Here is a 48,339-nt window from a genome sequence, read left to right on the forward strand (position 1 = left end):
GGGTTGCCCCCTGTGAGATATGGAAGTCGCTTAGCTCTAGGGAGTTTAGCTCAGCTGGGAGAGCATCTGCCTTACAAGCAGAGGGTCAGCGGTTCGATCCCGTTAACTCCCATTTAAGCGGGTGTAGTTTAGTGGTAAAACTACAGCCTTCCAAGCTGTTGTCGCGAGTTCGATTCTCGTCACCCGCTTTGAACTTTGTTCTTTTTACCAAGTTTTTAACTTGGGCGCGTAGCTCAGGTGGTTAGAGCGCACGCCTGATAAGCGTGAGGTCGGTGGTTCGAGTCCACTCGTGCCCATAGTGTTTAGTCCATTACTAGAGAATTGAAACATTATCTTTTCACTAAGAGGACACGGGTTTGTTCCCGTATAAACTATTTTGGAGGATTACCCAAGTCCGGCTGAAGGGAACGGTCTTGAAAACCGTCAGGCGTGTAAAAGCGTGCGTGGGTTCGAATCCCACATCCTCCTTTTGTATTAACGCGGGATGGAGCAGCTCGGTAGCTCGTCGGGCTCATAACCCGAAGGTCGTAGGTTCAAATCCTGCTCCCGCAATAAGGCTCGGTAGCTCAGTTGGTAGAGCAATGGATTGAAGCTCCATGTGTCGGCGGTTCGATTCCGTCTCGCGCCATTTATATATTTTGGAAGGGTAGCGAAGAGGCTAAACGCGGCGGACTGTAAATCCGCTCCTTCGGGTTCGGGGGTTCGAATCCCTCCCCTTCCATTTTACGGGCATAGTTTAAAGGTAGAACTAAGGTCTCCAAAACCTTCAGTGTGGGTTCAATTCCTACTGCCCGTGTTAATAGAATTATGGCGGGTGTGGTGAAGTGGTTAACACACCAGATTGTGGCTCTGGCATGCGTGGGTTCGATCCCCATCACTCGCCTATTTTATTTTATATTATTGGGGTATAGCCAAGCGGTAAGGCAAGGGACTTTGACTCCCTCATGCGTTGGTTCGAATCCAGCTACCCCAGTTACTATTTGCCGGCGTGGCGGAATTGGCAGACGCGCTGGACTCAAAATCCAGTGTCCGCAAGGACGTGCCGGTTCGACCCCGGCCGCCGGTATAGTATAGAGTTAAGGAACGTTGTAAATCTTCGTTCCTTTTTTATATTATTTTTGGTATAATGATAGTTATTCAAATTTTATTTAGATTATGAAAGTGTAGGGAAGTATGTCTCGTTCTATCGATTTATTAAAACATCGGTATTTGAAAAATATTAAAGAAAATCCTGAATTGTTTGTCGGGATTGAACTGGAATATCCTGTTGTAAATTTGGAAGGGGATGCCACAGATGTTGAAGTTATCAAACACTTATTCCGATATTTAGTTTCTGCTTTGGATTTTACTGTCGAAAAGGTAGATGATTTTGGGACTCCTATTCAGTTAGTGGAGTCAGTAAGTCAGGATGCTATTTTATTTGAAGTTTCCTATACTACGATTGAGTTTGCATTTGGTAAGGCTGAAACGATACAAGAGGTTGAAGAACGTTTTAGTATTTATATGACAGCAATCCAGAAGAAGTTAGCTGAATTAAATCATGCTATTGTTGGCTGTGGTATTCATCCCAACTGGGATAAAAATGAGAATTGTCCAGTGGCTTACCCACGCTATCAGATGTTGATGGACTATTTGAATTTGAGTAGAAATATGACTAAATCAGACTTACATCATTTCCCTGAATACGGAGCGTTTATTTGTGGGAGTCAGGTTCAGTTGGATGTTTCAAAGTCTAACTACTTACGAGTGATTAATGCTTTTACCCAAATTGAAGGGGCTAAGGCTTATTTATTTGCAAATTCTGAGTTTACAGGTGCTGATTGGGATACAAAAATCTCAAGAGATATTTTCTGGGAAGAATCTATGCATGGTATCTATCCAGAGAATGTTGGTGTCAATGCTAGCCTCTTTAAAGATGAGGATGATTTTTTTGATTATCTAGATCATTCTGCAATTTTTACTGCGGAACGCGATGGGCAAACCTATTATTTTTATCCGATTCAGGCAAGGGACTATTTGGCTACAACTGAAATCCAAGCATTTAATCTTAATGGGGATGAGATTATTATTTATCCTCAAGAGAAGGATTTTGAAACCCATCGTAGTTATCAGTACCAAGACTTAACGACTCGCGGAACAGTTGAGTTTCGTAGTGTGTGTACTCAATCTCTAGATAGAACCTTCGCTTCAGCAGCTTTTCACTTGGGATTGTTGGTCAATTTAGATAAGTTAGAAGCTTACTCAGAAACAGCACCTTTCTTTAAAGAATTTGGGCGAAATTATAAGCTTTTAAGACGACAATTTTCTAAGAAAAAGCTAACATATGAGGAGAAAACTGCGATTATAGAGTTTTCCAAAGACTTACTACTACTAGCTGAGGAAGGACTGGAGATGAGAAATAAGCAAGAAATGACCTATTTACAGCCTTTGAAAGAAGAATTGAGCCTATAATTTCTCTTATAAAGGGAGAATTTTCTGAAAAATCATGATATAATGGAAGAGACTATAGATAAAGGATAGAGAGTAATGACATTAGTTTATCAATCAACGCGTGATGCCAACAATACAGTAACTGCTAGCCAAGCTATTTTGCAAGGTTTGGCGACGGACGGCGGTTTATTTACACCGCTTACTTATCCAAAGATAGATTTGGACTTTGACAAATTGAAAGATGCTTCTTACCAAGAAGTAGCTAAGTTAGTTTTGTCAGCATTTTTAGATGACTTTACAGCTGAGGAGTTGGACTACTGTATCAACAATGCCTACGATAGCAAATTTGATACTCCAGCTATCGCGCCATTAGTGAAATTAGACGGGCAATACAACTTGGAACTTTTCCATGGTTCAACGATTGCTTTTAAAGATATGGCCTTGTCTATCTTGCCATACTTTATGACGACTGCGGCTAAGAAACATGGTTTGGAGAATAAGATTGTCATCTTAACAGCGACATCTGGCGATACTGGGAAAGCTGCTATGGCGGGCTTTGCGGATGTGCCTGGTACTGAGATTATCGTCTTTTATCCAAAGAATGGTGTCAGCAAGGTACAAGAGTTACAAATGACCACTCAGACTGGCGACAATACTCATGTTATCGCTATAGACGGTAACTTTGATGATGCCCAAACAAATGTGAAGCACATGTTTAACGACGTGGCTCTTCGTGAAAAATTGGCTACCAACAAGTTGCAATTTTCATCAGCTAACTCTATGAACATTGGTCGTCTGGTGCCACAGATTGTTTATTATGTTTATGCCTATGCTCAGTTGATTAAGATGGGTGAGATTGTGGTTGGTGATAAGGTTAACTTCACAGTGCCGACTGGAAACTTTGGAAATATCTTGGCTGCCTTTTATGCCAAACAAATTGGTCTACCAGTTGGTAAATTGATCTGTGCTTCAAATGATAACAATGTTTTGACAGACTTCTTCAAGACACGTGTTTATGATAAGAAGCGTGAGTTTAAGGTAACAACTAGCCCATCTATGGATATCTTAGTATCTTCAAACTTGGAGCGCCTGATTTTCCATCTTTTGGGGAATGATGCAGTTAAGACAGCTGAACTTATGAATGCCTTGAATACGCAAGGTCAATATGAGTTGACTAATTTTGATGCAGAGATTTTGGACCTCTTTGCAGCTGAATATGCGACTGAGGAAGAGACGGCAGCAGAAATCAAGCGTGTTTATGAGTCAGATTCTTATATCGAGGATCCACATACGGCGGTTGCCTCGGCAGTTTATAAGAAATACCAAGCTGCTACTGGCGATGTGACTAAGACAGTGATTGCTTCAACAGCGAGTCCATACAAGTTCCCAGTGGTTGCAGTAGAAGCCGTAACTGGAAAATCAGGGCTTGGCGACTTTGAAGCCTTGGCTCAATTACATGATATTTCAGGAGTGGCAGTGCCGCCAGCAGTTGATGGCCTTGAAATAGCTCCAGTTCGTCATAAGACAACTGTGGCGGCTGCTGACATGCAAGCAGCGGTTGAGGCTTATCTAGGACTTTAAGACAGAGGGAGTAAACTCGGTTGGGAAACCAACTGAGTTTCTTTTCATCAGGAGGAAGGATTGTTTAAGAAAAATAAAGACATTCTTAATATTGCTTTGCCAGCTATGGGCGAAAACTTTTTGCAGATGTTCATGGGGATGGTGGACAGTTATTTGATTGCTCATTTAGGATTGATAGCCATTTCAGGCGTATCAGTAGCTGGCAATATTATCACCATTTATCAGGCGATTTTCATTGCTCTGGGAGCTGCTATTTCCAGTGTTATTTCAAAAAGTTTGGGGCAGAAGGATCAATCTATGCTAGCTTACCATGTGACCGAGTCCTTGAAGATTACATTATTATTAAGTTTTCTTTTAGGAGCTTTATCCATCTTAGCTGGGCAAGAGATGATAGGACTTTTGGGGACAGAGAGAGATGTAGCTGAGAGTGGAGGCCTCTACCTATCTTTGGTAGGTGGATCGATTGTTCTCTTAGGTTTGATGACGAGTCTGGGAGCCTTGATTCGTGCAACGCATAATCCACGTTTGCCTCTCTATGTTAGTTTTTTATCCAATGCCTTGAATATTCTTTTTTCAAGTCTAGCTATTTTTGTTCTGGATATGGGGATAGCTGGTGTTGCTTGGGGGACAATTCTGTCTCGTTTGGTAGGTCTTGTGATTTTGTGGTCGCAATTAAAGTTGCCTTTTGAGAAACCGACTTTTGGTTTAGATAAGGAACTATTGACTTTAGCTTTGCCAGCAGCTGGAGAGCGGCTTATGATGCGGGCTGGTGATGTCGTTATCATTGCCTTGGTCGTTTTTTTTGGAACGGAGGCAGTGGCGGGAAATGCGGTCGGAGAAGTCTTGACCCAGTTTAACTACATGCCTGCCTTTGGCGTCGCTACGGCAACGGTCATGCTGGTGGCTCGAGCGGTTGGAGAGGATGATCGGAAAAGAGTCGCAAGTTTGAGTAAACAAGTCTTTTGGCTTTCTCTGGTCCTCATGTTACCCTTGACCTTCAGTATCTATGCCTTGGGTGTACCACTAACTCATCTCTATACGACTGATCCTCTAGCGGTTGAGGCTAGTGTTCTAGTGACACTGTTTTCACTACTTGGTACTCCTATGACGATAGGAACAGTCATCTATACAGCAGTCTGGCAGGGTTTGGGCAATGCTCGGCTTCCCTTTTATGCGACAAGTATAGGAATGTGGTGTATCCGTATTGGAACAGGATATCTGATGGGGATTATTCTTGGTTGGGGCTTGCCTGGTATTTGGGCCGGAACCCTTTTGGATAATGGTTTTCGTTGGTTATTTCTACGTTATCGTTACCAGCGTTATATGAGCTTGAAAGGATAGGAAATGCAAAAAACAGCTTTTATTTGGGATTTAGACGGGACTTTATTGGACTCTTACGAAGCAATTTTGTCAGGGATTGAGGAAACTTTTGCTCAGTTTTCTATTCCTTATGATAAGGAGCAGGTGAGAGAGTTTATCCTCAAGTTTTCTGTGCAGGATTTACTTGTGCAGGTGGCAGAAGAGAGAAAGCTGGATGTGGAAGTGATAAATCAGGTGCGTGCCCAGAGTCTGGCTGAGAAGAATGCTCAGGTAGTTTTGATGCCAGGTGCGCGTGATGTGCTAGCGTGGGCAGACGAAGCAGGAATTCAGCAGTTTATATATACTCATAAGGGGAACAACGCTTTCACCATTCTCAGAGACTTGGGTTTGGAGCCCTATTTTACAGAGATTCTAACCAGTCAGAGTGGCTTTGCGCGCAAGCCTAATCCGGAAGTGGCTACCTATCTGTTAGATAAGTATCAGCTGAATCCTGAGAAGACTTATTATATAGGAGATCGGACTCTGGATGTGGAATTCGCGCAGAATAGTAAGATTCAAAGTATCAACTTTTTAGACTCAACTTATGAAAGGAATCACAGAATTCAAGCGTTAGCAGATATTTCCCGTTTTTTTAAGGCTGAGCGATAAAAAGATTGTGTCAGTTTTGTGACAGAGACCTAACAAACTATTTCAAGTAACCAAGTTTGTTACAAGGAATAGACAGTTCTGTTAAATAGGCCCGAGAGGGCTTTTTTTCTGCATTTTTTGTGTTATGATAGACAGGTACTCATTTGAAAGGAATTTGAAAGAATGAAGAAAAGAATATTATTAGCCTCAACAGTAGCCTTGTCATTTGCCCCAGTATTGGCAACTCAAGCAGAAGAAGTTCTTTGGACTGCACGTAGTGTTGAGCAAATTCAAAATGATTTGACTAAAACGGACAACAAAACAAGTTATACCGTTCAGTATGGTGATACCTTGAGCACAATTGCAGAAGCCTTGGGTGTAGATGTCACAGTTCTTGCGAATTTGAATAAAATCACGAATATGGACTTGATTTTCCCAGAAACTGTTTTGACAACGACTGTCAATGAAGCAGAAGAAGTAACAGAAGTTGAAATCCAAACTCCTCAAGCAGACTCTAGTGAAGAAGTGACAACTGCGACAGCAGATTTGACAACCAATCAAGTGACGGTTGATGATCAAACTGTTCAGGTTGCAGACCTCTCTCAACCGATTGCAGAAGCTCCAAAAGCGGTAGAAACTACAAGAACAAAAGAAGTAGCAACAAGTTCAGAAGTTACAGAGACAGTGACTACTGCAGAAGAAGTGGCATCATCTACAAACACTTCTACGTCAACGGAGCAAACAGTCAAAACAACCAGTCCAGTTGAAGAAGCAACTCCTCAGGCAACGACTCCAGCTGAGAAAGATGAAACTCAAGCAAGTCCACAAGCTGTTTCAACAGTGGAAGCAACTACAACGCCAGTAGAAGAAAAAGCAACCGAAATAACTGCAACAAGTTCAGAAGAAGTAAAAGAAGTAGCATCATCAAATGAAGCTACAACAGCAGTTTCTACTTATCAACCAGAAGAGAAGAAAACAGTTTCAACAACTTACGCAGCTCCAGCTGCGCCCGATTATGCTGGACTTGCGGTAGCGAAATCTGAAAATGCAGGCCTCCAACCACAAACAGCTGCCTTTAAAGAAGAAATCGCCAACTTGTTTGGCATCACATCCTTTAGTGGTTACCGTCCAGGAGACAGTGGAGATCACGGAAAAGGTTTGGCTATCGACTTCATGGTACCAGAAAGCTCAGAACTAGGGGATAAGATTGCGGAATACGCTATTCAAAACATGGCCAGCCGTGGAATTAGTTACATTATCTGGAGACAACGTTTCTATGCTCCATTCGATAGCAAATATGGACCAGCTAATACTTGGAACCCAATGCCAGACCGTGGTAGCGTTACAGAAAACCACTATGACCACGTTCACGTTTCAATGAATGGATAAACCAGACTTTGTAATATCATTTTGACGAATGAGATCTAGCTTTCGTGATAGGAAGCGAGTCTCGTTCGTTTTTTCTTTGTCAATATGAATGGAAAATTGAAAGTTAGCATTTTGTAATGTTTTAATCAACATTCTTGCAATCTATTTTACTTTGCATTATACTTGATAAGTCAACTATTGATAAATCAATTAAAAAAGGAAAAGAAATGTTAGAGATTCAAGATTTACTTTATCAACTCCGCTTGTCTGAGCAAGCGAGCACGCAATTGTTTGAAAAAAGACTTGGGATTAGTTTGACACGGTATCAGATTTTATTATTTTTGCTGAAGCATTCCCCTTGTAATCAAATAGCGGTTCAGGAGCGTTTGAAGATTGATCAGGCTGCTTTGACCCGACATTTTAAAATTCTGGAAAAGGAAGGTTTGGTGGAGCGTCATCGTAATCCTGAAAATCAGCGGGAAGTGTTGGTAGAAGCTACGAAGTATGCCAAGGAGCAGTTAGTGGTGAATCCTCCTCTGAAACATATCAAGGTTAAGGAAGCGATGGAAAGTATCTTAACAGAGTCTGAAAGAACAGAACTCAGCCGTTTATTAAACAAATTGGTTTTGGGTATTGAAAATATAGAAATTTAAGGAGAAATAGATGTCAATTATTACAATCATTTTAGCAACAATCGTTGCTTTGGAGCATTTTTACATTTTTTATTTGGAAAGTATTGTAACGCAATCAGATGCGACTAGTCGAGTCTTTAACATGGAAAAGGAAGAACTGGCTCGTCCGTCTGTAAGTTCATTGTTTAAAAATCAAGGGATTTATAATGCTTTGCTAGGAGTCTTTCTCTTGTATGGTATTTATTTCTCACAGAATTTAGAAATTGTGACTATTTTTATCTTATTTGTGATTGGGGCTGCGACTTATGGCTCTCTCACAGCAGATAAGAAAATTATTTTGAAGCAAGGTGGTCCAGCTATTTTGGCATTGATTAGTATTTTATTTTTTTAATAAACTCAAAGATCAATCCTAGCCTCGCTAGTCCTTTTCACTCCAGAATAAGGGAAATATGTTATACTTGTTTTTAAGAAAAGAGTTTCATTGAATTGGTTTTGAGGAGTTAGAAATGAAAGTATTAGTGACAGGTTTTGAGCCCTTTGGAGGGGAAAAGGTCAATCCAGCTTTGGAGGCCATTAAAGGTTTACCAGCTGAAATCCATGGTGCTGAGGTTCGTTGGCTAGAAGTGCCGACAGTCTTTCACAAATCGGCCCAAGTATTGGAAGAAGAGATGAGTCGTTATCGACCTGACTTTGTCCTTTGTATTGGCCAAGCTGGTGGAAGGTCTAGCTTGACACCTGAGCGAGTGGCTATTAATCAAGACGATGCACGGATTCCTGATAATGAGGGTAATCAACCGATTGACCTTCCTATTCGTCCAGATGGTGCTTCGGCCTACTTTAGTAGTTTACCGATTAAAGCAATGGTTCAAGCTATAAAAAAAGAGGGATTACCGGCCTCTGTTTCCAATACGGCAGGGACTTTTGTCTGCAATCATTTGATGTATCAGGCCCTCTATTTAGTAGAAAAGAAATTTCCACATGTTAAGGCAGGGTTTATGCATATTCCTTATATGATGGAACAGGTGGTGAATCGACCGACTACTCCAGCTATGAGTTTAGTGGATATTAGGCGAGGGATAGAAGCAGCAATCGGCGCCATGATAGAACATGGAAATCAAGACCTCAAGTTGGTAGGCGGAGAAACTCATTGATCGAAAAAAAACTTGAGGGGAAACCTTCAAGCTTTTGGACGTTTTCGAGCTAGTACTGCTCGGTAAAAAATTATTTTATTGATTTGAATATAGGGGAGGAGTGAAAAACTAGCAATTCCAAAGGTAATCCAATTGAGGAAGTACCAAGGAAGGAGTTGTAAGTCTAGAACAAAGCGCTGAACCTTATAACCTTTCATTAGGAAACGGCTGGTTTTAAGGATTTGTCCTGGTTTGGCTTGTCCCAAGTTGAGAGTGTCACAGAGGAGAAATTCTACCTGAGAATAGGCATAGTATTGTGGAATATAGAGACTATTTCCGACAATCATCAAGAGGATACTTGCTAGAAAGTAAAGACCAAAGGTTATGAGGAAACGCTCGGTTTCAATTGACGTGAGATCCAGATTGGGAAACTCGGGGTGAAGGACAACGAATTTCTTTGCTAGAAAACTACTGTAAAAGAGGAAGTAAATCCCGAGTAAACTAGGAATGCTCCATAAGAAGAGATAGAAGCGTTTGAGAAGGAGAGTCAAAAAGGTTTGTGAAAAGTACTCTTCGTTAAAGAGAGCCAGACTATTTTTGACTGATAGTTCTGTATCTGGATTCTTGATGAGTTTCAGCGTTGTATAAACTGAACTGGTTAGAAGAATAGTTCCGATAAAGGAGACTAATAGAGGAAAAAGGTAGGCTTGGAATACATGGCCAAACACGCTTAAAAAGGGTTGTTCTAAAATTGCTTCGCTGATACGCTCTAAGGGATTGAGGAAGCCAGACAAGATAACCAGCATGCTAGGTAAGAGATAGACGAGAAAGAGGCGGGGATTTTCAGCCTGAAATTGTCTGGCTTGCAGACGAACGGTTTTTAAATCAATTTTTGGGTATTTCATTCTCTCATTATACACCATAGTTCGTGACAGTTCCAGCTTTTTTTGATAAAATCATACAGTATGCCCTTGGGCACAAAGTATGAACTGGGACTGTTTTTCCCAGCTTCGGAGGTAAAAAATGTCAGATTCACCAATCAAATATCGTTTGATTAAGAAAGAAAAACACACAGGAGCTCGTCTGGGAGAAATCATCACTCCCCACGGTACCTTCCCAACGCCTATGTTTATGCCAGTTGGGACACAAGCCACTGTCAAAACTCAGTCACCTGAAGAATTGAAGGAGATGGGTTCGGGAATTATCCTGTCAAACACCTATCATCTCTGGCTTCGCCCTGGAGATGAACTCATCGCACGCGCTGGTGGTCTCCACAAGTTCATGAATTGGGACCAGCCTATTTTGACAGATAGTGGTGGTTTTCAGGTTTATTCCTTAGCAGATAGCCGAAATATCACAGAAGAAGGAGTAACCTTTAAAAACCATCTCAATGGTTCCAAGATGTTCTTATCGCCAGAAAAAGCTATCTCTATTCAGAATAATCTGGGCTCAGACATCATGATGTCCTTTGACGAATGTCCTCAGTTTTATCAGCCTTATGACTACGTTAAGAAATCAATCGAGCGTACCAGTCGTTGGGCTGAGCGTGGTTTGAAGGCTCACCGTCGTCCACATGACCAAGGTTTGTTTGGGATTGTGCAGGGGGCAGGATTTGAAGACCTGCGTCGCCAATCGGCTCATGATCTTGTCAGCATGGACTTCCCAGGTTACTCTATCGGTGGCTTGGCAGTGGGAGAAACCCACGAAGAGATGAATGCGGTCTTGGACTTTACAACTCAACTGCTGCCTGAAAATAAACCTCGTTATCTGATGGGGGTGGGAGCGCCAGATAGCTTGATTGATGGGGTGATTCGTGGGGTGGATATGTTTGACTGTGTCTTGCCGACTCGTATCGCTCGTAATGGAACTTGTATGACTAGTCAAGGAAGATTAGTTGTTAAAAATGCTCAGTTTGCAGAGGACTTTACGCCACTGGATCCTGAATGTGATTGCTACACATGTAAGAACTATACACGCGCCTACCTTCGTCACCTGCTCAAGGCTGATGAAACCTTTGGTATCCGCTTGACTAGCTACCACAATCTTTACTTCTTGCTTAACCTGATGAAGCAAGTGCGACAAGCCATCATGGATGACAATCTCTTGGAATTCCGTGAGTATTTTGTGGAAAAATATGGCTATAATAAGTCAGGCCGTAATTTCTAAAATGGAATTGATATAAGCTAAAAATCCTAAGTTTTCTCTTGGGATTTTTCTTCTTTTTTTGATAGAATAAAGTGTATAATGAAAGGGAGAATAAACTCGTATGCGCATTAAATGGTTTTCCTTGATTAGAATTACAGGTTTACTACTGGTACTCTTGTATCATTTCTTTCAGACCATCTTTCCTGGAGGATTCTTTGGTGTAGATGTCTTTTTCACATTTTCAGGATTTCTGATTACGGCTCTACTTATCGAAGAATTTTCTAAAAATCATGAGATTGATTTGATAGGATTTTTTAGAAGACGTTTTTATCGGATTGTGCCACCTGTGGTTTTGATGGTCTTAGTAACCATGCCCTTTACCTTCCTAGTTCGCCAAGACTATGTGGCTGGAATTGGAGGTCAGATTGCGGGTGTCTTAGGCTTTATGACCAACTTCTACGAACTCCTAACAGGTGGGAGTTATGAATCTCAGTTCATTCCTCATTTGTTTGTTCATAATTGGAGTTTGGCTGTGGAGGTTCATTACTATATTCTATGGGGATTAGCAGTTTGGTTCTTATCCAAACAGGCTAAATCAAATGGTCAGTTGAGGGGAATGGTCTTTCTCTTATCTGCTGTTGCCTTCTTGATCAGCTTCTTCTCCATGTTTATTGGTAGTTTTCTAGTAACCTCTTATTCCTCTGTTTACTTCTCCAGTTTAACTCATGTCTATCCATTCTTTTTGGGAAGTGTGCTAGCAACTATTGTAGGCGTTCGTCAGACGACTTCCCTCGTCAAGCAGTTGGATAAAATCTGGGATTTACGCAAGACCCTTTTAGTTTTTGGAGGAGGTTTTGGCTTCTTACTCATTTTGACCTTCTTTGTCAAATTCACTTATCTTTTTGTCTATCTTATAGGCTTCTTGCTTGCCAGTCTTGCAGCTCTTGCTATGATCCTTGCAGCGCGTGTTTTACATGAAAAGACACCTCATGTGCAGGAACCAAAGATGATTAGCTTTTTAGCAGATACTAGCTATGCGGTTTATCTCTTCCATTGGCCTTTCTATATCATTTTCTCACAGTTGACATCAAATCTTCTTGCTGTGTTACTGACTTTGATTTTTTCTTATGGCTTTGCTAGCCTGTCATTCTATGTATTGGAACCTTGGATTGCAGGAAAGAATACACCTATTATACAAACTCTTCGTCCCCTGCCTTATATTCACGCAATTCTTGCAACAAGTACAGGAATCTTAGCCTTCATTGTCTTCTTAGTGACTTTCTTGGCACCACAAGTGGGAGCGTTTGAGACAGATCTGACTGTCAATGGTTTGAAGCAAGCTGCAACAAATCTTGGCCAGACCAAGGTGATGGCAGAACGAGCAGAAGCTGATAGTTTAGGAATTGCTGATGGCACTATGTTAATTGGTGACTCAGTGGCTTTAAGGGCAAATACAGCCCTGCAGACAGCCCTTCCAGGGGCACAGATTAATGCACAAGTCAGCAGAACAACCAAGACTGCCAATGAAATCATGCTAAATAATAGCCAGAATAAATTTCTACCAAAGATGGTGGTTATTGCAACTGGGGTAAATAATCCTGAAAATTACAAGGAAGATTGGGACAGTATCGTGAAAAATCTTCCTAAGGGACACCATATGGTTTTGGTGACTCCTTATGAAGGAGATAAGACAAAAGAGACCTATGCAATCGTTGAGAAGGCTGCTGCCTATATGAGAGAATTGGCAGAGAAGACTCCTTACATCACGATAGCAGATTGGAATCAAGTTGCTAAGGAACATCCAGAAATCTGGGCAGGAACAGACCAAGTCCATTTCGGAAGTGACAATAGTAAGATTGAAGCAGGAGCTAAATTGTATGCAGATACCATTGCTACAGCCTTGCAAACAGCTCAAGACAAACCAGTCAAATCTAAATAACTTGTATTTAAAAAGAGAAGAGTTGGAGAAAGGAAGTATGACATCCAGCAGTCTAAAAAAATCTGAGTTCAGACACCTTATAAAAGCATAAAACGGCAAATTGCCGTTTTTATTTTATATTCTTTGATAAAATAGCTAAAATTGTATCGCTATCATTTGAGGTATCTGTTTTTACTAGTCCTGTTTCAACTCTACTAAATAATGAGTTAATAATTATTAGTCGCTCGTCTTTATCGATGTCAGTTCCAGCATAAGTTAGAGATTGATAAAATCTCGTCAAAGCTGCTTTTTGTCTGTATTCAGTAGCCAAATGATGATTTGACATCACAATCTTTATCAACACTCTAACAATGTAGATAAAAAATGAAATGACCGAAATAAGTATAAATGACTCAGATATGAATGGAATCTCTTTTTTGATAACATTTAAAGAATAGTCGTGTATCACGAGAACTAATATTACTGAAACAGATATTAAAGCTAAGACTGCACCAATAAGGAACCATGTCCATTTTGTAGCTCGCTTTTGATGTTCTATAGCACGCTCATTCCAAAGTTGCTCTGGAGCCTCTAGAGAAAGCTTATTTTTATATGTTTCCTCTAAATCTTTAAGCTTATTTTGCTTTTCTTTTTGCCAGTCGTTGAGAGATTTTTGAAATTCAGCAAACTCAGAAACTTTTTCATCGAATTGTTCCTGAATTTTATTATGTTTATCTTCTGTGAATGACGTAATTTCTCTATACTGTTCATCGGAGTTGTCTGAGATATCTTTCAACTTGCTAGCTAGAGGAGCTACTATATTTGTTTCAAAATCAGATATATTCTCTTTAATGTTTGAAAAGTTTTTTCTAAGTAAATATAGTGCTGGATAAAATACATATTGAGAGGTATTTGATAAATAACTACCTATAGCATTATTATACTTAGAGAGATAAATAAAATTTCTGATAGCTTCATTAAGATTGTCTTGAGATTGTTGAGTATAGAAAGAAACGAAACTTTTTAGTTTACGAATTTCTGAATCTTTGTCAATAGGAGAACTTATTGATAATATGTATACCATCTTATCTTGTTCTATTGATTCACGACTACTTGATAAATTATAGTAAAGTTGTTCATTTATTTTATCGATATTCAATTCTTCAAGCTCGAAGATATATTTTCTTATTAAATTAAACTTATCGCTCAAATTTTTCCAATTTGACATAAAATTATTGGGAGCTATGTCATAAATTGAACTCCAATAAGTAAGGTTACTTTTTATAATTTTTTCAAGCTCATCAAATGTAAAAAACTCTTTGTATTCGTGAAAATCAATTATAAAATCGCTAGAAATAGTGAATCTAAAGAGAATTTTATCATTTAGAAAATTTGATACTTGTTTTTTCGTAAAACTCATTATTTACCTCAATAGAGTTAAAAGTGAAAATTAATTTTCTTACAATCAATAAGTTGTGCAGGATTATTTGGATTTTTAACTTTTACATCAATAATTGATAGATTGCATGTATTATTAGCTAAAGATAGTAGCTCATCTTTATTGTTAAAGTTATCAAAATGCTGTGATGATACTAATGCAAATAAGTTGAAATCAGCCTCTTCTACTGGGGTATAAATATATTTAAAAACAGTAAAAGGATTATCAAGTAGCCACATACCACGAATACGAAGACTTGTTATTCCTAATGGGTCAATCTTATTTACTCGCCCAAGTTCTTGAGTTGGTGAAAAATTAACGTTTGGAATGCTTGATATGCCGTATTTTATTTTTTCAAAAATATCTTGATAGACTATCTTATCAGCACAATAAACAGAGGCGTCAATCAATGCTAACTCTCTGAGCTGTCTATTATTTACAAAACCGATTGAATAAATAAAATCTTTCTCACTCCATTCTTCTGCTTCACGAGCAGCTTGTTTTAATCGAGAATCATCAACGTAAAGTTTAGATTTAGGACTTGAGCTATTAAGTTGAAGCTGAGAATTACGACTTTCGATTTTCTTAGTTTCAATGGCTGCTCCGCCTTTCAACATAGCATCAGGTGGATTAGAATCATTACCCAGATATGAAAAAACTTGATTTACTTTCAGTATTCGGGCTGATTCGTCATCTTCTAAAATCGTGTCAGCAAAGCTATCGACAATATATTTTTCAAGAGCATCTCCCATTGAATTAGCTCGATTAGAACCCATATAAATTTCTTGAAGATTGGAGTTATGACTCTTTATAATGTTAATAACTGCTGTTAAAATATTCGCTTCCATATTATTTTCCTTTAACAATTTCCTTATATATAAAATCTGATATGGGTTGAGTAATAGCTTTTGCTAATAATACAGGGACTGCATTTCCAATTTGCTTATAAATTTTATCAATTCGTCCATTTTCTTTAAGTTTCATATTTCCGCCATCTGAAAACTCAAACCAATCTGGAAATGTTTGAATTCTGGCGATTTCTTTTATAGAAAGTCTCCTATTTATATCGCCATTAAAAATCCATTTATTTTTTTCAATTTTTGTCATAGGTTCACCACCTGGGTGTTGAGGAGCTTGGCGACCAGATGCCTGAATAGTAAAAGATTGTTCAGACCAACTCTTTTTTCTATTTCGACTCATGTAGATTGTTGAGTATTCACCTTGAAAATATGGTCCTGGGTTATTTTTAAGGTCCCCAATAGCCTGTTCTAGTGTTACGAAAGGTAGTTTTTCTTCGAGTAAGTCAATTTCATTAGGATTACTGTGAGTAGCCTCTGGTAGTTGATAATGAAAACCATATTTTTGTTCGATTTTTTCTTTATGAACACCAATTAAAAAAACTCGCTCACGCAACTGAGGAACCCCATAATCTCTAGCATTTACTAAATGAGGAGTGACGGTATAACCAGCCGCTGCAAAATCAGCTACAATTTGATTTAATACTTCACCACGACCCAAAGTCATCATTCCCTTAACATTTTCTGCTACAAAAAATTCAGGTTGAGTTTGAATGAGTGCACGAATAAAATGGATATATAAAAAATTTCTGGGGTCATCTATAAGTCGTGGTCCAGCTTCTGAGAATCCAGGGCAAGGAAAGCCCCCAATCATAATTTGGCATTCTGGAAAATGAGAAACCTTTCGGATGTCTTTTTCATGCTGAGTGACATGTTTAGGAAAGTTTAATTTGTAAGTCATATTAGCTTCTTTAAACATATCGTTTGTATATATCGTATGAAAAATACTTTCTGAACGATATTTATTAAATGTCTCTTTTCCAGAATTGAAATATTCTAAAGCTTTTTTATCACCAATAACGCTACTTAACCCAGCCAATTCAAGTCCTAAATCAAGTCCTCCAGCACCGCTGAATAATGAAACTACATTAAATTTATTTTCTCTGCTGTCAATATTTAACAACAAACTTATATCTTTTTCATCTTCAGGTACAGATAGCTCTTCTTCTGAAATTTTTTGAAGAAGTATCTCTTTAACCTCATCATTTGATAAATTGCGTGTTTCTGGTTTGAATTTTCCTCGTGAGCGATTTGCTTGCTTAGTTTTTTCTCTCATTTATTACAATCCGATTCCTATCAATAATTAACTTCCATTATACCATATAAAGCTAATGAGCAGAAGGTTTAAATTCATTACCCGATATCCTAGTTAGCTTGCGAAAAGTCTCAGATTTAATTCTAGCATAATTCGTCGTCTGAGAGTAACTTCCAGTTTTGGGAGAGAGATGGAAGTTACTTTGATAAGTTACAGCTCTTTTAAAATATCTCTAGAAAATAGGTCTATACCATTTACAAATGAATCAGAAAAGTTTATAATGTAATTGACATAATAAATATCAAAAGTAATCTTTTAAGGAGGTCATTATTATGCCTAATTACGTTAAAGCAGATCAGTTTTTCTATCCATTTGGCATTCGTCGCGGTGGGTACTTAGAACTTGTTGATGGCAAATTTGGGAAACATGTGGATCAAATTCCTGAAGGAGCAGAGGTTCTTGACTATACTGGTTATAGCATTGCACCAGGTCTTGTGGATACTCATATTCATGGATATGCAGGTGTAGATGTGATGGACAACAACATTGAAGGGACATTGCATACTATGAGTGAAGGACTTCTTAGTACCGGTGTTACCAGTTTCTTGCCCACAACTTTAACAGCCACTTATGAGCAATTGCTTGCAGTCACTGAAAATCTTGGAAACCATTATAAAGAAGCAACAGGTGCTAAGATTCGTGGGATTTATTATGAAGGTCCATACTTCACAGAAACTTTTAAGGGGGCACAAAATCCAACTTATATGAGAGACCCGGGTGTTGAGGAGTTTCATTCTTGGCAAGATGCTGCAAAAGGGATGCTAAATAAAATCGCTATTGCACCAGAACGTGATGGGGTGGAAGATTTTGTACGTACTATTACAGGTGAAGGTGTGACAGTTGCACTTGGACACTCAGATGCGACATTTGAACAAGCTAAGAAGGCAGTTGATGCTGGAGCTAGTGTATGGGTACATGCCTATAATGGGATGCGTGGTTTAACACACCGCGAACTAGGTATGGTAGGAGCTATGTATGAGCTACCACATACTTACGCAGAATTGATTTGTGATGGTTATCACGTAGATCCAAAAGCTTGTGAGATTTTACTTAAGCAGAAGGGGACAGAAAACATCGCTCTTATTACGGACTGTATGACAGCTGGTGGGCTTGAAGACGGTGACTATATGTTGGGAGAATTCCCTGTTGTAGTAGCAAATGGAACTGCACGTCTCAAATCTACTGGTAATTTGGCAGGTTCTATCCTCAAACTTAAAGATGGTATGAGAAATGTAGTCGAGTGGGGTATTGCAAATCCACATGAAGCAGTCATGATGGCCAGCCTCAACCCAGCTAAATCTGTTAATATTGACGATGTCTGTGGACAAATTCGTGAAGGTTATGATGCAGACTTTATTGTTTTAGACAAAGATTTAGAATTGGTAGCTACGTATCTAGATGGTGTGAAACGATATCAAGCATAAGATAGAAAGCAGGAGTTAGAGACTAGCTTCTGCTTTTTTATTATGTGACTATTAGTCCGTAAGGCAGCAGATCAAATTCAGTCATCCATCAGATGGCTGGATTTTTTATCTGGAAATTAAGAAATGAGCATATTTCTTTTCTTGTTTAATGGAATTAGTTATAATATACGGTACAAAGGAATGAATGAATATGTATCGTGTTATAGAAATGTATGGAGATTTTGAACCCTGGTGGTTCTTAGAAGGTTGGGAAGAAGATATTGTAGCTAGTAAGAAATTTGACCAGTATTATGATGCTCTCAAATACTACAAAACTTGCTGGTTTAGATTGGAACAGGAATCTCCTCTTTATAAAAGCAGAAGCGACTTGATGACCATTTTTTGGGATCCAGAAGATCAACGCTGGTGTGATGAATGTGATGAGTATTTACAACAATACCATTCTTTGGCTCTTTTGCAGGATGAGCAGGTTATCCCAGATGAAAAACTACGCCCAGGCTATGAAAAACAAACTGGTCAGGAAAGGCACCGTTCTTGCCGTATGAAATTAAGATAGAGAAAAAGTAACTTTTTTGGAGTTGCTTTTTTATTTTTTCCAAATCTTTGCGAATAGTATAGGTGAGGAGGTAAGTATGGTTCAAGAAATTGCACAAGAAATCATTCGTTCAGCTCGAAAAAAAGGGGCGCAAGACATTTATTTTGTCCCCAAGTTAGACGCCTATGAGCTTCATATGAGGGTCGGAGACGAGCGCTGTAAAATCGGTTGTTATGATTTTGAAAAATTTGCGGCCGTCATCAGTCACTTTAAGTTTGTGGCGGGTATGAATGTTGGAGAAAAGCGACGTAGTCAACTTGGTTCCTGTGATTATGAATATGACCAGAAGATGGCGTCCCTACGTTTATCTACTGTAGGTGATTATCGAGGGCATGAGAGTTTAGTGATTCGTTTGTTGCACGATGAGGAGCAGGATTTGCATTTTTGGTTTCAGGATATTGGAGAACTGGGTAAGCAGTACAGGCAACGTGGTCTTTATCTCTTTGCTGGTCCAGTCGGAAGTGGTAAGACGACCTTGATGCATGAATTGGCTAAATCTCTCTTTAAAGGACAGCAAGTTATGTCCATAGAAGATCCTGTCGAAATCAAGCAGGACGACATGCTCCAGTTGCAGCTAAATGAAGCAATCGGACTAACCTATGAAAATCTCATCAAACTTTCTTTGCGTCATCGTCCTGATCTCTTGATTATCGGAGAGATTCGAGACAGCGAGACGGCGCGTGCAGTGGTCAGAGCCGGTTTGACAGGGGCGACAGTCTTTTCAACCATTCATGCCAAGAGTATTCGAGGTGTTTATGAGCGCCTGTTGGAGTTGGGTGTGAGTGAGGAGGAATTGGCAGTCGTTCTGCAGGGAGTCTGCTACCAGAGATTAATTGGGGGAGGAGGAATCGTTGACTTTGCCAACAAAGACTATCAAGAACACCAGCCAACTAGCTGGAATGAACAGATTGACCAGCTTCTTGAAGATGGACATATCACAAGTCTTCAGGCTGAAACGGAAAAAATTAGCTACAGCTAAGCAAAAAAATATCATCACCTTGTTTAACAATCTCTTTTCCAGTGGTTTTCATCTAGTGGAGACCATCTCCTTTTTAGATAGGAGTGCTTTGTTGGACAAGCAGTGTGTGACCCAGATGCGCACAGGTTTGTCTCAGGGGAAATCATTCTCAGAAATGATGGAAAGTTTGGGATTTTCAAGTGCTACTGTCACTCAGTTATCCCTAGCGGAAGTTCATGGGAATCTTCACCTGAGTTTGGGAAAGATAGAAGAGTATCTAGACAATCTTGCCAAGGTCAAGAAAAAACTAATTGAGGTAGCGACCTATCCCTTGATTTTGCTAGGTTTTCTTCTTTTAATCATGCTGGGACTACGGAACTACCTACTACCACAACTGGATAGTAGCAATATTGCCACCCAAATCATTGGTAATCTGCCACAAATTTTTCTAGGAATGGTAGGGTTTGTTTCCATACTTGCCCTTTTAGCACTAACTTTTTATAAAAGAAGTTCTAAGATGCGCGTCTTTTCTATCCTAGCACGCCTTCCTTTTCTTGGAATCTTTGTGCAGACTTATCTGACAGCTTATTATGCGCGTGAATGGGGGAATATGATTTCTCAAGGGCTGGAGTTGACGCAGATTTTTCAAATGATGCAGGAACAAGGTTCCCAGCTCTTTAAAGAAATCGGTCAAGACCTAGCTCAATCCCTACAAAATGGCCGCGAATTTTCTCAAACCATAGCAACCTATCCTTTCTTTAAAAAGGAGTTGAGTCTCATTATCGAGTATGGTGAAGTCAAGTCTAAGCTGGGGAGTGAGTTGGAAATCTATGCTGAAAAAACCTGGGAAGCCTTTTTTACCCGAGTCAACCGCACCATGAATTTGGTGCAGCCACTGGTTTTTATCTTTGTGGCACTGATTATTGTTTTACTTTATGCGGCAATGCTCATGCCCATGTATCAAAATATGGAGGTGAATTTTTAAAATGAAAAAAATGATGACATTCTTGAAAAAAGCTAAGGTTAAAGCTTTTACACTTGTGGAAATGTTGGTGGTCTTGCTCATCATCAGCGTGCTTCTCTTGCTCTTTGTACCTAATTTGACCAAGCAAAAAGAAGCAGTCAATGACAAAGGAAAAGCTGCTGTTGTTAAGGTGGTAGAAAGTCAGGCAGAACTTTATAGCTTGGATAAAAATGAAGATGCTAGCCTAAGCAAGTTACAAGCAGATGGGCGAATCACAAAAGAACAGGCTAAAGCCTATAATGAATACTATACAAAAAATGGAGGGGGAAATCGTAAAGTCAATGATTAAGGCCTTTACCATGCTGGAAAGTCTCTTGGTTTTGGGTCTTGTGAGTATCCTTGCCTTGGGCTTGTCCGGCTCTGTTCAGTCTACTTTTGCGGCGGTAGAGGAGCAGATTTTCTTTATGGAGTTTGAAGAACTCTATCAGGAAACCCAAAAACGCAGTGTAGCCAGTCAGCAAAAGATTAGTCTGAACTTAGATGGGCAGACGATTAGCAATGGCAGTCAAAAGTTGATAGTTCCTAAAGGAATTCAGGCACCATCAGGCCAAAGTATCACATTTGACCGAGCTGGGGGCAATTCGTCCCTGGCTAAGGTTGAATTTCAGACCAGTAAAGGAGCGATTCGCTATCAATTATATCTAGGAAATGGAAAAATTAAACGCATTAAGGAAACAAAAAATTAGGGCAGTGATTTTACTGGAAGCAGTAGTTGCTCTAGCTATTTTTGCCAGCATTGCGACCCTCCTTTTGGGACAAATTCAGAAAAATAGGCAAGAAGAAGCAAAAATCTTGCAAAAGGAAGAAGTCTTGAGGGTAGCTAAGATGGCTCTGCAGACAGGTCAAAATCAGGTAAACATCAACGGAGTGGAGGTTCAGGTGTTTTCTAGTGAAAAAGGATTGGAGGTCTACCATGGTTCAGAACAGTTGTTGGCAATCAAAGAGCCATAAGGTCAAGGCTTTTACCTTGTTGGAATCTCTGATTGCTCTTATTGTCATTAGTGGAAGCTTACTTCTCTTTCAAGCCATGAGTCAGCTCCTCATTTCAGAAGTTCGCTACCAGCAGCAAAGCGAACAAAAGGAGTGGCTCTTGTTTGTGGACCAGCTGGAGGCAGAATTAGACCGTTCGCAGTTTGAAAAAGTGGAAGGCAATCGCATTTATATGAAGCAAGATGGCAAGGACATCGCTATCGGTAAGTCCAAGTCAGACGATTTTCGTAAAACAGATGCCAGTGGACGGGGTTATCAGCCGATGGTTTATGGCCTCAAATCCGCACAGATTACAGAGGACAATCAACTGGTTCGTTTTCGTTTCCAGTTCCAAAAAGGCTTAGAAAGGGAGTTCATCTATCGTGTGGAAAAAGAAAAAAGTTAAGGCAGGTGTTCTCCTTTATGCAGTCACCATAGCAGCCATCTTTAGTCTTTTGTTACAATTTTACTTGAACCGGCAAGTCGCCCACTATCAAGACTATGCTTTAAATAAAGAAAAGCTGATTGCTTTTGCTATGGCCAAGCGAACCAAAGATAAGGTTGATAAGGAAAGTGGGGAACAGGTCTTTAATCTAGGTCAGGTAAGCTATCAAAAGAAGAAAACTGGCTTGGTGACGACGGTTCGTACACCTAAGAGTCAATATGAATTCATCTTTCCTTCAGTCAAAATCAAAGAAGAGAAAACAGATAAAAAGGCAAAGGTAGCGACCGATTCAAGCGAAAAAGTGGAGAAGAAAAAATCAGAAAAGAAAGAGAACTCCTAGCCAACCAAGCTACTTTGTGCTAAACTAAAGATATGAAACATGATTTTAACCACAAAGCAGAAACTTTTGATTCCCCTAAAAATATCTTCCTTGCAAACTTGGTTTGTCAAGCAGTCGAGAAACAGATTGATCTTCTATCAGACAAAGAAATTTTGGATTTCGGTGGTGGGACGGGTCTGTTAACCTTGCCCCTAGCCAAACAAGCTAAGTTTGTCATTCTTGTAGACATTTCTGAGAAAATGCTGGAGCAAGCTCGTTTGAAAGCGGAGCAGCAAGACATCAAGAATATCCAGTTTTTGGAGCAAGATTTATTGAAAAATCCCTTGGAGAAAGAGATTGATCTCATTGTTGTTTGTCGGGTTCTTCACCATATGCCTGATTTGGATGAAGCTCTCTCACTGTTTCATCAACATTTGAAGGAAGATGGACAACTCCTACTTGCTGATTTTACTAAGACAGAAGCTAACCATCATGGATTTGAATTGCCTGAACTGGAAAACAAGCTAATTCAGCACGGTTTTTCATCTGTGCATAGTCAGATCCTCTATAGCGCTGAAGACCTGTTTCAAGGAAATTACTCAGAGCTCTTTTTAACAGTATCCCAAAAATCACTCGCCTAGTCAGGGAGTGATTTTTCTATAAGGATGGAAAAAAGAAGGGAAATTTGATAAGATAGGAATATGGATTTTGAAAAAATTGAACAAGCTTATACGTATTTACTAGGGAATGTCCAAGTCATCCAAAGTGATTTGGCGACCAACTTTTATGATGCCCTGGTGGAGCAAAACAGCATCTATTTGGATGGTGAGACTGAGCTAGAGCAGGTCAAGGAGAACAATCATGCCCTTAAACGCTTAGCGCTTCGCAAAGAAGAATGGCTCAAGACCTACCAGTTTCTCTTGATGAAGGCTGGGCAGACAGAGCCCCTACAGGCCAATCACCAGTTTACGCCAGATGCCATTGCTTTACTTTTGGTGTTTATTGTGGAAGAATTGTTTAAAGAGGAGGAAATTACTATCCTCGAAATGGGTTCCGGGATGGGGATTCTGGGGGCTACTTTCTTGACCTCGCTTGATAAAAAGGTGGATTACTTGGGAATGGAAGTGGATGATTTGCTGATTGATTTGGCAGCTAGCATGGCAGATGTAATTGGTTTGCAGGCTGGCTTTGTCCAAGGAGATGCCGTTCGTCCACAAATGCTCAAAGAAAGCGACGTGGTCGTCAGCGACCTACCTGTCGGCTATTATCCTGATGATGCCGTTGCGTCGCGCCATCAAGTTGCTTCTAGCCAAGAACATACTTATGCCCATCACTTGCTCATGGAACAAGGACTTAAGTATCTCAAGTCAGATGGCTACGCTATTTTTCTCGCTCCGAGTGATTTGTTGACCAGTCCTCAAAGTGATTTGTTGAAAGGGTGGTTGAAAGAAGAGGCAAGTCTGGTTGCTATGATTAGTTTGCCTGAAAATCTCTTTGCCAATGCCAAACAATCCAAGACCATTTTTATCTTACAGAAGAAAAATGAAATAGGAGTAGAGCCTTTTGTTTATCCACTTGCTAGCTTGCAAGATGCAAGTGTTTTAATGAAATTTAAAGAAAATTTTCAAAAATGGACTCAAGGTACTGAAATATAAAATAGATTTTGTTATAATAGATGAAAACGCTTAAAAGAGGAGTCTTGTTATGACAAAAACAATTGCAATCAATGCAGGAAGTTCAAGCTTGAAATGGCAATTATACTTAATGCCAGAAGAAAAAGTATTGGCGAAAGGTTTGATTGAACGTATCGGTTTGAAAGATTCAATTTCAACTGTAAAATTTGACGGCCGTTCTGAACAACAAATTTTGGATATCGAAAATCACACACAAGCTGTTAAAATCTTATTGGATGACTTGATTCGTTTCGATATTATCAAGGCTTATGATGAAATTACAGGTGTTGGTCACCGTGTTGTTGCAGGTGGAGAATATTTCAAAGAATCAACAGTCGTTGAGGGAGATGTTTTAGAAAAAGTTGAAGAGTTGAGCTTGTTGGCTCCTCTTCACAATCCAGCCAATGCGGCAGGTGTTCGTGCCTTCAAGGAATTGTTGCCAGACATTACCAGTGTAGTTGTTTTTGATACTTCATTCCACACAAGTATGCCAGAGAAAGCTTATCGTTACCCTCTCCCAACAAAATATTACACAGAAAACAAGGTTCGTAAATATGGTGCCCACGGTACAAGCCATCAGTTTGTAGCAGGAGAAGCAGCAAAACTCTTGGGCCGTCCATTAGAGGACTTGAAATTGATTACTTGCCACATCGGTAATGGTGCTTCTATTACAGCTGTTAAGGGTGGTCAATCTGTCGATACTTCAATGGGATTCACTCCACTTGGTGGTGTGATGATGGGAACACGTACAGGAGATATTGACCCAGCTATCATTCCTTATTTAATGCAATATACAGAGGACTTTAACACGCCCGAAGATATTAGTCGCGTCCTTAATCGTGAATCAGGCCTTATGGGTGTTTCAGGCAAATCTAGTGATATGCGCGATGTGATTGCTGCTATGGAAGAAGGGGATCATGACGCCACTTTAGCCTATGAAATGTATGTTGACCGTATCCAAAAACATATCGGTCAATACCTTGCAGTCTTAAATGGAGCAGATGCTATTATCTTTACTGCAGGTATCGGTGAAAATTCTGCAAATGTACGTGAAGATGTTATCTCAGGTATCTCTTGGTTTGGCTGTGATGTTGATCCAGAAAAGAACGTCTTTGGCGTGACAGGAGACATCTCAACAGAGGCAGCGAAGATTCGTGTTTTGGTTATTCCAACAGATGAAGAGCTAGTTATTGCCCGTGACGTTGAACGTTTGAAAAAATAAGTAAAACTAGTAAAAATATTCCGTACAAGGAGTTGGGAAAGAGATTTTTCCAGCTTCTTTTTATGGTGAAATTGTCCAAAACCTTGCTATGATTGGCTTTTTTGAAAAATATGGTATAATAGTAGTAATTTAATAGATGGAGTTGAGTTTTGAAGAAAAACTTTCGTGTAAAAAGAGAGAAAGATTTTAAGGCAATTTTCAAGGAAGGAACAAGTTTTGCCAATCGCAAATTTGTTGTCTACCAATTAGAAAATCAGAAAAACCATTTTCGAGTAGGTCTATCAGTTAGCAAAAAACTGGGGAATGCCGTCACTAGAAATCAAATTAAGCGACGAATTCGACATATTATCCAGAATGCAAAAGGGAGTCTGGTAGAAGATGTCGACTTTGTTGTCATTGCTCGAAAAGGAGTCGAAACCTTGGGATACGCAGAGATGGAGAAAAATCTACTCCACGTATTAAAATTATCAAAGATTTACCAGGAAGGAAATGGGAGTGAAAAAGAAACTACAGTTGACTAGTTTGCTAGGACTGTCCCTATTTATCATGACAGCCTGTGTAACAAATGGGACAACTAGCGATATTACAGCCGAATCGGCTGATTTTTGGAGTAAATTTGTTTACTTCTTTGCGGAAATCATTCGCTTTTTATCATTTGATATCAGTATCGGAGTGGGGATTATTCTCTTTACGGTCTTGATTCGTACAGTCCTCTTGCCAGTCTTTCAAGTGCAAATGGTGGCTTCCAGAAAAATGCAGGAAGCTCAACCACGCATTAAGGCGCTTCGAGAACAATATCCAGGTCGTGATATGGAAAGCAGAACCAAGCTAGAGCAAGAAATGCGTAAAGTCTTTAAAGAAATGGGTGTCAGACATTCAGATTCTCTTTGGCCGATTTTGATTCAGATGCCGGTTATCTTGGCCTTGTTCCAAGCTCTATCAAGAGTTGACTTTTTAAAGACAGGTCATTTCTTATGGATTAACCTTGGTGGTGTGGATACAACCCTTGTTCTTCCGATTTTAGCAGCAGTATTTACCTTTTTAAGTACTTGGTTGTCCAACAAAGCCTTGTCTGAGCGAAATGGAGCTACGACTGCGATGATGTACGGGATTCCAGTCTTGATCTTTATCTTTGGGGTTTATGCTCCGAGCGGAGTCGCTCTCTACTGGGCAGTGTCTAATGCTTATCAAGTCTTGCAAACCTATTTCTTGAATAATCCATTCAAGATTATTGCAGAGCGCGAGGCTGTAGTACAGGCACAGAAAGATTTGGAAAATAGAAAAAGAAAAGCCAAGAAAAAGGCTCAGAAAACGAAATAATAAGGAGGAATCTGATAATGGTAGTATTTACAGGTTCAACTGTTGAAGAAGCAATCCAGAAAGGATTGAAAGAATTAGATATTCCAAGAATGAAGGCTCATATCAAAGTCATTTCTCGTGAGAAAAAAGGGTTTCTTGGCTTATTTGGTAAAAAACCAGCTCAAGTGGATATCGATGCTATTAGTGAAACGACAGTTGTAAAAGCAAACCAACAAGCTGTAAAGGGAGTTCCAAAGCAAATTAATGATTTGAATGAGCCTGTTAAAACAGTCAGTGAAGCAACTGTTGATTTGGGTCATGTTGTAGAGGCAATTAAAAAGATTGAAGAGGGAGGCCAAGGTATTTCTGATGAAGTCAAGGCTGAAATTTTAAAACATGAAAGACATGCCAGCACTATCTTGGAAGAAACTGGTCACATTGAGATCTTAAATGAATTACAACTTGAAGAAACTGCTCTCGAAGAAGTAGAAACACCTATTATTGAAAGCCAAACTGAGCAAACTGAAAGTCAAGAACTAGAAGACTTGGGCTTGAAAGTTGAACCGAGCTTTGATATTGAACAAGTAGCTACGGAAGTCACGACTTATGTTCAAACGATTATTGGTGACATGGATGTTGAAGCCACACTTTCAAATGATTATAACCGTCGTAGTATCAATTTGCAAATTGATACTAACGAACCAGGGCGTATTATCGGTTATCATGGTAAAGTATTGAAGGCCTTGCAACTGTTGGCTCAAAATTATCTTTACAACCGCTATTCAAGAACCTTCTACATTACTATTAATGTCAATGATTATGTTGAACACCGTGCAGAAGTCTTGCAGACCTATGCGCAAAAATTGGCGACTCGTGTTTTAGAAGAAGGGCGCAGTCATCAGACAGATCCAATGTCGAATAGCGAACGCAAGATTATTCATCGTATTATTTCACGTTTGGATGGCGTGACGAGTTACTCTGAGGGTGATGAGCCAAATCGCTATGTCGTTGTAGATACAGAATAAGTAAAATCAGGGTTATCCTGATTTTTTGCTAGCTGGAGGAGATTAAATTAATGTTGAATAAGATAAGAGACTATTTAGACTTTGCTGATTTGCAGTACCGTAATCCTGATAAGGCGGGAGCAGAGCGAGAGAAAATGCTGGAATTGCGCCACAAAGGCCAAGAGGCTCGAAAGGCTTTTACAGAACTGGCTAAAGCCTTTCAAGCAAGTCATCCAGAATGGCAACTTCAACAGACTAGCCAGTGGATGAATCAGGCGCAACGTTTACGACCACATTTTTGGGTTTATCTACAGAGAGACGGACAAGTAACAGAACCTATGTTGGCTCTTCGTTTGTATGGGACATCTACTGACTTTGGAATTTCCTTAGAGGTCAGTTTCATCGAGCGTAAGAAAGATGAGCGAACTCTAGGCAAGCAGGCCAAAGTTTTAAAAGTTCCAACCGTTGAAGGTGTTTATTATCTAGTCTACTCTGATGGTCAAAGTCAACGGTGGGAGGCGAACGAAGAAAATCGTCAAATTTTAAGAAATAAACTATCCAATCAGGAAGTCCGAAAAGTGTTAGTTAAAATAGATGTCCCTATAACAGAGAATTCATCTGAAGAAGAAATCGTAGAAGCCCTACTGAAATCTTATGATAAAATTCTTCCATTTTATCTAGCTACGAGAAACTAAGCTAATCATTAAAATATCATAAATCATACAGTCCAAGAGTGAACAGTCCGATGTGTAATTCTTGGTCTTTTTGTTTGCGCTTTCAAAATATATAATAAAACTACAAAAACAATTCAAAAGGAGAACAATTATGGAAGTCATTTCAAGTGTTCTAAATTGGTTTTCTAGCAATATTTTGCAGAATCCCGCATTTTTCGTAGGTTTATTGGTGTTGGTAGGATACGCACTTTTGAAAAAACCTGCCCATGACGTTTTCTCAGGGTTTGTTAAAGCAACAGTAGGGTATATGTTGCTCAACGTGGGTGCGGGTGGTTTGGTTACAACCTTCCGTCCGATCTTAGCAGCCCTTAACTACAAATTCCAAATTGGTGCAGCGGTTATCGACCCTTACTTTGGACTTGCTGCAGCAAACAACAAAATTGCAGCAGAGTTTCCAGATTTTGTTGGAACTGCAACTACAGCCCTATTGATTGGTTTCGGAATAAATATCTTGCTCGTAGCTCTTCGCAAGATTACGAAGGTAAGAACCCTCTTTATTACTGGTCACATCATGGTACAACAAGCTGCAACAGTATCTCTTATGGTTCTATTCTTAGTACCACAATTGCGCAATGCTTACGGTATAGCAGCGATTGGTATCATCTGTGGACTTTACTGGGCAGTTAGTTCAAATATGACTGTTGAGGCAACTCAACGCTTGACTGGTGGTGGCGGATTTGCGATTGGTCACCAACAGCAATTTGCAATCTGGTTTGTAGATAAAGTAGCAGGACGCTTTGGTAAGAAAGAAGAAAGTTTAGACAATCTTAAATTACCTAAGTTCCTCTCAATCTTCCACGATACAGTTGTTGCATCTGCTACCTTGATGCTCGTATTCTTCGGAGCCATTCTTTTAATCTTGGGTCCAGACATTATGTCTAATAAAGAAGTCATCACTTCAGGAAATCTATTCAATCCTGCTAAACAAGATTTCTTTATGTACATTATTCAAACAGCCTTTACCTTCTCAGTTTACTTGTTCGTTTTGATGCAAGGTGTCCGCATGTTCGTATCTGAGTTGACAAACGCCTTCCAAGGTATTTCAAACAAATTGTTGCCAGGCTCATTCCCAGCGGTTGACGTTGCAGCTTCTTATGGATTTGGTTCTCCAAACGCTGTCTTGTCAGGATTTGCCTTTGGTTTGATTGGTCAATTGATCACAATTGTCTTGCTCATCGTCTTTAAAAATCCGATTCTTATTATTACAGGATTTGTACCAGTGTTCTTTGACAATGCAGCCATTGCGGTCTACGCTGATAAACGCGGCGGATGGAAAGTGGCTGTTATCCTATCCTTCATCTCAGGTGTTCTCCAAGTTGCTTTAGGAGCTCTCTGTGTAGCTCTTCTTGATTTAGCATCTTATGGTGGTTACCATGGAAATATCGACTTTGAATTCCCATGGCTTGGATTTGGATATATCTTCAAATACCTTGGTATTGTTGGTTATGTACTTGTGTGTCTCTTCTTGCTTGTTATTCCTCAACTTCAATTTGCCAAAGCAAAAGATAAAGAGAAATATTACAACGGTGAAGTTCAAGAAGAAGCTTAGTATCTAGAAAAGGAGAAATAAAATGGTTAAAGTATTAGCAGCGTGCGGAAATGGAATGGGTTCATCAATGGTTATCAAGATGAAGGTTGAAAATGCTCTCCGTAAGCTTAATCAAACAGATTTTACAGTCAATTCATGCAGTGTCGGTGAAGCTAAAGGTTTAGCAGCAGGATATGATATCGTAATCGCTTCTCTTCATTTGATCCAAGAATTAGAAGGTCGGACTAATGGGAAGTTAATTGGGCTTGACAACTTGATGGATGATAAAGAAATCACTGAAAAACTCAGTCAAGCACTACAGTAAAAGGTTGGAGGGGGCTGGATAGAAACTGAGAGTTATCGTTTCTGTCCTTCTCCCTCTTTAAATAAAGGAGGCAGATATGAATTTAAAACAAGCTTTAATTGACAATGACTCGATCCGACTAGGTTTAGAGGCTCACGATTGGAAAGAAGCAGTCAAGGTAGCGGTAGATCCCTTGATTGAAAGTGGAGCAATTTTGCCAGAGTATTACGATGCTATTATCGAATCGACTGAAGAGTATGGCCCATACTATATCTTAATGCCAGGTATGGCTATGCCCCATGCTAGACCTGAAGCTGGAGTGCAAAGAGATGCCTTTTCATTGATCACCTTACAAAATCCTGTTGTATTTTCAGATGGGAAAGAAGTTTCAGTTTTGTTGGCACTAGCAGCAACAAGCTCAAAAATTCACACAAGTGTAGCCATTCCACAGATTATTGCCTTGTTTGAATTAGAAGATTCTATCGCACGTTTACAGGCTTGCCAGACTAAGGAAGATGTCTTGGCGATGATTGAAGAATCTAAGGATAGCCCTTATCTCGAGGGATTGGATTTGGAAAGTTAGAAAGAGGAATAAAGAGATGACAAAAAGAATACCTAATTTACAAGTTGCATTAGATCATTCAGACTTGCAAGGAGCGATTAAAGCAGCTGTTTCTGTTGGTCAGGAAGTAGATATTATCGAAGCTGGAACTGTTTGCTTATTACAAGTTGGAAGTGAACTGGTTGAAGTCTTGCGAAGCCTTTTTCCAGATAAGATTATTGTGGCAGACACAAAATGTGCCGATGCTGGTGGAACAGTTGCCAAAAATAATGCCGTTCGTGGTGCCGATTGGATGACTTGTATCTGTTGTGCAACCATCCCTACTATGGAAGCAGCTTTAAAGGCTATCAAGACTGAACGAGGAGAACGAGGCGAAATCCAGATCGAGCTTTATGGCGATTGGACTTTTGAACAAGCTCAGCTTTGGCTAGATGCAGGTATCTCACAAGCTATTTATCACCAATCTCGTGATGCTCTTCTTGCTGGTGAAACTTGGGGTGAAAAAGACCTTAATAAGGTTAAAAAACTCATTGACATGGGCTTCTGTGTATCTGTAACAGGTGGTCTAGATGTAGATACTCTCAAACTCTTTGAAGGTGTTGATGTCTTTACCTTTATCGCAGGTCGTGGAATTACAGAGGCTGCAGATCCAGCAGGAGCAGCGCGTGCCTTCAAGGATGAAATCAGACGAATTTGGGGGTAAACCATGGCACGTCCAATTGGAATTTATGAAAAGGCAACCCCAACACACTTTACTTGGCTAGAACGTTTAAATTTTGCTAAGGAGTTAGGCTTTGATTTTGTCGAGATGTCTATTGATGAACGTGACCAGCGTTTAGCAAGACTGGACTGGAGCAAGGAAGAGCGCTTGGCAGTTGTCAAAGCGATTTATGAAACTGGTGTTCGTATTCCTTCTATCTGTTTTTCAGGACATCGTCGTTACCCATTGGGATCAAATGATCCAGTTCTAGAGGAAAAATCTCTGGAACTCATGAAAAAATGTATCGAATTAGCTCAGGATTTGGGAGTTCGTACGATTCAATTAGCTGGTTACGACGTTTACTATGAGGAAAAGTCACCCCAGACACGCCAACGTTTTATCAAAAATTTGAGAAAAGCCTGTGACTGGGCTGAAGAAGCTCAGGTGGTACTTGCTATTGAAATTATGGATGATCCTTTCATCAATAGCATCGAAAAATACTTGGCTGTAGAAAAAGAGATTGACTCTCCCTACCTCTTTGTATACCCAGATATTGGTAATGTATCTGCATGGCATAATGATGTCTACAGTGAATTTTATCTTGGGCATCATGCCATCGCAGCTCTCCATCTCAAGGATACTTATGCAGTGACAGAAAGTTCAAAGGGCCAGTTCCGAGATGTAACTTTTGGGCAAGGTTGTGTCAAATGGGAAGAAGCTTTCGATATTTTAAAACAAACCAATTATAATGGACCTTTCCTAATCGAAATGTGGTCTGAAAATTGTGAAACTGTAGAAGAAACACGCGCAGTCATTCAAGAGGCGCAAGCTTTTCTCTACCCACTAATTAAGAAAGCAGGTTTGATGTAAGATGAATCAAGTAATAAACGATATGCGTAAACGAGTCTGTAATGCCAATCAATCATTACCAAGACATGGACTTGTTAAATTTACCTGGGGAAATGTATCGGAAGTTAATCGCGAACTAGGTGTCATTGTTATTAAACCATCAGGCGTAGATTATGACGAATTGACACCTGAAAACATGGTGGTGACGGACTTGGATGGCCAAGTTCTAGAAGGAGATTTAAGACCATCTTCTGACCTTCCAACTCATGTGCAGTTATATAAGGCATGGCCAGAGATTGCTAGTGTGGTCCACACCCATTCGACAGAAGCAGTTGGTTGGGCTCAAGCTGGACGCGATATTCCTTTCTACGGAACAACCCATGCAGATTATTTCTACGGTTCAATCCCTTGCGCCCGTAGTTTGACCAAGGACGAAGTAGAAGTAGCCTATGAAAAAGATACTGGCTTGGTTATCGTAGAAGAATTTGAGCGTCGTGGTCTCAATCCTGTTGAAGTACCAGGTATTGTTGTACGCAATCACGGTCCATTCACCTGGGGAAAAAATCCAGAGAATGCTGTTTATCACTCTGTCGTACTAGAGGAAGTATCAAAGATGAATCGCTTTACAGAACAAATCAATCCAAGAGTTGAACCTGCTCCTCAGTACATTCTAGAAAAACACTACCAACGTAAGCATGGACCAAATGCTTATTACGGTCAAAAGAAATAAGAAATTGAATTGAAAAGAGGCTAGGACCTTTCGATCCAAGCCTCGCTTTTGTAATTGTAAGTATTCGTTATTAAGAGACTACTGTTGATAATTGAAATGCGTTAGTGAATGTGATACTATTATAAAGTTGTTTTCAAGGCAGTTGATTGATAGAGGAGTATGAAATATGGTACTGGATAAGGCAAGTTGTGATTTACTTCAATATTTGATGGATCAAGAAACGTCCAAAACGATTATGGCGATTTCAAAAGATTTGAAAGAGTCAAGAAGGAAAATTTATTATCACATTGACAAAATCAATGCTGCTTTGGGTGACGAGGCGCTTCATATCATTAGTATTCCACGAATTGGTATTCACTTAACGGAAGAGCAGAGAGATGCTTGTTGTGAACTATTATCGGAAGTAGATTCGTACGATTATATCATGAGTACGCATGAACGTATGATGATAATGTTACTATGGATAGGTATTTCTAAAGAACGTATTACGATTGAAAAATTGATGGAGTTAACAGAGGTGTCTAGGAATACTGTTCTCAATGATTTGAATAGTATTCGTTATCAACTAACTTTGGAACAATATCAGGTGACCTTGCAAGTGAGCAAGTCACAGGGATACCATCTTCATGCCCACCCCCTTAATAAAATTCAGTATCTTCAATCGCTTCTATATCATATTTTTATGGAAGAAAATGCCACTTTTGTATCTATTTTAGAAGATAAGATGAAAGAGAGGTTAGATGGTGAGTGTTTGCTTTCTGTTGAAATGAACCAATTTTTTAAGGAACAGGTTCCTTTAGTTGAACAAGATTTAGGGAAGAAAATAAACCATCATGAAGTAACTTTTATGTTGCAGGTTCTACCTTATTTGCTGTTAAGCTGTCATAATGTTGAACAGTATCAAGAAAGACATCAGGATATAGAGAAAGAATTTTCTTTGATAAGAAAAAGAATAGAGTATCAGGTGTCTAAGAAATTAGGAGAACGGTTGTTTCAAAAGTTTGAAATTTCTTTGTCAGAACTTGAAGTTTCTCTTGTAGCTGTTCTTCTCCTCTCCTATCGTAAAGATTTGGATATTCATGCAGAAAGTGATGATTTTCGGCAATTAAAACTTGCTTTAGAAGAATTTATCTGGTATTTTGAATCACAAATCCGAATGGAGATTGAGAACAAGGATGATTTGTTACGAAATTTGATGATCCACTGTAAAGCCTTGTTATTTAGAAAGACTTACGGTATTTTTTCTAAAAATCCTCTAACAAAACAAATTCGATCCAAGTATGGAGAATTATTTTTAGTCACTAGAAAATCTGCGGAAATTTTAGAAGGAGCATGGTTTATTCGGCTAACAGACGATGATATTGCCTATTTGACGATTCATATTGGAGGATTTTTAAAGTATACACCATCGTCTCAAAAAAATATGAAAAAAGTTTATCTCGTTTGTGATGAAGGTGTTGCGGTTTCGAGACTTTTGCTGAAACAATGCAAACTTTATTTTCCAAATGAGCAAATTGGCACTGTATTTACAACAGAACAATTTAAGAGTGTGGAAGATATTGCACAAGTTGATGTAGTGATTACTACTAATGATGATTTGGATAGCAGATTTCCGATTTTAAGGGTTAATCCTATCCTTGAAGCAGAAGATATTTTGAAAATGCTAGACTATCTTAAACACAATATATTTCGTAATGAGAGCAAAAGTTTCAGTGAAAATCTTTCTAGTCTTATTTCGTCTTATATTGTAGACAGTAAGTTGGCTAGTAAGTTCCAAGAAGAGGTTCAAACACTTATAAATCAAGAAATAGTAGTTCAAGCTTTTTTGGAAGATATTTGAAGGACAGTCCAATGATGAACACAAACCTGTGTTTTTCTTGGTCTTTTTTAGTGTTTTGAAGGATGGTATACTAATCTCAAAGATAACAATTATATCCAAAGGAGGCAACATATGCCAAATGTCAAAGAAATTACAAGAGAGTCATGGATTTTAGCTACTTTCCCAGAGTGGGGAACATGGTTGAACGAAGAAATCGAAGAAGAAGTCGTACCTGAAGGCAATTTTGCCATGTGGTGGCTAGGCAACTGTGGTACTTGGATTAAGACACCAGGTGGTGCTAACGTTGTCATGGACCTTTGGTCAAACCGTGGAAAATCAACCAAAAAAGTGAAAGATATGGTTCGTGGGCACCAAATGGCAAATATGGCAGGTGTTCGTAAGTTGCAACCAAACTTGCGTGTTCAGCCGATGGTTATCGATCCATTTTCTATCAACGAACTAGATTATTACTTAGTTTCACACTTCCATAGTGATCATATTGACCCATACACAGCTGCAGCAATTCTCAACAATCCTAAGTTAGAGCATGTTAAGTTTATCGGTCCTTACCACTGTGGACGAATCTGGGAAGGATGGGGTGTTCCAAAAGAACGTATCATCGTTGTTAAACCAGGTGACACTATCGAATTAAAAGATATGAAGATTCATGCAGTAGAATCATTTGACCGTACTTGCTTGGTAACTCTCCCAGTGAACGGTGCTGATGAGACAGGCGGTGAACTTACTGGCTTAGCTGTTACAGATGAAGAAATGGCTCAAAAGGCTGTTAACTATATCTTTGAAACACCAGGTGGAACCATCTATCATGGTGCAGATTCTCACTTCTCAAACTATTTTGCAAAACATGGTAAAGACTTTAAAATTGATGTTGCTTTGAATAACTATGGTGAAAATCCGGTAGGTATCCAAGATAAAATGACATCTATCGACCTTCTTCGTATGGCAGAAAATCTGCGTACCAAAGTCATTATCCCAGTTCACTATGATATCTGGTCTAACTTCATGGCTTCTACTAATGAGATTCTAGAACTTTGGAAAATGAGAAAAGATCGCTTGCAATACGATTTCCATCCATTTATCTGGGAAGTTGGCGGTAAGTACACTTATCCTCAAGATCAACACTTAGTAGAATACCATCATCCACGTGGTTTTGATGATTGTTTTGAACAAGACTCTAACATTCAATTTAAAGCTTTGCTATAATATAAAAATATTCTTTGGAGGTTATCCGTATGTTGCATGATACGGATAATTTTCATATAATAGTAAAATAGAATGTGTGATTCAATAATCACCTCAAATAGAAAGGAAATTCTATGTCAAATCTATCTGTTAATGCAATTCGTTTCCTAGGTATTGACGCTATCAACAAAGCCAACTCAGGTCACCCAGGTGTGGTTATGGGAGCGGCTCCGATGGCATACAGCCTCTTTACAAAACAACTTCGTATCAATCCAGCTCAACCAAACTGGATTAACCGCGACCGCTTCATTCTTTCAGCAGGTCATGGTTCAATGCTTCTTTATGCCCTTCTTCACCTTTCTGGTTTTGAAGATGTCAGCATGGATGAAATCAAGAGCTTCCGTCAATGGGGTTCAAAAACACCAGGTCACCCAGAATTTGGTCATACAGCAGGAATTGATGCTACAACAGGTCCTTTAGGTCAAGGGATTTCAACTGCTACTGGTTTTGCCCAAGCAGAACGTTTCTTGGCAGCCAAATATAACCGCGAAGGCTACAATATCTTTGACCACTATACTTACGTTATCTGTGGAGACGGAGACTTGATGGAAGGTGTCTCAAGCGAGGCAGCTTCATACGCAGGTTTGCAAAAACTAGATAAGTTGGTTGTTCTTTATGATTCAAATGACATCAACTTGGATGGTGAGACAAAGGATTCCTTTACAGAAAGTGTTCGTGACCGTTACAATGCCTACGGTTGGCATACTGCCTTGGTTGAAGATGGAACAGATTTGGAAGCTATCCATGCTGCTATCGAAACAGCTAAAGCTTCAGGCAAACCATCTTTGATTGAAGTGAAGACTGTTATTGGATACGGTTCTCCAAATAAACAAGGAACTAATGCAGTACACGGTGCTCCTCTTGGAGCAGATGAAACTGCAGCTACTCGTCAAGCTCTCGGTTGGGACTATGAACCATTTGAAATTCCAGAACAAGTTTATGCTGATTTCAAAGAACATGTTGCAGACCGTGGCGCATCAGCTTATGAAGCTTGGACAAAATTAGTTGCCGATTATAAAGAGGCTCACCCAGAATTGGCTGCAGAAGTAGAAGCCATTATTGATGGACGTGATCCAGTTGAAGTGACTCCAGCAGACTTCCCGGCCTTAGAAAATGGCTTCTCTCAAGCAACTCGTAATTCAAGCCAAGATGCCTTGAATGTTGTGGCAGCTAAGTTACCAACTTTCTTGGGTGGTTCAGCTGACCTAGCTCACTCAAACATGACTTATATCAAGACTGACGGACTTCAAGACGATGCTAATCGTTTGAACCGTAACATCCAGTTTGGTGTTCGTGAATTTGCCATGGGAACTATCTTGAACGGGATGGCCCTTCACGGTGGACTTCGTGTATACGGTGGAACTTTCTTCGTCTTCTCTGACTATGTGAAGGCAGCTGTCCGCTTGTCAGCCTTGCAAGGTCTTCCTGTGACTTATGTCTTTACCCACGATTCAATCGCGGTTGGGGAAGACGGTCCAACGCACGAACCAGTTGAGCATTTAGCAGGTCTTCGTGCCATGCCAAATCTGAATGTTTTCCGTCCAGCAGATGCGCGTGAAACGCAAGCAGCTTGGTACCTTGCAGTGACAAGTGAGAAAACACCAACTGCCCTTGTCTTGACCCGTCAAAACTTGACTGTTGAAGAGGGAACAGACTTCGACAAGGTTGCGAAAGGTGCCTATGTTGTCTATGAAAATGCAGTCGACTTTGATACCATCTTGATTGCGACAGGTTCAGAGGTTAATCTTGCTGTCTCAGCTGCCAAAGAATTGGCTAGTCAAGGCGCAAAAGTCCGCGTAGTCAGCATGCCATCTACAGATGTCTTTGATAAACAAGATGCAGCATACAAGGAAGAAATTCTTCCAAATGCAGTTCGCCGTCGTGTTGCAGTCGAAATGGGTGCAACTCAAAACTGGTACAAATATGTTGGTCTAGATGGTGCTGTTCTTGGTATTGATACCTTCGGAGCCTCTGCCCCAGCACCAAAAGTATTGGCAGAATATGGCTTTACTGTCGAAAATCTTGTAAAAGTCGTTCAAAACTTGAAATAATTCTAAAAATCAGGGCGCAAGCTCTGGTTTTTTCTTACTAGAAAAGCAAGGTACAATCTTGTAAAAGTAGCTGAAATTTGATATAGTAGTCCTATGTAAAAGACAAAGGAGAATATAATGGAATCGCAATATACATTTTTAATCATTCTTGTGGCTATGGTGGGTTTGATGTTCTTTACGCAACGCTCTCAAAAGAAACAAGCACAAAAACGTATGGAAAGCTTAAATAAACTACAAAAAGGCTATGAAGTGATTACAATCGGTGGACTTTATGGAACAGTCGATGAAGTAGATACAGAAAAGAAAACAATTGTTCTTGATGTAGATGGAGTTTACTTGACTTTTGAACTAGCTGCTATCAAGACAGTATTACCGCTGAAAGAAACAGCTTCACTCGAAGGTGCAATTGAAAAATAAGACGGGATCACTAACTCCCGTTTTTCTATAAAAGAAAGGAAATGGGATGAAAAAACTAGTCTTTGTCTGCCTGGGGAATATTTGCCGTAGCCCTATGGCTGAGTTTGTTATGAAATCAATGACAGATAACTACGAAATCCAAAGTCGAGCGACTTCTTCTTGGGAACATGGCAATCCGATTCATAAGGGCACTCAAGGGATTTTTCAACAGTATCAGATTCCTTATGACAAGAATAAGACATCGCTTCAGATTAGTAAGGAAGATTTTGAAGCCTTTGATTATATTATCGGCATGGATGCTTCAAATGTTTCTGACTTACGTCAGATGTGTCCAGCAGACTGTCAAGATAAGATTTACTCATTTGCATCTGAAAGTGTACCAGATCCTTGGTATACAGGAGATTTTGAGGAAACTTATCGGCGTGTTCAAGAGGGGTGTCAAGTTTGGCTAGAACGTTTAGAAAAGGAGAGTGAAGGTGGAAAATCTTAAGAATTTTTACGACAAGTATCGTGTCTATCTGACTCGTCCACGTTTAGAGATTTTGGCAGTAGTTACCATTGTTTTCTGTGCTGTACTCGTCTTTTTTCTAAATATTCCCGGAAAAGGTGTCTTAAAACTGGATAATGGAACGATTGTTTATGACGGCAGTCTTGTCCGAGGTAAAATGAATGGTCAAGGAACCATCACCTTCCAAAATGGAGACCAATATACAGGTGGTTTCAACAATGGAGCTTTCAACGGAAAAGGTACCTTTCAATCCAAAGAAGGCTGGACCTACGAAGGTGATTTTGTAAATGGTCAGGCTGAAGGAAAAGGGAAACTAACAACAGAACAAGAAGTTGTTTATGAAGGGACCTTTAAACAAGGCGTTTTTCAACAAAAATAAAGCCTCCTTATCAAAGGAGGTATTATTAGAAACGCAAAGTAAGCGCTTACCTGCAAATCCCTTTCTTTCCAAATCCCTCTTCCAAGTAAGTTTGTGAAATAAAAAAATATTTGAAATAAGTTTCACAAACTTTGAAGAAAAAACCTGATAAGAAAAGAAAATGAGAAAAATTTCACAAGGAACTAAAAATTCTTTGTGAAATGTTTATGAAACTGTTTACAAAGTTGAAATAATGCGTTATAATAAACTTGTGAAAAAATTAACAAAGGATTAAATCCTTGAAAGCTATGGAGGAAAATATGGCTGATAAAAAAACTATGACACCAGAGGAAAAGAGACTTGCTGCTGAAAAGCATGTCGATGGTCTCGTAAAAAAAGCCTTGGTTGCACTTGATGAGATGCGCAAGTTGAACCAAGAACAAGTTGACTATATTGTAGCAAAAGCTTCGGTTGCAGCACTTGACGCGCATGGTATACTGGCACAACATGCAGTTGAAGAAACTGGTCGTGGGGTATTTGAAGATAAGGCAACGAAAAATCTATTTGCCTGTGAACACGTAGTGAACAATATGCGTGGAGTTAAAACAGTTGGAGTTATCGAAGATGATCCAATTACAGGGTTGACGAAGATTGCTGAACCTGTTGGTGTAATTTGTGGTGTCACTCCAACAACCAACCCAACTTCAACAGCTATTTTCAAATCATTGATTGCTTTGAAAACACGTAATCCAATCGTGTTTGCTTTCCACCCATCAGCTCAAGAATCATCAGCCCACGCAGCACAGATCGTTCGTGATGCCGCTATCGCAGCTGGAGCGCCTGAAAACTGTGTTCAATGGATTACAGAGCCATCTATGGAAGCAACTGGAGCGCTTATGAACCACGAAGGTGTTGCTACTATCCTTGCAACTGGTGGTAATGCCATGGTTAAAGCGGCATATTCATGTGGTAAACCAGCTCTTGGGGTAGGTGCCGGAAACGTTCCTGCCTATGTAGAAAAATCTGCTGACCTTCGTCAAGCTGCTCATGACATCGTTATGTCTAAATCATTTGATAATGGGATGGTCTGTGCATCAGAGCAAGCAGTTATCATTGATAAAGAAGTGTACGACGATTTTGTAGAAGAATTCAAATCATACCACACTTACTTTGTAAACAAAAAAGAAAAAGCACTTCTTGAAGAATTCTGTTTTGGTGTGAAAGCAAACAGCAAAAACTGTGCTGGTGCTAAACTAAATGCAAACATTGTTGGTAAACCAGCAGCATGGATTGCAGAACAAGCAGGATTCAGTGTTCCAGAAGGAACAAATATCTTGGCTGCAGAATGTGAGGAAGTAGGACCAAAAGAACCATTGACTCGTGAAAAATTGTCACCAGTTATTGCTGTCCTAAAAGCTGAAGACACAGAAGACGGTCTTACAAAGGCTCGTCAAATGGTTGAGTTTAACGGACTTGGTCACTCAGCAGCTATCCACACAAAAGACGAAGAGCTTGCTAAACGCTTTGGTACAGAAATCAAAGCTATGCGTATTATCTGGAACTCTCCATCTACTTTCGGTGGTATCGGTGACGTTTACAATGCCTTCATCCCATCATTGACACTTGGATGTGGTTCATACGGACGTAACTCTGTTGGTGATAACGTGAGCGCTATTAACCTCCTAAACATCAAGAAAGTAGGGAAACGTAGAAATAATATGCAATGGTTTAAAGTTCCTTCAAAAATTTACTTCGAACGCAATTCTATCCAATACCTTCAAACATGTGAAGATATTGAACGCGTTCTGATTGTTACAGACAAATCTATCGAAAAACTCGGTTTCGTTCAACGTGTTATCGATCAATTGAACGCACGTAGCAACCGTGTAACTATCCAAGTCTTCTCAGATGTTGAACCAGATCCAGACATCACAACTGTAGAACGTGGTGCTGAAGTGATGAAAGCATTTGAACCAGATACAATTATCGCTCTGGGTGGTGGTTCACCAATGGATGCGGCAAAAGTTATGTGGCTCTTCTACGAACAACCAGAAATCGACTTCCGTGACTTGGTTCAAAAATTCATGGATATCCGTAAACGTGCCTTCCGCTTCCCATCACTTGGTAAGAAAGCGAAGTACATCGGTATCCCAACAACTTCAGGTACAGGTTCAGAAGTAACACCATTTGCCGTTATCTCTGACAAGAAAAACAACCGCAAATATCCATTGGCTGACTACTCATTGACACCAACTATTGCGATTGTTGACCCAGCTTTGGTTGAAACAGTTCCAGATTTCATCGCAGCTGACACTGGTATGGACGTCTTGACTCACGCGACTGAAGCTTACACTTCAAACTTTGCTAACGACTATACAGATGGTATTGCGCTTCAAACAATCAAACTTGTCTTTGAATGGTTAGAAAAATCTGTTAAGACAGCTGACCCAGAAGCTCGTGAGAAAATGCACAATGCGTCTACAATGGCTGGTATGGCCTTCGCCAATGCCTTCCTTGGGATGAGCCACTCAATGGCTCACAAGATTGGTGGTGTTCATCATACTGTTCACGGACGTACAAACGCAATCTTGCTTCCATATGTTATCCGTTACAACGGAACTCGTCCATCTAAGACAACTACATGGCCTAAATATAACTACTGGAAAGCTGATGAGAAATTCCAAGATATCGCGAAAATGCTTGGCTTGCCTCACTCAACTCCAGAAGAAGCAGTTGAAGCATACGCTAAAGCTGTTTACGAACTTGGTGTTGCAGTAGGTATCAAGATGAACTTCAAGGATCAAGGAATTGATGAAAAAGCTTGGAAAGACAGCTTACATGAAATTGCCTTACTTGCTTATGAAGATCAATGTTCACCTGCTAACCCACGCTTGCCAATGGTAGCTGACATGGAAGAAATCATGGCAGATGCTTACTATGGCTACAAAGAAAGACCAGGACGCCGTAAATAATTGTTATCAGCCTAGAGGCAGGAATTTCCTGTCTCTTTTTTGTAAAATTGGAAGATTGAAAATAATTTTTAGCTTTTCTATTTTCACTTTTCATTTTAAAAGGAAACCGGTAAATGACTAGGTAGACAAAGAAAGACAGTAGTATAGGCTTTCAAAGGAGAAAGAAAAATAAGTGGGGTATAGACAAAAAACAACGCCCGTACTTGCAATTCAACTCAAATAGTTATATAATAGGTTTGTTGAAAGGTGATTTGTAGTGATTCAAGTTACTCTTTTCACAATAAAAATTTCATGATTTTCATAAGGAGGAAATCACTAATGGTAGTTAAAGTTGGTATTAACGGTTTCGGACGTATCGGTCGTCTTGCTTTCCGTCGTATCCAAAATGTAGAAGGTGTTGAAGTTACACGCATCAACGACCTTACAGATCCAGTTATGCTTGCACACTTGTTGAAATACGACACAACTCAAGGTCGTTTCGACGGTACTGTTGAAGTTAAAGAAGGTGGATTCGAAGTTAACGGTAAATTCGTTAAAGTTTCTGCTGAACGTGATCCAGAACAAATCGACTGGGCTACTGACGGTGTAGAAATCGTTCTTGAAGCTACTGGTTTCTTTGCTAAGAAAGAAGCAGCTGAAAAACACCTTAAAGGTGGAGCTAAAAAAGTTGTTATCACTGCTCCTGGTGGAAACGACGTTAAAACAGTTGTATTCAACACTAACCACGACGTTCTTGACGGTACTGAAACAGTTATCTCAGGTGCTTCATGTACTACAAACTGCTTGGCTCCAATGGCTAAAGCTCTTCAAGACAACTTTGGTGTTGTTGAAGGATTGATGACTACTATCCACGCTTACACTGGTGACCAAATGATCCTTGACGGACCACACCGTGGTGGTGACCTTCGCCGTGCTCGCGCTGGTGCTGCAAACATCGTTCCTAACTCAACTGGTGCTGCGAAAGCTATCGGTCTTGTAATCCCAGAATTGAACGGTAAACTTGACGGATCTGCACAACGCGTTCCAACTCCAACTGGATCAGTTACTGAATTGGTAGCAGTTCTTGAAAAGAACGTTACTGTTGATGAAGTGAACGCAGCTATGAAAGCAGCTTCAAACGAATCATACGGTTACACAGAAGATCCAATCGTATCTTCAGATATCGTAGGTATGTCTTACGGTTCATTGTTTGACGCAACTCAAACTAAAGTTCTTGACGTTGACGGTAAACAATTGGTTAAAGTTGTATCATGGTACGACAACGAAATGTCATACACTGCACAACTTGTTCGTACTCTTGAATACTTCGCAAAAATTGCTAAATAATTCATGAGTCGATAAAAAGCAAGACCTCTTGGTCTTGCTTTTCTTATATGGAAAAATGGATGACACAATCATCCATTTTTTTTTAATTCTTTTTCAAAAGTATCTGATAGGGTAGTGAAGCTTAATTTCTCTAGAGTAAGCGGATGGGTAAAGGATAGTCGAAAGGCGTGGAGCATAAGCCGACTTGTTTTTGATTTACTATTATAGAGAGGGTCGCCTAAAATAGGAAAATTATGATGCGAAAGGTGCACACGAATCTGATGGGTTCGCCCGGTCTTTAGTTTGCAACGAACCAAGGAAGTTTTGTTTGGGAATTGCTTTAATCTGCTTACATGCGTTTCAGCATATTGCCCATTTTTTGTATCAACTACTCGTTTTCTGCGATCATGGCGATCACGCCCAATTTTGTCTTTGAAAACAAGTTCTTTGTTGCTGATATTTCCGTCAACGAGTGCCCAATATTCTCTAGAAATCTCTTTTTTCTCCAATAAGCGATTGAGAATAGGTAGGATAAAAGGATTTTTGGCAAAGAGAACCAAACCACTGGTTTCCATGTCTAGACGATGAACGACATAGCAGGTTTGGCCAACATAGGCACTGACATGGTTAAGAAGGGCGATTTCGCTTGGCTGATTACCATGCGTTTTCATCCCCTCTGGTTTGTTCACAATAATTAAGTGTTGGTCTTGATAAACTTCCTGAACGAGGTTTGGGTTGCCCCAAGGGATTTCTTTTTTGGGATAATCTTCCTCGTCAAAAGTTAACTGGCAAATATCTCCAGGATTTACCATCTCGTTCCAGTGAACTTCTTCTTGATTTATCAAAATATGTTTCTTGATTCTCAAAAAATGACGGATTTTTCTAGGGATGAGGAGTTGTTCCTCAAGTAATTGCTTTACCGTCATTTGAGGTAGAGAGTCTGGTAATGTAAATGTGAATTTCATACAGATATTGTAACAAAAAAAGCCCTATTTGGATAGGAAATAGCTAAATTCTTGTCTTCCTATGATGAAGATGATAAAATAAACGCATGAAATTAGATAAATTATTTGAGAAATTTCTTTCTCTTTTTAAAAAAGAAACAAGTGAATCAGAGGATTCTGGGTCTACTAGCTTGCGTCGTTCTCGCAGTGATAGAAAAAAATTAGCCCAAGTAGGTCCGATTCGAAAATTCTGGCGTCGCTATCATCTAACAAAGATTGTCCTTATACTAGGTTTGAGTGCAGGCTTGCTAGTTGGAACCTATTTGTTTGCTGTAGCTAAGTCAACCAATGTTAACGATTTGCAAAACGCCTTGAAAACTCGGACTATCATTTTTGACCGTGAAGAAAAGGAGGCTGGTGCCTTGTCTGGTCAAAAAGGAACTTATGTTGAATTGACTGATATCAATAAAAATTTGCAGAATGCCGTTATTGCGACAGAAGACCGCTCTTTTTATAAAAATGACGGGATTAATTATGGTCGTTTCTTCTTGGCTATTGTAACTGCTGGACGTTCGGGTGGTGGTTCTACTATTACCCAACAGCTGGCTAAAAACGCCTATTTATCACAGGATCAAACTGTTGAGAGAAAAGCGAAAGAATTTTTCCTTGCCTTAGAATTAACAAAAAAATATAGTAAGGATCAGATCTTAACCATGTACCTTAACAATGCCTATTTTGGAAATGGTGTGTGGGGTGTAGAAGATGCGAGTAAGAAATACTTTGGAGTTTCTGCATCAGAAGTGAGTCTGGATCAAGCTGCGACTCTGGCAGGGATGCTCAAAGGGCCGGAACTGTATAATCCTTTGAATTCCGTACAAGATTCGACTAATCGTCGCGACACTGTCTTACAAAATATGGTTGCAGCGGGTTACATTGATAAAAACCAAGAAACCGAAGCTGCAGAAGTTGATATGACTTCGCAATTGCACGATAAGTATGAAGGGAAAATTTCAGATTATCGCTATCCTTCTTACTTTGATGCGGTGGTTAATGAAGCCGTTTCTAAGTATAATCTAACAGAGGAAGAAATCGTAAATAATGGCTACCGCATTTACACAGAGCTGGACCAAAACTACCAAGCAAATATGCAGGTTGTCTATGAAAATACAGCTCTATTTCCGAGGGCAGAGGATGGAACGTTTGCTCAATCAGGAAGTGTAGCTCTCGAACCGAAAACAGGGGGAGTTCGTGGAGTTGTCGGTCAGGTTGCTGACAATGATAAAACTGGATTCCGGAATTTCAACTATGCAACTCAATCAAAACGTAGCCCTGGTTCTACAATTAAGCCTTTAGTTGTTTATACACCAGCAGTTGAGGCAGGTTGGGCTTTGAATAAGCTCTTGGATAACCATACCATGCAGTATGACAGCTATAAGGTGGATAACTATGCAGGAATCAAAAAGAGTCGAGAAGTTCCCATGTATCAAGCCTTGGCAGAATCGCTTAATCTACCTGCTGTTGCTACTGTTAATGATTTGGGTGTTGATAAGGCTTTTGAGGCAGGAGAAAAATTTGGACTCAACATGGATAAGGTCGACCGTGTTCTTGGTGTCGCCTTGGGAAGTGGCGTCGAAACCAATCCTCTGCAAATGGCTCAAGCATATGCAGCCTTTGCAAATGAAGGTTTAATGCCGGAAGCTCATTTTATTAGTAGAATTGAAAATGCTAGTGGTCAGGTCATTGCGAGCCATAAAAATTCACAAAAACGGGTGATTGATAAGTCTGTAGCTGACAAGATGACTAGTATGATGTTGGGGACATTTACCAACGGAACCGGTATTAGTTCATCGCCTGCAGCCTATGTCATGGCAGGAAAAACTGGAACAACTGAAGCTGTTTTCAATCCGGAGTACACAAGTGACCAGTGGGTAATTGGTTATACTCCGGATGTGGTGATTAGTCACTGGCTTGGTTTCCCGACCACTGATGAAAATCACTATCTAGCAGGATCTACTTCAAACGGTGCAGCCCATGTCTTCAGAAATATTGCAAATACCATTTTACCTTATACACCAGGAAGTACCTTTACAGTTGAAAATGCTTATAAGCAAAATGGAATTGCACCAGCTAACACAAAAAGACAAGTACAAACCAATGATAATAGCCAGACAGATGATAATTTGTCTGATATTAGAGGACGTGCGCAAAGTCTAGTAGATGAGGCTAGTCGGGCTATCTCGGATGCTAAGATTAAGGAAAAGGCTCAAACAATATGGGATTCGGTAGTCAATCTATTTCGCTAAGATGCTTGTCAAAGCCTAGCTTTCTTGTTATAATAGATAGGATGGAGGTGTTATGGCACTAAAAAAAGCAAGCCTAGCTTGTGCGGTTTGTGGTTCGAGAAACTATTCAATCAAGATTAGTGGAAACCCCAAGCCTACACGACTAGAAGTAAATAAATTTTGTAAGCATTGTGGCAAGTACACTACACACAGAGAAACGAGATAGGAGAGAGCGATGCGTTTTATTGGAGATATTTTTAGACTTCTTAAAGACACAACATGGCCAACTCGCAAGGAAAGCTGGAGAGATTTTCGTTCTATCATGGAATACACAGCTTTCTTTGTAATAATTATTTACATTTTTGACCAGTTGATTGTTTCAGGTTTGATTCGATTTATTAACATTTTTTAGAAGGCTAGTGGAGTTAATTACACTAGAAATCTTCTATTTATGAAAGGAAATATCATGGATAGTTTTGATAAAGGGTGGTTTGTTTTACAAACTTATTCTGGTTATGAAAATAAGGTAAAAGAAAATCTATTACAACGTGCACAAACCTACAATATGTTGGATAATATTCTACGCGTTGAAATTCCAACACAAACAGTGCAAGTTGAAAAAAATGGAAAGAGAAAAGAAGTAGAAGAAAATCGCTTTCCAGGTTATGTTCTTGTAGAAATGGTCATGACAGATGAAGCTTGGTTTGTTGTTCGAAACACACCAAATGTTACAGGATTTGTCGGATCTCACGGAAATAGATCAAAACCAACACCATTATTGGAACAAGAAATTCGTGATATCTTGGTTTCTATGGGACAAACTGTACAAGAGTTTGATATCGATGTTGAAGTTGGTCAAACTGTACGTATTATTGATGGAGCTTTTGCAGACTACACTGGTAAGATTACGGAGATTGATAACAATAAAGTGAAGATGATTATCTCTATGTTTGGTAATGACACAGTTGCAGAAGTAAACCTAAACCAAATCGCAGAATTATAACCCTGAGAGAGGCAAGACCTCTCTTTTTTGTGCAGTTGAGGAGCTAAAGGGTGCAGAATGGATGAAATGTGCTAAAAGTGTTTTTGAATTTGTTAGACTGTACACAGAAAGGGGAAGATTATGCTTAAAGAATTGTATGAAGAAGTCCAGGGAATTGTATATAAGTGTAGAAATGAATATTACCTTCATTTGTGGGAGTTATCGGACTGGGATCAAGAGGGAATGATTTGCCTACATGAATTGATTAGTAGCGAAGAAGGGCTAGTAGACGATATTCCACGCTTACGTAAATATTTCAAAACAAAATTCCGGAATCG

The 48,339-nt window shown here is 39.6% G+C and carries 49 protein-coding genes, 11 tRNA genes and 1 pseudogene; 56 read left to right on the forward strand and 5 right to left on the reverse strand.

Annotation, left to right across the window (positions count from 1 at the left end; all coding sequences use genetic code 11):
• Window positions 1-39 precede the first annotated feature (39 nt).
• The 19 genes from K4Z77_RS06925 (at window position 40) to pcp (ending at window position 9,109) form a co-directional block, all read left to right on the forward strand.
• Window positions 40-112, forward strand: a tRNA-Val gene (locus K4Z77_RS06925).
• Window positions 113-117: 5 nt separating this feature from the next.
• Window positions 118-188, forward strand: a tRNA-Gly gene (locus K4Z77_RS06930).
• A 34-nt stretch (window positions 189-222) separates the two neighbouring features.
• Window positions 223-296: transfer RNA gene (locus tag K4Z77_RS06935), tRNA-Ile, on the forward strand.
• A gap of 82 nt (window positions 297-378) precedes the next feature.
• Window positions 379-468, forward strand: a tRNA-Ser gene (locus K4Z77_RS06940).
• A gap of 10 nt (window positions 469-478) precedes the next feature.
• A tRNA-Met gene (locus tag K4Z77_RS06945) sits at window positions 479-552 on the forward strand.
• A gap of 3 nt (window positions 553-555) precedes the next feature.
• A tRNA-Phe gene (locus K4Z77_RS06950) sits at window positions 556-628 on the forward strand.
• 12 nt (window positions 629-640) lie between these two features.
• Window positions 641-721, forward strand: a tRNA-Tyr gene (locus K4Z77_RS06955).
• 4 nt (window positions 722-725) lie between these two features.
• Window positions 726-796 (forward strand) — tRNA-Trp (locus tag K4Z77_RS06960).
• A 14-nt stretch (window positions 797-810) separates the two neighbouring features.
• Window positions 811-883, forward strand: a tRNA-His gene (locus K4Z77_RS06965).
• Window positions 884-901: 18 nt separating this feature from the next.
• Window positions 902-973: transfer RNA gene (locus K4Z77_RS06970), tRNA-Gln, on the forward strand.
• A 9-nt stretch (window positions 974-982) separates the two neighbouring features.
• Window positions 983-1,066, forward strand: a tRNA-Leu gene (locus K4Z77_RS06975).
• A 107-nt stretch (window positions 1,067-1,173) separates the two neighbouring features.
• Window positions 1,174-2,451 (forward strand): glutamate-cysteine ligase family protein, encoded by a 1,278-nt coding sequence (locus K4Z77_RS06980; protein ID WP_224218875.1) that lies wholly within the window; start codon window positions 1,174-1,176, stop codon window positions 2,449-2,451.
• Window positions 2,452-2,526: 75 nt separating this feature from the next.
• Window positions 2,527-4,011, forward strand: a complete 1,485-nt coding sequence (thrC, locus tag K4Z77_RS06985) for a threonine synthase (RefSeq protein WP_224218876.1) — start codon at window positions 2,527-2,529, stop codon at window positions 4,009-4,011.
• Window positions 4,012-4,071: 60 nt separating this feature from the next.
• Window positions 4,072-5,352: an MATE family efflux transporter gene (locus K4Z77_RS06990; protein ID WP_224218877.1), complete on the forward strand. Its 1,281-nt coding sequence runs from the start codon at window positions 4,072-4,074 to the stop codon at window positions 5,350-5,352.
• Between the two features lie 3 nt (window positions 5,353-5,355).
• Window positions 5,356-5,979 (forward strand): HAD family hydrolase, encoded by a 624-nt coding sequence (locus K4Z77_RS06995; RefSeq protein WP_224218878.1) that lies wholly within the window; start codon window positions 5,356-5,358, stop codon window positions 5,977-5,979.
• A 162-nt stretch (window positions 5,980-6,141) separates the two neighbouring features.
• Window positions 6,142-7,347, forward strand: coding sequence for a LysM peptidoglycan-binding domain-containing protein (locus K4Z77_RS07000; protein ID WP_224218879.1), 1,206 nt, complete (start codon window positions 6,142-6,144; stop codon window positions 7,345-7,347).
• A gap of 206 nt (window positions 7,348-7,553) precedes the next feature.
• Entirely contained in the window at window positions 7,554-7,979 is a 426-nt protein-coding gene (locus K4Z77_RS07005) for a MarR family winged helix-turn-helix transcriptional regulator (RefSeq protein ID WP_194250513.1), read from the forward strand.
• Between the two features lie 10 nt (window positions 7,980-7,989).
• Window positions 7,990-8,349: a DUF1304 domain-containing protein gene (locus K4Z77_RS07010; protein ID WP_224218880.1), complete on the forward strand. Its 360-nt coding sequence runs from the start codon at window positions 7,990-7,992 to the stop codon at window positions 8,347-8,349.
• A 115-nt stretch (window positions 8,350-8,464) separates the two neighbouring features.
• A complete protein-coding gene (pcp, locus tag K4Z77_RS07015) occupies window positions 8,465-9,109 on the forward strand; it encodes a pyroglutamyl-peptidase I (protein ID WP_224218881.1) in 645 nt (214 codons plus the stop codon).
• 26 nt (window positions 9,110-9,135) lie between these two features.
• Here pcp and K4Z77_RS07020 read toward each other — a convergent pair whose 3' ends face one another.
• Window positions 9,136-9,993 carry a DUF975 family protein gene (locus tag K4Z77_RS07020; protein ID WP_224218882.1) on the reverse strand — a complete coding sequence of 286 codons (858 nt, stop codon included), beginning with the start codon at window positions 9,991-9,993 and terminating at the stop codon, window positions 9,136-9,138.
• A gap of 118 nt (window positions 9,994-10,111) precedes the next feature.
• On the opposite strand from K4Z77_RS07020, the gene tgt reads away from it, so the two are divergent.
• Both tgt and K4Z77_RS07030 read left to right on the forward strand, forming a co-directional pair.
• On the forward strand, window positions 10,112-11,254 hold the full coding sequence (gene tgt / locus K4Z77_RS07025; protein WP_001285237.1) for a tRNA guanosine(34) transglycosylase Tgt: 1,143 nt from the start codon (window positions 10,112-10,114) through the stop codon (window positions 11,252-11,254).
• A 100-nt stretch (window positions 11,255-11,354) separates the two neighbouring features.
• Window positions 11,355-13,172 (forward strand): acyltransferase family protein, encoded by a 1,818-nt coding sequence (locus K4Z77_RS07030; RefSeq protein ID WP_224218883.1) that lies wholly within the window; start codon window positions 11,355-11,357, stop codon window positions 13,170-13,172.
• A 109-nt stretch (window positions 13,173-13,281) separates the two neighbouring features.
• Here the strand turns inward: K4Z77_RS07030 and K4Z77_RS07035 are convergent, their stop codons facing one another.
• Genes K4Z77_RS07035 through K4Z77_RS07045 form a run of 3 tightly spaced genes read right to left on the reverse strand, consistent with a single transcriptional unit; the run spans window position 13,282 to window position 16,722 of the window.
• Window positions 13,282-14,571: a DUF6161 domain-containing protein gene (locus K4Z77_RS07035; RefSeq protein WP_125453043.1), complete on the reverse strand. Its 1,290-nt coding sequence runs from the start codon at window positions 14,569-14,571 to the stop codon at window positions 13,282-13,284.
• Between the two features lie 17 nt (window positions 14,572-14,588).
• Entirely contained in the window at window positions 14,589-15,437 is an 849-nt protein-coding gene (locus K4Z77_RS07040) for an NgoPII family restriction endonuclease (RefSeq protein WP_125453044.1), read from the reverse strand.
• A 1-nt stretch (window position 15,438) separates the two neighbouring features.
• Window positions 15,439-16,722 carry a DNA cytosine methyltransferase gene (locus tag K4Z77_RS07045; protein ID WP_224218884.1) on the reverse strand — a complete coding sequence of 428 codons (1,284 nt, stop codon included), beginning with the start codon at window positions 16,720-16,722 and terminating at the stop codon, window positions 15,439-15,441.
• Window positions 16,723-17,033: 311 nt separating this feature from the next.
• Here K4Z77_RS07045 and nagA point away from each other — a divergent pair, with 311 nt between their 5' ends.
• The 30 genes from nagA to gap all read left to right on the forward strand — a co-directional run bounded on the left by nagA (window position 17,034) and on the right by gap (window position 43,814).
• Window positions 17,034-18,185: an N-acetylglucosamine-6-phosphate deacetylase gene (gene nagA / locus K4Z77_RS07050; RefSeq protein ID WP_001134550.1), complete on the forward strand. Its 1,152-nt coding sequence runs from the start codon at window positions 17,034-17,036 to the stop codon at window positions 18,183-18,185.
• Window positions 18,186-18,375: 190 nt separating this feature from the next.
• Window positions 18,376-18,741 carry a DUF1033 family protein gene (locus K4Z77_RS07055; protein WP_224218885.1) on the forward strand — a complete coding sequence of 122 codons (366 nt, stop codon included), beginning with the start codon at window positions 18,376-18,378 and terminating at the stop codon, window positions 18,739-18,741.
• A 76-nt stretch (window positions 18,742-18,817) separates the two neighbouring features.
• On the forward strand, window positions 18,818-19,759 hold the full coding sequence (gene comGA / locus K4Z77_RS07060) for a competence type IV pilus ATPase ComGA (protein ID WP_224218886.1): 942 nt from the start codon (window positions 18,818-18,820) through the stop codon (window positions 19,757-19,759).
• Window positions 19,707-20,723, forward strand: coding sequence for a competence type IV pilus assembly protein ComGB (gene comGB, locus K4Z77_RS07065; RefSeq protein WP_224218901.1), 1,017 nt, complete (start codon window positions 19,707-19,709; stop codon window positions 20,721-20,723). Before comGA ends, comGB begins: the two co-directional genes overlap by 53 nt.
• Window position 20,724: 1 nt before the next feature.
• Window positions 20,725-21,051 carry a competence type IV pilus major pilin ComGC gene (comGC, locus tag K4Z77_RS07070; RefSeq protein ID WP_000738644.1) on the forward strand — a complete coding sequence of 109 codons (327 nt, stop codon included), beginning with the start codon at window positions 20,725-20,727 and terminating at the stop codon, window positions 21,049-21,051.
• Window positions 21,044-21,448 carry a competence type IV pilus minor pilin ComGD gene (gene comGD / locus K4Z77_RS07075; protein WP_263432412.1) on the forward strand — a complete coding sequence of 135 codons (405 nt, stop codon included), beginning with the start codon at window positions 21,044-21,046 and terminating at the stop codon, window positions 21,446-21,448. Before comGC ends, comGD begins: the two co-directional genes overlap by 8 nt.
• A complete protein-coding gene (gene comGE, locus K4Z77_RS07080) occupies window positions 21,411-21,713 on the forward strand; it encodes a competence type IV pilus minor pilin ComGE (RefSeq protein ID WP_263432413.1) in 303 nt (100 codons plus the stop codon). Before comGD ends, comGE begins: the two co-directional genes overlap by 38 nt.
• The gene (comGF, locus tag K4Z77_RS07085) at window positions 21,676-22,137 is read left to right on the forward strand and encodes a competence type IV pilus minor pilin ComGF (RefSeq protein ID WP_224218887.1); all 462 of its coding nucleotides are present in this window, start codon (window positions 21,676-21,678) and stop codon (window positions 22,135-22,137) included. The genes comGE and comGF overlap by 38 nt, the downstream gene beginning before the upstream one ends.
• The gene (gene comGG / locus K4Z77_RS07090) at window positions 22,115-22,516 is read left to right on the forward strand and encodes a competence type IV pilus minor pilin ComGG (protein ID WP_173254919.1); all 402 of its coding nucleotides are present in this window, start codon (window positions 22,115-22,117) and stop codon (window positions 22,514-22,516) included. Before comGF ends, comGG begins: the two co-directional genes overlap by 23 nt.
• Before the next feature lie 32 nt (window positions 22,517-22,548).
• Entirely contained in the window at window positions 22,549-23,136 is a 588-nt protein-coding gene (locus K4Z77_RS07095; protein ID WP_224218888.1) for a class I SAM-dependent methyltransferase, read from the forward strand.
• 60 nt (window positions 23,137-23,196) lie between these two features.
• Window positions 23,197-24,150 (forward strand): class I SAM-dependent methyltransferase, encoded by a 954-nt coding sequence (locus tag K4Z77_RS07100; protein ID WP_224218889.1) that lies wholly within the window; start codon window positions 23,197-23,199, stop codon window positions 24,148-24,150.
• A 49-nt stretch (window positions 24,151-24,199) separates the two neighbouring features.
• Window positions 24,200-25,390, forward strand: a complete 1,191-nt coding sequence (locus tag K4Z77_RS07105; protein ID WP_224218890.1) for an acetate kinase — start codon at window positions 24,200-24,202, stop codon at window positions 25,388-25,390.
• 149 nt (window positions 25,391-25,539) lie between these two features.
• The gene (gene rnpA / locus K4Z77_RS07110) at window positions 25,540-25,911 is read left to right on the forward strand and encodes a ribonuclease P protein component (protein ID WP_000739245.1); all 372 of its coding nucleotides are present in this window, start codon (window positions 25,540-25,542) and stop codon (window positions 25,909-25,911) included.
• Window positions 25,886-26,710, forward strand: a complete 825-nt coding sequence (locus K4Z77_RS07115; RefSeq protein WP_224218891.1) for a membrane protein insertase YidC — start codon at window positions 25,886-25,888, stop codon at window positions 26,708-26,710. Before rnpA ends, K4Z77_RS07115 begins: the two co-directional genes overlap by 26 nt.
• A gap of 17 nt (window positions 26,711-26,727) precedes the next feature.
• Entirely contained in the window at window positions 26,728-27,714 is a 987-nt protein-coding gene (jag, locus tag K4Z77_RS07120; protein WP_224218892.1) for an RNA-binding cell elongation regulator Jag/EloR, read from the forward strand.
• 50 nt (window positions 27,715-27,764) lie between these two features.
• Window positions 27,765-28,388, forward strand: a complete 624-nt coding sequence (locus tag K4Z77_RS07125) for a hypothetical protein (RefSeq protein ID WP_000932629.1) — start codon at window positions 27,765-27,767, stop codon at window positions 28,386-28,388.
• 130 nt (window positions 28,389-28,518) lie between these two features.
• Window positions 28,519-29,976 (forward strand): PTS ascorbate transporter subunit IIC, encoded by a 1,458-nt coding sequence (ulaA, locus tag K4Z77_RS07130; RefSeq protein WP_224218893.1) that lies wholly within the window; start codon window positions 28,519-28,521, stop codon window positions 29,974-29,976.
• A gap of 22 nt (window positions 29,977-29,998) precedes the next feature.
• Window positions 29,999-30,280, forward strand: a complete 282-nt coding sequence (locus K4Z77_RS07135; RefSeq protein ID WP_000241466.1) for a PTS sugar transporter subunit IIB — start codon at window positions 29,999-30,001, stop codon at window positions 30,278-30,280.
• A 76-nt stretch (window positions 30,281-30,356) separates the two neighbouring features.
• Window positions 30,357-30,842: a PTS sugar transporter subunit IIA gene (locus K4Z77_RS07140; protein ID WP_050243351.1), complete on the forward strand. Its 486-nt coding sequence runs from the start codon at window positions 30,357-30,359 to the stop codon at window positions 30,840-30,842.
• Window positions 30,843-30,858: 16 nt separating this feature from the next.
• The gene (locus tag K4Z77_RS07145; RefSeq protein WP_224218894.1) at window positions 30,859-31,524 is read left to right on the forward strand and encodes a 3-keto-L-gulonate-6-phosphate decarboxylase UlaD; all 666 of its coding nucleotides are present in this window, start codon (window positions 30,859-30,861) and stop codon (window positions 31,522-31,524) included.
• 3 nt (window positions 31,525-31,527) lie between these two features.
• Window positions 31,528-32,391, forward strand: a complete 864-nt coding sequence (locus K4Z77_RS07150; protein ID WP_101786357.1) for an L-ribulose-5-phosphate 3-epimerase — start codon at window positions 31,528-31,530, stop codon at window positions 32,389-32,391.
• A 1-nt stretch (window position 32,392) separates the two neighbouring features.
• Complete coding sequence (locus K4Z77_RS07155; RefSeq protein ID WP_224218895.1) at window positions 32,393-33,100, forward strand: L-ribulose-5-phosphate 4-epimerase; 708 nt, start codon at window positions 32,393-32,395, stop codon at window positions 33,098-33,100.
• A 166-nt stretch (window positions 33,101-33,266) separates the two neighbouring features.
• The gene (locus K4Z77_RS07160; RefSeq protein ID WP_224218896.1) at window positions 33,267-34,940 is read left to right on the forward strand and encodes a BglG family transcription antiterminator; all 1,674 of its coding nucleotides are present in this window, start codon (window positions 33,267-33,269) and stop codon (window positions 34,938-34,940) included.
• A gap of 111 nt (window positions 34,941-35,051) precedes the next feature.
• A complete protein-coding gene (gene ulaG / locus K4Z77_RS07165; protein WP_219967499.1) occupies window positions 35,052-36,143 on the forward strand; it encodes an L-ascorbate 6-phosphate lactonase in 1,092 nt (363 codons plus the stop codon).
• Window positions 36,144-36,256: 113 nt separating this feature from the next.
• Window positions 36,257-38,233 carry a transketolase gene (tkt, locus tag K4Z77_RS07170; protein ID WP_224218897.1) on the forward strand — a complete coding sequence of 659 codons (1,977 nt, stop codon included), beginning with the start codon at window positions 36,257-36,259 and terminating at the stop codon, window positions 38,231-38,233.
• A gap of 117 nt (window positions 38,234-38,350) precedes the next feature.
• Window positions 38,351-38,650 carry a preprotein translocase subunit YajC gene (gene yajC / locus K4Z77_RS07175; RefSeq protein ID WP_000445810.1) on the forward strand — a complete coding sequence of 100 codons (300 nt, stop codon included), beginning with the start codon at window positions 38,351-38,353 and terminating at the stop codon, window positions 38,648-38,650.
• A gap of 46 nt (window positions 38,651-38,696) precedes the next feature.
• Window positions 38,697-39,140 carry a low molecular weight protein-tyrosine-phosphatase gene (locus K4Z77_RS07180; RefSeq protein WP_224218898.1) on the forward strand — a complete coding sequence of 148 codons (444 nt, stop codon included), beginning with the start codon at window positions 38,697-38,699 and terminating at the stop codon, window positions 39,138-39,140.
• Window positions 39,127-39,537 carry an MORN repeat-containing protein gene (locus K4Z77_RS07185; protein WP_042749891.1) on the forward strand — a complete coding sequence of 137 codons (411 nt, stop codon included), beginning with the start codon at window positions 39,127-39,129 and terminating at the stop codon, window positions 39,535-39,537. The genes K4Z77_RS07180 and K4Z77_RS07185 overlap by 14 nt, the downstream gene beginning before the upstream one ends.
• Window positions 39,538-39,836: 299 nt before the next feature.
• Entirely contained in the window at window positions 39,837-42,488 is a 2,652-nt protein-coding gene (gene adhE / locus K4Z77_RS07190) for a bifunctional acetaldehyde-CoA/alcohol dehydrogenase (protein WP_224218899.1), read from the forward strand.
• 318 nt (window positions 42,489-42,806) lie between these two features.
• Window positions 42,807-43,814, forward strand: coding sequence for a type I glyceraldehyde-3-phosphate dehydrogenase (gene gap, locus K4Z77_RS07195; protein WP_000260685.1), 1,008 nt, complete (start codon window positions 42,807-42,809; stop codon window positions 43,812-43,814).
• 68 nt (window positions 43,815-43,882) lie between these two features.
• Here the strand turns inward: gap and K4Z77_RS07200 are convergent, their stop codons facing one another.
• A complete protein-coding gene (locus K4Z77_RS07200) occupies window positions 43,883-44,758 on the reverse strand; it encodes an RluA family pseudouridine synthase (RefSeq protein WP_343236530.1) in 876 nt (291 codons plus the stop codon).
• Window positions 44,759-44,844: 86 nt separating this feature from the next.
• On the opposite strand from K4Z77_RS07200, the gene pbp2a reads away from it, so the two are divergent.
• The 5 genes and pseudogenes from pbp2a to K4Z77_RS07225 all read left to right on the forward strand — a co-directional run.
• Window positions 44,845-47,040 (forward strand): penicillin-binding protein PBP2A, encoded by a 2,196-nt coding sequence (gene pbp2a / locus K4Z77_RS07205; RefSeq protein WP_224218900.1) that lies wholly within the window; start codon window positions 44,845-44,847, stop codon window positions 47,038-47,040.
• Between the two features lie 52 nt (window positions 47,041-47,092).
• Window positions 47,093-47,245 carry a 50S ribosomal protein L33 gene (rpmG, locus tag K4Z77_RS07210; RefSeq protein ID WP_001809375.1) on the forward strand — a complete coding sequence of 51 codons (153 nt, stop codon included), beginning with the start codon at window positions 47,093-47,095 and terminating at the stop codon, window positions 47,243-47,245.
• Between the two features lie 9 nt (window positions 47,246-47,254).
• A complete protein-coding gene (gene secE / locus K4Z77_RS07215) occupies window positions 47,255-47,431 on the forward strand; it encodes a preprotein translocase subunit SecE (protein ID WP_042900249.1) in 177 nt (58 codons plus the stop codon).
• Between the two features lie 54 nt (window positions 47,432-47,485).
• Complete coding sequence (gene nusG / locus K4Z77_RS07220) at window positions 47,486-48,022, forward strand: transcription termination/antitermination protein NusG (RefSeq protein ID WP_000376740.1); 537 nt, start codon at window positions 47,486-47,488, stop codon at window positions 48,020-48,022.
• A gap of 120 nt (window positions 48,023-48,142) precedes the next feature.
• Window positions 48,143-48,339 (forward strand): annotated as a pseudogene (locus K4Z77_RS07225) (sigma-70 family RNA polymerase sigma factor); the annotation flags it as partial.

The organism is Streptococcus mitis subsp. hohhotensis (assembly GCF_020089495.2).
GTDB lineage: Bacteria > Bacillota > Bacilli > Lactobacillales > Streptococcaceae > Streptococcus > Streptococcus hohhotensis.

What these genes read in the sequence shown, in the direction of transcription:
- K4Z77_RS06980 (WP_224218875.1), top strand. Translation starts at nt 1,174, where the DNA reads ATGTCTCGTTCTATCGATTTATTAAAACATCGGTATTTGAAAAATATT.
- thrC (WP_224218876.1), top strand. Translation starts at nt 2,527, where the DNA reads ATGACATTAGTTTATCAATCAACGCGTGATGCCAACAATACAGTAACT.
- K4Z77_RS06995 (WP_224218878.1), top strand. Translation starts at nt 5,356, where the DNA reads ATGCAAAAAACAGCTTTTATTTGGGATTTAGACGGGACTTTATTGGAC.
- K4Z77_RS07000 (WP_224218879.1), top strand. Translation starts at nt 6,142, where the DNA reads ATGAAGAAAAGAATATTATTAGCCTCAACAGTAGCCTTGTCATTTGCC.
- K4Z77_RS07005 (WP_194250513.1), top strand. Translation starts at nt 7,554, where the DNA reads ATGTTAGAGATTCAAGATTTACTTTATCAACTCCGCTTGTCTGAGCAA.
- K4Z77_RS07010 (WP_224218880.1), top strand. Translation starts at nt 7,990, where the DNA reads ATGTCAATTATTACAATCATTTTAGCAACAATCGTTGCTTTGGAGCAT.
- pcp (WP_224218881.1), top strand. Translation starts at nt 8,465, where the DNA reads ATGAAAGTATTAGTGACAGGTTTTGAGCCCTTTGGAGGGGAAAAGGTC.
- K4Z77_RS07020 (WP_224218882.1), bottom strand. Translation starts at nt 9,993, where the DNA reads ATGAAATACCCAAAAATTGATTTAAAAACCGTTCGTCTGCAAGCCAGA.
- tgt (WP_001285237.1), top strand. Translation starts at nt 10,112, where the DNA reads ATGTCAGATTCACCAATCAAATATCGTTTGATTAAGAAAGAAAAACAC.
- K4Z77_RS07030 (WP_224218883.1), top strand. Translation starts at nt 11,355, where the DNA reads ATGCGCATTAAATGGTTTTCCTTGATTAGAATTACAGGTTTACTACTG.
- K4Z77_RS07035 (WP_125453043.1), bottom strand. Translation starts at nt 14,571, where the DNA reads ATGAGTTTTACGAAAAAACAAGTATCAAATTTTCTAAATGATAAAATT.
- K4Z77_RS07040 (WP_125453044.1), bottom strand. Translation starts at nt 15,437, where the DNA reads ATGGAAGCGAATATTTTAACAGCAGTTATTAACATTATAAAGAGTCAT.
- K4Z77_RS07045 (WP_224218884.1), bottom strand. Translation starts at nt 16,722, where the DNA reads ATGAGAGAAAAAACTAAGCAAGCAAATCGCTCACGAGGAAAATTCAAA.
- nagA (WP_001134550.1), top strand. Translation starts at nt 17,034, where the DNA reads ATGCCTAATTACGTTAAAGCAGATCAGTTTTTCTATCCATTTGGCATT.
- K4Z77_RS07055 (WP_224218885.1), top strand. Translation starts at nt 18,376, where the DNA reads ATGTATCGTGTTATAGAAATGTATGGAGATTTTGAACCCTGGTGGTTC.
- comGA (WP_224218886.1), top strand. Translation starts at nt 18,818, where the DNA reads ATGGTTCAAGAAATTGCACAAGAAATCATTCGTTCAGCTCGAAAAAAA.
- comGB (WP_224218901.1), top strand. Translation starts at nt 19,707, where the DNA reads ATGGACATATCACAAGTCTTCAGGCTGAAACGGAAAAAATTAGCTACA.
- comGC (WP_000738644.1), top strand. Translation starts at nt 20,725, where the DNA reads ATGAAAAAAATGATGACATTCTTGAAAAAAGCTAAGGTTAAAGCTTTT.
- comGD (WP_263432412.1), top strand. Translation starts at nt 21,044, where the DNA reads ATGATTAAGGCCTTTACCATGCTGGAAAGTCTCTTGGTTTTGGGTCTT.
- comGE (WP_263432413.1), top strand. Translation starts at nt 21,411, where the DNA reads ATGGAAAAATTAAACGCATTAAGGAAACAAAAAATTAGGGCAGTGATT.
- comGF (WP_224218887.1), top strand. Translation starts at nt 21,676, where the DNA reads ATGGTTCAGAACAGTTGTTGGCAATCAAAGAGCCATAAGGTCAAGGCT.
- K4Z77_RS07095 (WP_224218888.1), top strand. Translation starts at nt 22,549, where the DNA reads ATGAAACATGATTTTAACCACAAAGCAGAAACTTTTGATTCCCCTAAA.
- K4Z77_RS07100 (WP_224218889.1), top strand. Translation starts at nt 23,197, where the DNA reads ATGGATTTTGAAAAAATTGAACAAGCTTATACGTATTTACTAGGGAAT.
- K4Z77_RS07105 (WP_224218890.1), top strand. Translation starts at nt 24,200, where the DNA reads ATGACAAAAACAATTGCAATCAATGCAGGAAGTTCAAGCTTGAAATGG.
- jag (WP_224218892.1), top strand. Translation starts at nt 26,728, where the DNA reads ATGGTAGTATTTACAGGTTCAACTGTTGAAGAAGCAATCCAGAAAGGA.
- K4Z77_RS07125 (WP_000932629.1), top strand. Translation starts at nt 27,765, where the DNA reads ATGTTGAATAAGATAAGAGACTATTTAGACTTTGCTGATTTGCAGTAC.
- ulaA (WP_224218893.1), top strand. Translation starts at nt 28,519, where the DNA reads ATGGAAGTCATTTCAAGTGTTCTAAATTGGTTTTCTAGCAATATTTTG.
- K4Z77_RS07135 (WP_000241466.1), top strand. Translation starts at nt 29,999, where the DNA reads ATGGTTAAAGTATTAGCAGCGTGCGGAAATGGAATGGGTTCATCAATG.
- K4Z77_RS07140 (WP_050243351.1), top strand. Translation starts at nt 30,357, where the DNA reads ATGAATTTAAAACAAGCTTTAATTGACAATGACTCGATCCGACTAGGT.
- K4Z77_RS07145 (WP_224218894.1), top strand. Translation starts at nt 30,859, where the DNA reads ATGACAAAAAGAATACCTAATTTACAAGTTGCATTAGATCATTCAGAC.
- K4Z77_RS07150 (WP_101786357.1), top strand. Translation starts at nt 31,528, where the DNA reads ATGGCACGTCCAATTGGAATTTATGAAAAGGCAACCCCAACACACTTT.
- K4Z77_RS07155 (WP_224218895.1), top strand. Translation starts at nt 32,393, where the DNA reads ATGAATCAAGTAATAAACGATATGCGTAAACGAGTCTGTAATGCCAAT.
- K4Z77_RS07160 (WP_224218896.1), top strand. Translation starts at nt 33,267, where the DNA reads ATGGTACTGGATAAGGCAAGTTGTGATTTACTTCAATATTTGATGGAT.
- ulaG (WP_219967499.1), top strand. Translation starts at nt 35,052, where the DNA reads ATGCCAAATGTCAAAGAAATTACAAGAGAGTCATGGATTTTAGCTACT.
- tkt (WP_224218897.1), top strand. Translation starts at nt 36,257, where the DNA reads ATGTCAAATCTATCTGTTAATGCAATTCGTTTCCTAGGTATTGACGCT.
- yajC (WP_000445810.1), top strand. Translation starts at nt 38,351, where the DNA reads ATGGAATCGCAATATACATTTTTAATCATTCTTGTGGCTATGGTGGGT.
- K4Z77_RS07180 (WP_224218898.1), top strand. Translation starts at nt 38,697, where the DNA reads ATGAAAAAACTAGTCTTTGTCTGCCTGGGGAATATTTGCCGTAGCCCT.
- adhE (WP_224218899.1), top strand. Translation starts at nt 39,837, where the DNA reads ATGGCTGATAAAAAAACTATGACACCAGAGGAAAAGAGACTTGCTGCT.
- gap (WP_000260685.1), top strand. Translation starts at nt 42,807, where the DNA reads ATGGTAGTTAAAGTTGGTATTAACGGTTTCGGACGTATCGGTCGTCTT.
- K4Z77_RS07200 (WP_343236530.1), bottom strand. Translation starts at nt 44,758, where the DNA reads ATGAAATTCACATTTACATTACCAGACTCTCTACCTCAAATGACGGTA.
- pbp2a (WP_224218900.1), top strand. Translation starts at nt 44,845, where the DNA reads ATGAAATTAGATAAATTATTTGAGAAATTTCTTTCTCTTTTTAAAAAA.
- rpmG (WP_001809375.1), top strand. Translation starts at nt 47,093, where the DNA reads ATGGCACTAAAAAAAGCAAGCCTAGCTTGTGCGGTTTGTGGTTCGAGA.
- secE (WP_042900249.1), top strand. Translation starts at nt 47,255, where the DNA reads ATGCGTTTTATTGGAGATATTTTTAGACTTCTTAAAGACACAACATGG.
- nusG (WP_000376740.1), top strand. Translation starts at nt 47,486, where the DNA reads ATGGATAGTTTTGATAAAGGGTGGTTTGTTTTACAAACTTATTCTGGT.